Genomic DNA, 57,671 nt, shown 5'->3' on the forward strand with positions numbered 1-57,671 from the left:
CTCCAGACCAGAACCCGATGCGGCATCGAGGCGGAGCACGGCCGGGATGAGATACCCGGCCCCGCCCGGATCCAGCGTCTCCAGAAACCAGATTCGACGCTGTGCGGGCGACAACGGGAGCACCCCGTCGCGGCCCACTCGGCGCAGGGGCACCCGGCGATCAGCTCCCCCGCGTCCGTCGTGGTCTCCGGGGTCGCGTCCGTCGATGACCGCTGCCAGACCCCGGACCGTCGGATCGGCGAACACATCTCGCGCGGAGACCGTCGTGCCGAATTGCTCGGCTGCCCGGGCGGCCACCCGGGTAGCGGTGAGCGAGTTGCCACCGAGATCGAACAACGACGTGGTGACCCCGACGTCGCTCACGCCCAAGATCTCGGCGACCAGTGCGGCCAGGGCCGCCTCGGTCGCGCCGGCGGGCGGCTCGGCGACCTCCGGGCCATCGCCGAACCCCGGATCAGGCAGCGCGCCGCGATCGAGCTTGCCGTTCACGGTGAGCGGCAGTCGCGGTAGCCGGACGAACCGGGTGGGCACCATGTACTCCGGCACCGCGGTCGCCAGGCGCGTACGGATCTCGCTGTCCGACAGCCCGACTGCGTCAACGGCCGACGAAGCGGCGCCGCCCGCGGCGACGAAGTAGCCGACGAGATGCTCGGTGTCGCCGAGCGTACGGATGTCCGCCCCCGCCGCGTCGACGCCGTCGAGCGCCGACATCGCCGACTCGACCTCTCCCAGCTCGATCCGGAAGCCGCGGAGTTTCACCTGGCCATCGCGTCGTCCCACGAATTCGATGGACCCGTTGCGGGACATCCCGATGTCGCCGGTCCGGTACATCCGACCGCCCGGCGGTCCGAACGGGTCGGCGACGTACCGCGTGGACGTCTGACCGTGCCGGTTCAGGAACCCGCGGGTGACCTGGGCGCCCGCGACGTACAGTTCACCGGGCACGCCGTCGGGCACGGCGGCGAGCCGACCGTCGAGGACGTACACCCGCGAACCGAGCAGGGGGGTCCCGATGTCGGAGGCGGTTGCCCGGTCGACGAAGGCGCGCGTCAGTTCCCGACGGGTCATGTAGACGGTGGTCTCGGTGGGACCGTACATGTTGTTCAATTGCGGGCCCGCGACATCGGCGCCGGGACGGGTCGCCGACCCGTCGGCCGCCCGGTCCGTCTGCCATGTCCGGACATGCTCGTAGTCGAGGAGTTCGCCCGAGAAGTGCAGGCGCCGAACGGACTCCGGCAATCGACGGCCGAGGGGCGGGCGGACGACCGCCGCGAACTGATAGAACGACGACGGGGTGAAGTTGACGATCGTGACCCCGTGCCGGTCGAATGCCTCGACCACGTCGTCCGGGGCGCGGGTCGTCGCATGGTCGAGCACGAGGAGACGACCGCCGACGCGCAGTGCGGCCCAGATCTCGCCGACCGAGACGTCGAACGCGTAGGAGTGGAACATCGACCACACGTCGGCGGGCGAACTCTCCACGACGGCGTCGAGCGCATCGAGCAGCGACACCACGTTGTCGTGGGTGACGACAACGCCTTTGGGGCGCCCGGTGGATCCGGAGGTGTACATCACGTAGGCGCTCGACTGCGCGGTCACCTGCTCCGGCAGCGGTGGGATCGAGACCGACCGGACATCGATGTCGTACTGCGCCAACAGGTCCTGCGGCGTGCACAGCGGCACGGGCATCGCAGCCCAGGCCCCGACCGTCTCGGCGTCGACCACGACGGCGACCGGCGACGCGTCCTCGACGATCCCGCGCAGGCGCGCAACCGGATGTGTCCGGTCGAGGGGTAGATAGGCCGCACCGGTCTTGAGAACCGCGAGCAACGCCACGATGAGGTCCACCGAGCGCGGGAGCGCGACCCCCACGAGTGTTTCGGGACCCGCACCACGATCGACGAGGGCGTGCGCCATCCGTTCGGAGCGCACGTCGAGTTCCCGGTAGGTGAGCGACGCCCCGTCGAGGTCGGCGAGAGCGACGGCGTCGGCACGTCGTCGTGCGGCGATCCGGAAGAGCCCCGGCAGCGTCTCGCGGTCACCGAGGCCCAGGATCTCGGTGATCCGCCGGTCGAGTTCATCGACGATTCCGGCCGCGGCGGAAGCGAGTTGCGATCCGCTCAGCCCCGCGCGCGGCATCAGCGCCGTCACCGTTGCGCGGAGGGCGGCGTCGGCCGCGACGCCCCGCTCTGCCAGGGTGATCGCCGAGGCCGAGACCCGGCGGTGCAGAGCACGGAAGGTCACCGGGCCGGCCGCCCCGGACATCGCCTCGTCGTCGCCCGCATGGGCGGCGGCGAGCGCCAGCAGCCGAATCGCGGACGGGCGGCGCAGCGACGACTGGGCATGCCCCGTCGAGGTGCGGGGAATCGAGGTGTCCGACGTCACGCGGGTTCCACTCGATTTCGCTGGACCGCGCCCGATCCGGCGCCCGTATGGCCGTGCACGACGGCATCGGCGGCGGTTCGCACGCTGTCGAAGACCTCGTCGATGGACCGGTCGGCGTCGGCGAGGAGCGTCGCCACGGCGATCGTCAACGCCTCCGCCGGGTCTTCGTCGGGAATCGACATCGACATGGCGACCGCGGTTGCCTCGAGATCGGCGAAGGTCACCTGTGGCGCCCCCGCGACGCCGATGACCGTGTCGGGCGCGACGGCCGCGACCTCCGACACCAGCTCGTGCAGCGGCCGGACGGCATCGTTCCCGCGCGCTTGCGGCGCGTTCTGCTCCGTCCAGACGGCGAGGTCCCCGATCGCAGTGTCCGGCCGTGACACGATGTCGGCCAACAGATTTCGGAACCTCTCGGCGAACAGGGCCACCGTGCCGGGGTCGAAGAGATCGGTGTCGAAGGCGATCTGCCCGCCCAGCGCGCCGTTCCGGTCGACGCCGTCGGGGTCGCCCGGGTAGAGCATGACCTCGAGGTCCACCTTGGCGGGAAAGGACTCGGGCAGACGCGGCCGGACATGCAGCCCGTCGAGTTCGATGTCCGGGAACTCGAGGTTCTGGTAGGAAAGCATCACCGAGAACAACGGGTTGCGGCGTCCGCGGCGGACCGACGCACGGGCGGTTCGGGCGAGATGATCGACGATCTCGTCGAAGGACACGTCGGCGTGACCCAGGTCGGCGAAATCGTCGGTGTGCACCCGTCGCAAGAGGTCCGCGAACGGCTCGTCGAGGCGAAGCCGCGTACGTAGTGGCACCGTGGTCGCGAGCATCCCCACCATGTCGGTCAGGGCGGGATCATCACGACCGGCGAACGGTGTGCCGATGACGATGTCGTCGCTTCCCGACAACCGCCCGAGCAGAACCGCGAGCGCCGCGTGCAGGACGGCGAACTGCGTCGTGTTACCCACCCGCGCCATCTGACGGAGCATCGTCGCGGTCGACGACGGGATGTCGAGATCGACGACTCCGCCCACATGGCGGGGCTCCACGGGCCGGGGCCGGTCGGTCGGGATCGTCGCCGACTCCCCCGCCCGATCCAGACGCCGCCCCCAGTACCGCAGTTGACGCTGCCGTTCCGTCTCCCCGTCGGGCCGCGTGGTCTGCAGGCGCTCGGCGTGCCAGATCGCATAGTCGGCGAACTGCACGCGCTGCCCCACCGCACTTCTCGATCCGGCTCGCCCCGAGATGCGTTCGGAGTAGAACTCGGCGAGGTCGCGGGCCAGCGGGCCGAGCGACCCACCGTCGGCGTTGATGTGGTGGACGACGAACACCAGCAAGTGCCGGTCCGGGCTCACCCGCAGGATCGTCGCGCGTACCGCCGGGGGGCCGGTCAGGTCGAAACCCGCTCCGACGACAGCGGCGACCTCGGCGCCCAACCGGTCCTCGGCGGGCATGTCGTGCCGGTCACCGGCGAGATCGACGAGCGGAATCCGCAACGCGTGCACCGCATCCGCAGCGGGGATGATGAGTTGCACCGGTGTGCCGTCGTGCAGCGGGTAACGGGTGCGCAGCGACTCATGCCGCGCGACGAGGTCACCCACCGCCCCCGTGAGGGCCGGGACGTCGAGCCGGCCGTCGAGTTCCAGGGTCAGGCCGACGTTATAGGCAGGCGAGGCCGGATCGGTCTGGTTGATCGACCACAGGCCGCGTTGCACTCCCGTGAGGTCGACGAGATGAGTGCGTTCGCGCGGCGTCAGCATGCGTCCCGAGACCGCCCGGTCGGCCGTTGCCACCGCCGCCACGAAGTCCGCGACGGTCGGGTTCTCGAAGAGCAGCGACATCGGCACGCGGCGTCCGACATGCTGTTCGACGCGATAGGCGACCTTGGTCGCCGACAGCGAGCTCCCGCCGAGTTCGAAAAACCCGTCGTACACGCTGACCTCCCGCAGCCCGAGCACGTCGGCGAAGATCTGGGCCACGACGCCCTCGAGCCGGCTGCGGGGGCCGACATATTCACGTGCGGGCGAGATCTCCACCGCGGGCAGGGCGCGGCGGTCGACCTTGCCGGTTCGGGTCATCGGCAACTCGTCGAGCACCACCACGGTGTGCGGTACGAGGTGCGACGGCAGGCGGGCGGCGGCGTGGTCGAGGATGTGCTCGGGTGCGGGGACCCGGTCGGCAGGGGCGGTCACATACGACACCAGCACCGTGTCCCCAGCGGGAGTCGTCGTTCCGACGGTGACCGCGATGTCCACGTCGGGATGACTTGCGAGCACGCCGTCGACCTCGCCGGGTTCGACCCGCATGCCGCGGATCTTGATCTGGAAGTCGTTGCGCCCGTGGTAGACGATGTCGCCGGACGGTGTGCGCGTGACGAGGTCACCGGTGCGGTACATCCGCCCCCCGGTCTCGAACGGATCGGCGACGAACCGGCCCGCCGTCAGTCCGGGACGACCGTGGTAGCCGCGCCCGAGTGCCCGTCCCGACAGGTACAGCTCACCCAGGACACCGTCCGGCACCGGACGCATGCAGGCGTCGAGGACCCGGACGCCGACTCCGGCGATCGGCCCACCGATCGTGACCGGTTCCGCAGGCCGGAGGGGCGCGGAGGCGGTGGCCCAAATCGTGGTCTCGCTGGGACCGTAGAGATTGAGCAGCGGGCGGCCGGCCGCATCCCACCTCGCGACCAACTCCGGAGGGCAGGCCTCGCCCGCCACCATCACGACCGAGAGTTCGGGCACCGCGGCAGGATCGAGAGTGGCGAGCGCGGTGGGCGTCATGATCGTGTGGGTGACCCGGTGACGAGCGATGATGGTCGCCAGCTCGGGACCGGCGAACACCTCGGGTGGGCTGATCGCCAGCTGGGCGCCCGAACACACCGCGAACACGATCTCCCAGACCGCGACATCGAATCCCGGTGCGGCGACATGGAGTATGCGCGAGTCCGGGCCCGCGCCCAAGCGATGCTGCTGCTCGCCGACCAGTTCGGCGAACCCGGCGTTGGTCACCGTGACGGCCTTGGGCCGGCCGGTGGACCCCGAGGTGAACTGGAGATAGGCCGCGTCGTCGAGGGCGATCGGCCGCACCCGCTCGGCGTCGGCCACCCGGTGCGTCGGCCGTCCCGCGATGCCCAGATCCACCTCGAGGTCATCGAGAACCAGCTGCGCGACCGTGGATCGGGTCACCGAGGACCCGGCGCCTTCTGCGGCAACGGAATCCGCCGTGATGACCAGAACCGCACCGCTGTCGGCGAGCATCGCCGAACGGCGGGCGGCGGGCAGACGGGAGTCGATCATCACGAAGGCGGCGCCGCTCATGGCCACGCCCAGTACGGCCAGGACCGACCGGGGCGAGCGCGGGATGCTCACCGCGACGACGTCGCCTGGGCCGATGCCGCGTTCGATCAGGACGCGGGCGATCTGATTGGTCGTGGTCGTCACCTCGGACCAGCGGACCGCGCTCTCCCCGAGCAGGGCAGGGGCGCCGGGGTCGGCGCTCGCGAGACCGCGCGTCAGCAGGGTTGCGAGGGTCTGCTCCGGACGCGATCCCCGGGCCGGCGCCGCCAGGGTACGCATCTCGTCCGGGCGGAGCAGGTCGATCGCACCGATGCTCCGCGACGACTCGTGCACCATCTGCTCCAGGACGAACTCCAGCCGCCGCGCCATGTCGCGCACCGTAGCGTCGTCGAAAAGATCGGTTGCATAGGCGAATTCGACGTCGTAACGGTCGGTGCGGTCAGTGACCGACACGGTCACGTCGTACTTCGCGGACGGTACCCGGGCATCGAGGACCTCTGCGGACCCGGCCCATCGGGCGAGCTCGGCCAACTGATCGGGTTGAACCGTCAGCGCGACCTGGAACAGCGGCGAGTGCGACGGCGACCGGTGTGGCGCGACAGCGTCCACGACCCGTTCGAACGGGACGTCGGCGCGGCTCATCGCGCGCGCGCAGCGGCGATGCGCGGCGGTGACGAAGTCGGCGACGGTGTCCCCGGGTTGCAGGGTCGTTCGCAGCACGACGGTGTTGACGAACATGCCGACGAGGTCGGCGAGCGCCGGATCGTCGCGGCCGGCGACCGCGGTCCCGATACTCACGTCGTCGGTGGCGGCCAGCCGACCCAAGGTGATCGCCAGGGCGGACTGGAACACCGCGAACGGGGTGACCGCCAACGATCTCGCGAGCTGCCGGATCCCCGCGGTCAGGCCCGTCCCGAGCACGGTGTCCACATGCGCTCCGCTACTCGACATCACCCGCGGACGCGGCCGATCGGTGGGCAACTGCAGCAGATCCGGCGCGCCGCGCAACTCCGCCCGCCAGAACTCCAGGCCCTCGACCAGAACCGACGACGGCGCATCCGGCGTTCCGAGCGTCTCGGCGCGCTCGACGGCGACATCGGCGTACTGCATCGGCAACGGTGAGAGATCCGGTTCCGCACCCGCGCGTCGACTGTCGTACGCGGTCATCAGATCTCGCAGCAGCGGCCGGAGCGAGTGCCCGTCGGCCGCGATGTGATGAAGGACCAGCACGACGATGTCGCCATCCGGATGTCCGGTCACCAGGCGGTACCGGAACGGGATCTCCTCGGCCAGATCGAAGCCCACGTCGGTGATGGCGGAGATCGCCACGTTCACATCGTCTCCGGCGTGGAGCTGGACGTGTGTCCCGCCCAGAAGATCGGCAGCCGTGCGCGTGTCCAGGATTCGCTGCTCGGGTTCGCCGTCGACGACCGGGAACACCGTGCGCAGGATCTCGTGCCGGTCGACGACGTCCAGGACCGCCCGGTGCATGGCATCGGTGTCCAGCGCGTGCGCCAGGCGCAGCGCGCCCGACATGTTATAGGTCGACTCGGCCGGCGACATCCGGTTGATGAACCACAACCGGGTCTGCGCTTGCGACAGCGGGGTTCGCGCCGGACGCGGTGGTTGCGACCGGGTCGCTGCGGACCGGTCGGACTGCGGGACGACCACGGCGCGTGACGCGAGATCGGCGAGGTCGACCGCGTCGAAGACGTCGGTCAGGGCAATCCCCAGGCCGTGGTCGACACGTGCGCGGGCCACCATCCGGGCGGCGAGCAACGAATCCGCCCCCAAAGCGAAGAGATTGTCCGAGACGCTGACCCCCTCACGGTCCAACGCCTCCTCCACCAGCGACACGATCGCCCGCTCGACCGGGGTCTGCGGCGTCCGGAAACTCGTTGCGGCGGAGCCGAGTACGGGAACCGGCAGCGCGCGTGTGTCCAGCTTGCCCGACCGGGTGGTGGGAAACGCATCGAGGAAGACAATCCCCGGCGGAACCATGTGTCCGGGGAGTCGCCGTCGGCAGTGCGCACGCACAGCGTCGGCATCGAGCAGTTGCCGGGTGACACCGGCATCATGATCGGCGCGGGATTCGGGCACGGACCCATCCCGGCGAGCACGGAGATAGGCGACGAGAACCGGTGCGGGCCCGAGATCGCGGCGGGCGACGACCGCTACCGCGTCGACGCCCGGGATCGCGGCGATCACCGCCTCCACCTCGCCGGGTTCCACGCGCTGACCCCGGATCTTGATCTGCTGATCGGTTCGTCCCAGATACTCCAGTTCACCGTCGGCAGTCCATCGGACCAGATCCCCGGTGCGGTACATCCGGGCACCCACGTCCCCCCGCGGATCGGCCGTGAACCTGCCTGATGTCAGTCCCGGCGCACCGACGTAGCACGATGCCAGCTGCGGCCCCACCAGATACAACTCGCCGGCGACCCCGACCGGAACCGGACGGAGTCGGCTGTCGAGGACCCGCACCTCGGTCCCCGGTACCGGGTGTCCGATCGGAACGACGGGACCATCCGTCGTGACCCGCTGGGCGGTCACGTCGATCGCGGCCTCGGTCGGCCCGTACAAGTTCACCAGTCCGGCTCGGGTGGTCGACCGTACGCGCCGGGCGAGCCGGGCCGGCAGCGCCTCGCCCGACGTGAACACCCATCGCACGTGATCGGGTAGGGAGAGCCGTTCGTGCGACACCGTGTCGGTTCCGCCGAAGTCGTCGACGGACTGAGTCGTCGAACCACCGGGGTCCGGTCCGAGCACCACGTCGAGATAGGCATCGAGCATCGACGGCACGAAATGCAGGACGGTGACGCCGGATCGCGCGATGAGGTCGCGGAGGTACGCGGGATCGCGGTGTCCGCCGGGCGCCGCGATCACCATCCGCGCCCCGACGCGCAACGGCCACAGCAACTCCCAGACCGACACGTCGAAGGTTGCCGGCGTCTTGTACAGCACGGCGTCCCCCGCGGCGATCGGGTGGTCGTGCTGCATCCACCCGAGGCGTTGCTCGATCGCCCGATGACCGATCTCGACACCTTTGGGGGTCCCGGTCGATCCCGACGTGAAGATGACGTAGGCGGCCAGATCAGCCGGAACCCGGGTCTCCCGATGCGGCCGTGCCGTCGGACCGGGAAGCGGGGAGTCGAGACCGGCGATGAAGTGTGCGTCGACGACCAGGGCGGGTTCGACCGCGGCGATGATCGCCTGTCGCCGCTCGTCCGGTTCGGCCGGATCGACGGGCACGTAGACCGCACCCAGCCCGATCGCGGCATACACGGCGCACACCTGGTCGATCGAGCGGTCCAGTGCCACGACGATGCGATCGCCGCGCCGCGCGCCCAGACTCGTGAACCGGTTCGCGAATGTGTCGCAGGCACGCGCGAAGTCGCGGTAGGTGAGGGTGGTGTCGCCGAACGTCACCGCGGGCGCGTCCGGCGTCGACTCGACCTGGCGATCGAAGGCGGCCAGCACGTGCTCACCGCCCACGCCGACGGCCGGCCCGCCGGAACCGAGGTGATCCAGGGTTGCCGACTCCCCGGCCATCAGCAGGTCGAGGTCGGTGACAGGCCGGTTCGGGTGCGCGACGAACTGTGTGAGCACGTTGAGCAGGCGATCGCGATGTGCCTCGAGTTCCGCCGACCCGTACAGCGTGGGATTCGCGTGCAGACCCACTTCCAGCGGGGCCTCCGGGCCGGCCGCGAAGACGTTCATCACCAGGTCTTCGACCAGACCGGCGGACAGCATGTGATAGCGCACGCGGGCGCCGTCGATGACGATCGGCTTGTCGAACAGCAACAGGTTGACCAACGGTCCGAACGACGTACCGCGGGCATCACCGAAACCGGCTGCCGCCCTGATGTCTTCGGATCGATACCGTTGATGACGCAGACCCGCGGTGATCTCCGCGCTGACCGCCGCGACGACGTCGGCGCACGTCGCCGAGGAGATTCCGTCCACGCGCAGCGGCAACATGTTGGAGACCATCCCGGCCGAGTGCCGGACGCGCGCCGTCGTCCGTGCGGTGACCGGCAGACTGAGGACGATGTCGTCGCTGCCGGACATGCGCGCGAGAAACGCGGCGAACGCGGCGGTGAGGATGGCGGCAACCGAGGCGTCGAGGTCCCGGGCGCACCGACGCAGCGCCTCATCCAGTTCGGGACCGAGCAGCCCGGCGGAGACGACGGTCTCGTTGCGGACGCCGGCGGTGGCCGGGTGTGCCGCGAGGCTGACCCGCTCGGGGAGCCCGGCGGCACGTTCCTGCCAGAACTCGCGGTCTTTCTCGAACCGCGTGCTCCGCCGGTAGGCCGCGTCGTCGGCGACGACCTCGGCGATGCTGGCGCGGCGGACCGGTCGGCGCCCGGTTCGCGGCGGCACCGTGACAGCGACCTCCGCCGAAGGATCCGGCTCGCGGTACTCGTTGTAGCGCGCCACCGCTTCGTGCAGGCACATCAGTGCGCCGTATCCGTCGAACGCGATGTGGTGACCGCGCATGTACCAGTACGTCCGGTCGTCGGCGATCCGGATGAAGGCCGCGACGGCGACCGGATCGGCCAGCAGGTCCACGGACCGCTGATGGTCGGCGCGCATCCAGTCGACGGCTGCCGCTTCGGGATCCGGATGCGTCCGCAGATCGACGTCGATCACGTCGAACGGAACGGAGAAGTCGATGTACTGCCGAGGCGTGCCATCGACCTCGACCACGCGCGTGTACGCCGTCTGCAGGTCGCGTGCCGCCTCCAGCACTCCCCGACGGAACAACTCCCGATCGAACGGGCGTCCGTCGTCGACGATGTCGAGGTAGTGCGCGACGGTGACCGAGTGGTCGTCGACCAGGTTCTCGGCAAACCACATGGCGCGCTGAGCCGCGGTCAGATCCAGTAGATCCGCCCCTCGAGGCGCGCGGGGTGCCCCCGGGCGCCAGTCTCCCCCAGTCCCATCTCGGTGGGACACAGTGTCATCCATGCGTCGTCCGACGTCGGTTTCGGCGATTGGGTCGCTCGACGATGACGCTCCCGCGTCCCCCCGCAGCCATCGTCGAACAGCAACGAATCATACGCGGTACATCGCATCCGCTTCCGAAAGTGATACATCCCGCACAACCGACTGCACGGGACGATGGGGTTAGTTCAGCAACTGGTGTGACAGATGAGATCACCTGAGTGCGGTGGAGCCACACCGGTCACTCTCGTACCGTCTGGCGTGGTTCCGGGACCGAAGGATTCGGTCGTTCGACCGACACCGGGGCAGAACGGCATGTCGGACATGGCATCGCCCGGCGCCGGGAGCGAAGCGAGCGGGCCGAATGAACACCGGCGCCGGGAGCGAAGCGAGCGGGCCGAATGGGCACCGGCGCCGGGAGCGAAGCGAGGGGGCCTCGATCGATGGAGTCGCAGCGCCGGACAAGGCAAGATCGGACTGGTGTCAGACGTGCAGTTGATCGAGGTGGGCCCGCGGGACGGGTTGCAGAACGAGCAGACCCTGCTCTCCGTCGAGGAGAAGATCGAGTTCATCGCCCGGGCCGTCGACGCCGGCGTGCGCCGGATCGAGGCGGTGAGTTTCGTGAACCCCAAACGCGTACCGCAGATGGCCGGCGCCGAGGAGGTCATGGCCGGGGTGCCCCGCGTGGACGGTGTCTCCTATATCGGGCTCGTCCTGAATCGTCGTGGTCTCGACCGCGCTCTCGCCTCCGCGGTCGACGAGGTGAACGCGGTCGTCGTGGCCACCGAGGCGTTCAGCCGCCGTAATCAGGGCTGCGGTGTCGAGGACACCGTTTCCGCGGCCGTCGATGTGGTGCGCGACGCGCGCGCGGCCGGCCTCGCGACGACGGTGACCATCGCGGTCGCGTTCGGCTGCCCGTTCACGGGCGAGGTCGACCCGCGCCGGATCTCCGACATCGTGGCGCGGTTGACCGATCAGGCCGCCCCGGACGAGATCGCTTTCGCCGACACGATCGGCGTCGGGGTTCCGGCGCAGGTCCGCGATCTCGCCGCCCGCACGGCGGAGCGTGCGCCCGGTATTCCACAGCGCTGGCATTTCCACAACACGCGGAACACCGGTTACGCGAATGCTCTCACCGCGCTCGATTCGGGGGCCGGCGCCATCGACGCCAGTGTCGGCGGATTCGGTGGGTGTCCGTTCGCGCCCGCGGCGACCGGCAACATCGCGTCCGAGGATCTCGTCTATGCACTCGATCGGTCCGAGGTCATCACGGGTGTCGACATGCAGGGGCTGATCGACGCCGCCGCGTGGCTGGGCCGGGCCCTCGACAAGAATGTCCCCGCACTCCTCGGACGTGCCGGAGCATTTCCGGCCGTCCGCGGAGACGGGGACATCTGAGCGGGACCCCATCGGTGCGAACGCACCGGTGGGAAACCCTTCGCCGACTATCCGGTGGTGTGGACGATGAGCACGTCGCACGCCGACTTGCGGGCGACGTCGGCGGGGACCGATCCGAGGAGCCGGCCGGCGATCGAATTCAGGCCGCGATTGCCCACGACGAGAAGATCGGCCTTGACGTCGCTCACCAACTGCAGGAGTGCGTCGACCGGAGCACCCTTGACCGGCCGCTGCACCACGTTCGACGCACCGGCCTTGGTGGCCCGTTCCTTTGCGGTTCGCAGGATCTCCTCGGTCGGCGTCGATCCGGTGACCTGGTACGCCTCGTCTTTCAGGACATCCGCGGCGTCGCCGGCTCCGCGCTCGTTCGGGAAGTACGCGCACGCGATCACCAACTGAGCGTCGCCCGCGAGTGCACCCGCACGCTCCACAGCCTTCATCGACGACTCGGAGCCGTCCGTTCCGACGACGACGGTTTCGTAAGAGCTCATCCCAACCTCTCGACATGAATTCGCCTCGCTGCCCATCAGCGAGGCGTCATCGCGTATACCCACAATGCAGGGGTCCTGCACGGGGACATTAGTGTGCCGCGGGCGCGTCTGTCCCCCGTTCGTGGTGATCGGCACATCGTGAACCCGACGCTGCCACCCCGAACAGACGTCACTTGATCCCGGCCGCGTCCATCCCTCGCATCTCCTTCTTCAGATCGGCGATCTCGTCGCGGAGTCGTCCGGCGAGTTCGAACTGCAGATCCCGAGCGGCACTCATCATCTGGTCGGTGAGTTGCGACACGAGGTCGGCGAGCTCGGCGCGGGGCATCATCGACACGTCACGCTTCTCGATGACCCCCGAACTACCGGCCTTCGACACCTCACCCTGTGCGCGGCGTCCGCGGCTGGAGTTGCGTCCGGAACCGCCGACCGCCACGGCCTCGTCCTCGGCTTCCTTGTAGACCTGGTCCAGGATGTCGGCGATCTTCTTGCGCAGCGGCTTCGGATCGATGCCGTTCGCCTTGTTGTACGCGATCTGCTTCTCGCGACGCCGCTCGGTCTCGTCGATGGCGTTGCGCATCGAATCGGTGATCTTGTCCGCATACATGTGGACCTCGCCGGACACGTTGCGGGCCGCGCGACCGATCGTCTGGATGAGCGACGTGGTGCTCCGCAGGAAGCCCTCCTTGTCGGCGTCGAGAATCGCGACGAGCGAGACCTCGGGCAGGTCGAGACCCTCGCGGAGCAGGTTGATGCCCACCAGGACGTCGTAATCACCGGAGCGCAGCTGGCGGAGCAGTTCGACACGACGCAGGGTGTCGACCTCCGAGTGGAGGTACCGGACGCGGATGCCGAGTTCGAGCAGGTAATCGGTGAGATCCTCGGCCATCTTCTTGGTCAGGGTGGTCACCAGGACGCGCTCGTCGCGATCGGTTCGCTCGCGGATCTCATGGACCAGATCGTCGATCTGGCCCTTAGTGGGCTTCACCACGACCTGCGGGTCCACGAGTCCCGTCGGACGGATCACCTGTTCGACGAACTCGCCGTTGGACTGGCCCAGTTCGTACGGCCCGGGAGTCGCGGACAGATACACGGTCTGTCCGATGCGGTCGACGAACTCGTCCCAGGTGAGCGGTCGGTTGTCGACCGCCGAAGGCAACCGGAATCCGTACTCGACGAGGTTGCGCTTGCGCGACATGTCGCCCTCGTACATGCCGCCGATCTGGGGCACCGTCACGTGCGACTCGTCGATGACGAGGAGGAAGTCGTCCGGGAAGTAGTCGATGAGCGTGGCCGGCGCGCTCCCCGCAGCTCGGCCGTCGATGTGGCGCGAGTAGTTCTCGATGCCCGAGCAGAACCCGACCTGACGCATCATCTCCAGGTCGTAGGTGGTGCGCATGCGCAGACGCTGGGCCTCCAGCAGCTTGCCCTTGCCCTCCAGCTCGGCGAGTCGTTCCTCGAGCTCGCGCTCGATGCTCGCCATCGCCTTCTCCATGCGCTCGGGTCCGGCGACGTAATGGGTGGCCGGGAAGATGCGCAGCGAGTCGACCTGGCGCACGACGTCACCGGTCAGCGGATGCAGGAAGTACAGCGACTCGACCTCGTCGCCGAAGAACTCGATGCGCACAGCCAGTTCCTCATAGGACGGGATGATCTCGACCGTGTCCCCGCGCACCCGGAAGCTGCCGCGGGTGAACGACATGTCATTGCGCGTGTACTGGACGTCGACGAGCAGACGCAGCAGGGCGTCGCGATCGATCTCCTGACCGACCTCGATCTCGACGGACCGGTCGAGATAGGACTGCGGCGTACCGAGGCCGTAGATGCAGGACACCGAGGCGACGACGACCACGTCGCGTCGCGACAGCAGGCTCGACGTCGCCGAGTGACGTAGGCGCTCGACGTCGTCGTTGATCGACGAGTCCTTCTCGATGTAGGTGTCGGTCTGCGCGATGTACGCCTCGGGTTGGTAGTAGTCGTAGTACGACACGAAGTACTCGACGGCGTTGTTGGGCAGCATCTCGCGCAGTTCGTTCGCGAGCTGCGCCGCAAGCGTCTTGTTCGGCGCCATCACGAGCGTCGGGCGCTGGACCTGCTCGATGAGCCAGGCCGTGGTCGCCGACTTTCCGGTGCCGGTCGCGCCGAGGAGGACGATGTCCTTCTCTCCGGCCTTGATCCGGCGGGTGAGGTCTTCGATGGCGGCGGGCTGGTCGCCGGCCGGTTCGTACTCGCTGACGACCTGCAGGCGGGCATCGGTCCGCTCGATCTCGCCGACCGGCCGGAACTCCGAGTGCGCGATGACGGGGCGTTCTGCTGCAAAAGCCATAGTGCCAGGGTAAACGCGACCTATGACATCGATGTTCCCGCGGACCGGCGTCCGAAGAGCGCGGCGACGAGCACGAGCGCCGAGCACAGCGGGATCGGCTGGCCGACGACGACGAACACTCCGACGTCGGCGAGGAGCGCGACGGGCGCCGCGACCCGGACCGCCGGGCCCGGAACCGGCGCCTTGCCGCGGGACCGGCGCGGCACGCGCGACCACGGTTTCGCGATCGACAGCCAGCCCTGGAACGCGATCAACGTGGCCATCAGGACCGTCGACACGAGCAGGCCGGCCGACGCGACTTCGCGGGCGCGCGCCGCCGAGTCGAGAGCTGGTGAGAGCACCGCGATCCCGACGACGAGCTGGCTCACCGTGATCGCGAACTTCACGAGGACCCACCAGTGGAGGAAGAAGCCCCACGGCGTCGTCGCGGACAGCAGGAATCCCGACATCGCGGACACGTTGGCAGAGACCACCAGGACCGTGGTGTCGAGGAGGTGCGCGGCAACCGCGCCCCCGTCCCCGGGACTCAGCATCAGAACCGCCATCGTGAGCGCCTGGCTCATCCAACAGACCGACGAGAGCACATGTATCCACAGCAGCACGTGCCGTGCGCGCTTGACGGTCGGCCGCGCTGTGATTCGTTCGCGGGCCACACCACGGCCCCGTTCGGCGACGAAAGTCCTCATGTCGTCGACCATCCCGCGGGCAGGCGGTCGGACGCATCGGTGAGAACTCGGGCTTTCACCCTGAGATCGTCGGTCGGGCTGTCTAGATTCGGAGCATGACGAGCGATGGCGGGCGCACCGCCGACCCCGGGTCAGCACCGCACCCGCTGCACCCGCCCAAACGCGAGACTTTCGACGTCCCGGCGATGACGAACACCGACAACAAGGGATTCGTCCGGGAGGTCGAGGAGTATCGCGTCACCGGCTTCGGGCTGTACATGTCGCGCCACGCTCCCGGGCACCCCAGATTCGACCACCTGGAGTCATGGCTGCTACCCGCTTTGGGATTGCGCGCCAACATCTTCCACTACCAGGGCGGCTACCGCGAAGGGCAGCGCCTGTACCTGGATGTCGGACGGTTCGCCGGCCCCGACGACGACGGCCGGTGGCATGCCGAGGACTGGTACCTCGATCTCGTCGACGTACCGGGCACCCCTCCCCTGCTGCTCGACACCGACGAGCTGCTCGAGGCCCACCGTGAGGGACTGCTCGACACCGCGCAGTGCGTCGAAGCCGTCGAGATCGCCACGCGTGCCCTCGTCGGGGCGGCGGAACACGGCAACGACATCCAGGCCTGGCTCGACGCCGCGGCGGGTGGCGCGGTGGCCTTTCGCGACCACGGCCACCGCCGTCACGGCGACGCCCGGTAGATCAGTAGGTCGGCAGCACGAAACAGGACCCGTTCCGGATGAAGTCCGGGAGCTGGACGCCGGTACCCACCGTGACCGCCCTCGACTTCTCGACCCCGTCGAGGGTCGCCTTCAGCAGGTACCGGCCCGGCGACGACGGCCGCCACGTGGGCCGGGTCTCGACACTCGTGGGCTTCTGGTCGTAGATCGTGACCGTGCGCCCGGCGCCCACCAGGGTGACCTTCAGATTCGACTTGGCCGAACGCGGGTCATTGACGAGCACGGACAGTTCGTAGGAGCATCCCGCGCCGTATACCCCGTAATTGAACGAGCCGTTGGCCGACGAGCCGTAACCCGGAAGAGTGTCCACCGCGATACCCTGCAGCGCCGCCTCCGCCGGCGCGGCCAGCGCTACGCTCGCGCATGCCACTGCACCAAACGCTATTGCGCCACCGGCAATCCGCGCGCTACTCCGACTTCCCCGACCGACCATGCTGTACTCCACTCCTAGGCTTCGTCTTCAGCGAACAACCCCCACCGCGGGGGCGTGCGACTCACAAGTTAGCAGCGGACGGGGCGGCATGTGCCGATTTTGGTAACGTTTGTAGTCAGTTCTTTGCCAACCGTCGGTCAGCGCGTGACGACCCGCACCGTGGCCGGCCGTCCGGGATCACAGGACCCGTACAGATCCGGTCCGGCCGGCGCGAATCCACCGTCGGCGAGACGATCCGCCAAGCCCTCCGCGGCGCCGGCGTCACGTGCGGTCACCCGCAAATCGACCGCCGCCGGGTCGACGATGTCGACCGCGGTGGCCAGTTCGCCGGCGAGCGCCCACAATCGGTTCACCAGACGCGCGGACGGGCCCTCGGGATTCGGTTCTGCTGCCACGAGTCCGGGCACCGACTCGGCGACGCGACGCTCGCGGACGTTCAGCTCGAGCGGCACGAGGCGCTCGTCCCAGACCCGGGCGGCCGATGCCGCCAGTTCCTCGGGGGCGCCCGAGTTGTCCAGCCATACGTCGGCCACGGCACGACGCTGCTCGTCGGTCGCCTGCGCGGCGATCCGGGCGCGGGCATCGGCCTCGGCGACACCCCGCATGGTCGTCAATCGGTGCAACCGCACGTCGGCCTCGGCGAACACGATCACGACCAGATGGAAGAACGGCGCCGTGTGGTTCTCGACGAGCAACGGGATGTCTTGCACCACAATCGCGTCGGCCGGCGCGTCGTCGAGCATGGCCTGTGTCCGCGCGCCGATGAGCGGGTGGGTGATGCCGTTGAGCGTCAGCCGCGACTCGTCGTCGACGAAGGCCTTCGCCGCGAGAGCCGGACGATCGAGACTCCCGTCGGCGGCCAGGATGTCCGGACCGAACGCCTCGACGAGCGCGGCCAGACCCTCGGATCCCGGCTCGACCACCTCCCGGGCGACCTTGTCCGCGTCGATGATGTACGCGCCCCGCTCGACGAACGTCTTTGCCACAGTCGATTTGCCGGCCCCGATGCCACCGGTCAGCCCAAGCCTGATCACGCCCACCAGTGTGACAAATTCCGTCTGCGACACGCTGGAAGGGCCCCGCCGAACACGAGAGACCCCGTCTCGCGCGATGATCCCCAGCGGGTCACGACGTCGAGACGAGGTCTCCTCGGGTTGAGGAATCAGCCGGTGACGGCCGCCAGTTCGATGGTCTCGTGCGGCAGGTCCGCCTCGCCGACCTTTTCGTTCTTGTTCAGATCGATGGCGACGATCTTCTTGGCGGCCGGGTCGCTGACGTAGGCGATGCCCTCCTGCACCACGACGTTCGGCATCGGGGACTGCCACTCGTCGGGTTCGGTCCATGCGCCGATGGCCGGGATCGTGGCGGTCTTCGCGGCAGTGTTGGCATCGAAGACGTGCAGGGCACCGTCGGTTCCCAGGATCACGGCGGACCCGCCGGGGCCGCGCTCGATGGAGCGGAAGCTGTAGGAGGTACCGAGGTCGACGAGCCGGAGCTGACCCGTGCGAGTATCGGTGAGCGAGAACCGGGTCGGCCGTTCGAGTTCGGCGTCCGGGTCGGACTTGTAGTCGCCGAGGATGATCGGGGACTCCTCACTACCGGCCTGGTTGCCGATGCGGCCGTACTCGTCGGGGCTCTCGACCTTGCGGATGTCGTTCCCGTCCACGATGAGCAGTCCGTCCTCGCAACCGAACGCGAGGACTCCGTCGGCGCCGGCGGCCTCGCCGTGCACACCCGGGCACTGGTCGTTGCGCACGATCTCCTTGCGCTCCGGGTCGAGGATCGCGATCCCGCTGCGCGAGTCCTCGTTCCCGACGGTGACGACGACCGTGCCGTCCTCTCGGAACACCGCGACCCCGTGATGCGGCTCGGGAAGGGTGAACGAGGTCGACGCCGGGTTGCCCCGCAGGAGCTCGGCGGGCTCGACGATGTCGACCTGGCCCGTACCGTCGGTGAAGAGCGCGATCCGGGAGTCATGCGGCACAACATGTCCCGGCTCTTCACCGCCGAACGTCATGTCGGTGAGCGCCGGTGTGGTCGTGTAGTAGTGACCATGGTCGCCGTGCTGACGCGTCCAGGTACCCATGTCGAGAACGCGGAACCCGTCCGACTCCGAGACGAACACATTGCGGCCGTTGTCGGCGCTGTTGAGCCGGATGAAGCCGTCGATCGGGAGGTCTTCGACCTGCTCCAACGACTCCGCGTCGAGGACCAGGATGCCGCCGTCGTAGCTGAGCGCGAGGCGCGGCGTGGCGCTCTGCTGCTCGACGGCCGCGGCCGAACTGGAGGAGGGCGCGGATGCGCTCGAATCCTCGCTCCCGCAGGCGACGAGCGCGAACGACGCGGCGGTGAGAAGCGCGAGAGAGCGGGGCAGATTTGTCCGTTGTGCAAACACCCGAACAGTGAACATGGATATGAAAACCATTGTCAACAACGCATGGGACGCAGTCGCCGCACGGGCGCCCCTCCACGAACACCCCCACCCTCAGCACAGCAACGGCCGCAACCCGTCGAGCACGCGGGCGAGTCCGAATTCGAAGGCGTCGTCGGGGGCGCCGGGCGCCTGATGGATCTCTCCGACCGCACTGCCGACCCGATCCGACAGGGGGTACGCACCATCGGGGATGACCGCCGCGAGTTCAGGACCGACGATCTCCCACCATCGCGCGTCGCTCATCCCGGATTCCTCGGCGGCCGTCCGCTCCCCGACCGCCTCGCGGGCGTTGCCGGCCACGAAGGCACCGAGCAGTGCGATGATGTGGTCCCGCTGCACATCCGAGATGTCGGTCGCCTCGAGCAGTTCGAGCTGCCGCTCGTACCGGGCCAGGCGGTGCGGGCCCAGCACCTGACGCCACGGCGAGGCCGCCAGCAGCCATGGGTGGTCGAGACACTCGGCACGCAGTGCGCGCGCGACTCCCGCCAGGGACTCGACGACGGTCGGTGCCGGCCCGGGCATCGGAGTCCGTGCTGTCACGTGATCGATCATGAGCGCCACCAGCACGTCACGGGTCGGCACGTAGGTGTACAGACTCATCGGCCCGACACCGAGTTCGGCGGCCAGGGCGCGCATCGAGACGGCAGCGAGCCCGCGCTCGTCCGCGAGGTCGATCGCCGCCGTCACGATGTCGTCGACCGACACCCGCTGCCGCGGCCCCCGCCGCGGGCCGACGTCCCCGGCCTCGGCTCGCCAGAGCAGTCGGACCAGCGTGCGTGCATCATCTGAGGTCGACACGGTGACGCCTTTCCCGTACGGTGTACCGAGTAACAATTCCGTACACCGTACCAAGAGGAGTGTCCGCTGCCCACTCAGGCCACGTATCTGCCGGACCTGCACCAGTTCGCGCTCTGGTCTTCCCACCAGTCCGACGCCGGAAAGCCATCGGACACCTGCCGTCTCGCGGTCCCTGACGGCCGCGACCTCGTCGTTCGCGACGTCCGCTGCGAACTCGTCGACCCCCCGGCACTCCTGGCCGCGTGCGACCAGGGTGATCCGAGCCGAGCCGCGGAGTCGGTCGAAGCGTGGCGACGCACACTCGCCGGCGACTCCGCGACACCGCTGCCGCTCGCCGCACACGCCGAGATCGATCCCACCGGGACGGCGATGACGACTGCGGACTTCGCCCGTGCAGCGCTGCAGGAGTGTCTCGCGGCCGAGGAAGTACTGCGAGACACTCTGCGAGCCCAGCTGCGGCCGTATCAGATTCGCGGTGTCGCCTGGCTGGCCCGCACCGCGGAGGTCACCGGCGGCGCCGTGCTGGCCGACGAGATGGGACTGGGCAAGACCGTCCAGGCGATCGGACTGCTGACGCTTCGGGCGCACGAGGGACCACAGCTGGTCGTCTGCCCGACCAGCCTCGTGACCAATTGGAGTCACGAGGTGGCCCGCTTCGCGCCCGATCTGAACGTGTACACCGGCCCCCTCGAGCACGCGCCGGACGGGCCCGGTTCGATCACCGTGATCTCCTACGCGAGACTGCGACTGAGCATCGCCGAGGGCCGTCGATTCGACTGGGCCACAGCCGTGTTCGACGAAGCGCAGGCCCTGAAGAACCCGCGCACCCAGGTGTCACGCGCGGCGCGCACCGTCGGCGCCCGGGCTCACATCGCGTTGACCGGCACTCCCATCGAGAACAGTCTCGACGACCTCTGGGCGATCCTCCGGGTCGTCGCGCCCGCACTGTTTCCTCACCGGGCGGTGTTCCGGCGGCGCTTCACCAAAGCCGTGGACGACGGCGACGCCGGCGCGCTGCGACGACTTCGGGTGGCGGTCGCGCCGGTGATGTTGGCGCGCACCAAGTCCCGCGTGGCGTCGGCGCTGCCGCCGAAGATCGTCAATCCGGTGCTCGTCGATCTGACCGACGAACAGGCGCAGCTCTACGACGCTCACCTCGCGCGCCTGGAAGACACCGGCTTCGGCGACGGATTCGAAAGACACGGACGGATTCTCGCCACACTCACCCGGCTGAAGCAGATCTGCAACCATCCCGGCCTCGTCACCGGCGACACCCGGGTGCTCGCGGGACGCTCGGGCAAGCTCGACGTGTGCACAGAGATCCTCGGTGACAACCTGCGTACCGGCTCCCCCACGCTCGTCTTCACCCAGTACCGAGAAACCGGTGAACTCCTCGTCCGGCACTTCGCCGAACAACTGGCGGTCGACGCACCGTTCTTCCACGGTGGTCTCTCGGCGAGCCGGCGCGACGAACTCGTCGCCGCCTTCCAGTCGGGCGATGGCCCCGGGCTGATGGTCATGAGCCTCAAAGCCGGCGGCGTCGGACTCACCCTCACGCGCGCCTGCGACGTCATCCACTTCGACCGCTGGTGGAATCCGGCGGTCGAGGCCCAGGCGTCCGACCGCGTGCACCGAATCGGCCAGGAACGTCCCGTCACCATCACCACCCTGACCTCGGCCACATCCCTCGAAGAGCACATCGATCGTCTGCACCGGCGCAAGTCCGCGCTCGGCGCGCACGCCGACGACACGTCCGCCCTCGCCGAGCTGACCGGCCTCGACGACGAGCGGTTGATGGACATCCTGCGGCGTCACCGGGAGGCGCGATGACCAGCTCACCTGCCGAATTCGGGTTCACCCGCTGGGGCGCCGAGATCGTCCGGCTCGCCGAGCCGATCTCGGCTCGTGGCCCCAACGCCTCGGCGCCACGAGCCCGCAGTGTCGCCCGCAACGGCGGCGTCACGCTCACCGTCGACGGACGTTCGGTCAGCGGTCTGGTGCAGCGTGGCGGGGAGGCGTCGATGGCACATCTCGAGTTCGATGCCATGACCCCGGCCACCGCGACGACGCTGCGGGAGGTGCTCGGCGAATCCACCGAACCGACCGACGTCATGCACCGTCGGCTCATCGAAGCGGCGTCGTGGTCGTCGCCGGTTCTCGACGTCGCCGACTGCTCCTGCCGCGCCCGCGGCGACCGGTGCCTGCACATCCTCGCCACGCTCTACGCCCTCGCCGCGGCCGTCGATCGAGAGCCCTCGCTGGCCCTCCGCCTACGCGACTTCGAAGCACGGCTCAGCGGAGTCGCCGGTGGCGCGGACCACCCGGACGGACCACCGCGCCGGATGCCGCTGCGGTGGGCGGCCCTGACGAACTTCGACGCCCGGGACTACTGGACGGTCGGGCGTGCAGCTGCTGCCCCGTTCGTGACTGATGACCCCCAGCGCCACCCCGCTCCCTGATCCGAAATAATTACACAACCTCTGTTCCCTGAGGTGTGAGGAGGCAGGCGACGAGCCGCGAAGGGTTTGCGACGCATCTCGCCAGGACCCTTCGTGACGGCCTCCGCAAGCTCCGGCCTCCTCTGGGAGCGGAGGTTCTTTCGTAGTCGACGGACGAGCCGTTGTGCGCGGTGCGAGCCCTTCTACCGCTCCCTGAGGAGCGAGCTTGCGAGCGTCACGAAGGGTCTTGGCGAGACGGGTTGCGAAGACCCTTCGTGACGCGCCCTCCGCAAGCTCCGGGCGCTCCTCAGGGAGCAGGTGGTGACGCTCGTAAGCTCCGGGCGCTCCTCAGGGAGCAGGTGGTGACGCTCGCAAGCTCCGGGCGCTCCCCAGGGAGCAGGGGGCAGGTCGTTCTTTTGGCTTGCAGAGCAGAGCGAGCCAAGTCAGCGGTTCTGGCTTGTCAGCGAGCAGCACAACACACGAGAGAAGCCCTCCCGGTTTCCCGGGAGGGCTTCTTCATCGTGCTCGGTGAGCGAGGCGTGTCAGGCGTTGCCCGACAGCTTCTCACGCAGTGCGGCGAGCTGCTCGTCGCTGGCCAGCGAACCGCCGGCCGACGATCCGCCGGTCGAGCTGCTGCTCGACGACGATCCGCCGCGGCTCTCCGACGCCGACGAGTAGTCGGTCGGGGCGTTGGCGGCCTCTGCGGCGGCAGCGGCGAACTTCTCCATCTGGGCGGTGTGCATCTTGTGACGACGCTCGGCCTCGGCGTACCGGGCCTCCCATGCCTCACGCTGCTTCTCGAAGCCTTCGAGCCATTCGTTGGTCTCGGCGTCGAAGCCCTCGGGGAAGATGTAGTTGCCCTGCTCGTCGTAGCTGTCGGCCATGCCGTACTTCGAGGGGTCGAATTCCTCGGTGTAGTCCTCGTTGGCCTGCTTCAGGCTCAGCGAGATCCGACGACGCTCCAGGTCGATGTCGATGACCTTGACCATCGCGTCGTCACCGACGGCGACGACCTGATCCGGCACCTCGACGTGGCGCTCGGCCAGCTCGGAGATGTGGACCAGACCCTCGATGCCCTCGTCGACCCGGACGAACGCACCGAACGGCACCAGCTTGGTGACCTTGCCCGGCACGATCTGGCCGATCGCGTGGGTGCGGGCGAACTGGCGCCAGGGATCTTCCTGAGTTGCCTTGAGCGACAGCGACACACGCTCGCGGTCCAGATCGACGTCGAGGACCTCGACGGTGACCTCGTCGCCGACGGCGACGACCTCGGACGGGTGATCGATGTGCTTCCAGGACAGCTCGGAGACGTGAACCAGACCGTCGACGCCGCCGAGATCGACGAACGCACCGAAGTTGACGATCGAGGACACGACGCCCTTGCGGACCTGGCCCTTCTGCAGCTGGTGCAGGAACTCGCTGCGGACCTCGGACTGGGTCTGCTCGAGCCATGCGCGACGCGACAGGACCACGTTGTTGCGGTTCTTGTCGAGTTCGATGATCTTGGCCTCGATCTCCTTGCCGATGTACGGCTGCAGATCGCGGACGCGGCGCATCTCCACGAGCGATGCCGGGAGGAAGCCGCGCAGGCCGATGTCCAGGATCAGGCCGCCCTTGACGACCTCGATGACGGTGCCCTTGACGGCCTCGTCCTTCTCCTTGAGCTCCTCGATGGTGCCCCAAGCCCGCTCGTACTGCGCACGCTTCTTGGAGAGGATCAGACGGCCTTCTTTGTCCTCCTTGGTGAGGACCAGGGCTTCGACCTCGTCACCGACGTTGACGACCTCATTGGGGTCGACGTCGTGCTTGATCGACAGTTCGCGAGAAGGGATGACGCCTTCGGTCTTGTAACCGATGTCGAGCAGAACCTCGTCCCGGTCGACCTTGACGATGGTGCCTTCCACGATGTCGCCATCGTTGAAGTACTTGATCGTGGAGTCGATGGCGGCGAGAAAGTCCTCGGCAGTGCCGATGTCATTGACGGCTACTTGCGGCGAGGTGATCGTGGGGGACGACATATGTTGAGTTGCTCCGGACAGGTGTGTAGTAGGTACGATTCTGCAAAGCTCTGTTGATCGACACCACCTGGACCGGCCTGTCACCGGTCAGGGCAGGTGCGAACCGCGCGTCATCGGGCACACGCGCGTGTAGAAGCCTACTCCAGCGGCATTGTGCTGGGCAAATGGCTCGTCTCACGAGGCCGCCAGGACGTGCGGCCCGACGGGAGATGAGACGATCCCCACGTGGCGCACTCACTCGAACTCCTCCTCGACGACTCGTCCGACCAGCAGGTTCGGGCCGAATGGGACGCCCTCGCCGCAGCCGGACTCCCCCATCAGGGTCGCGTCGCGTCGCCGACGAATCGGCCCCACGTGACGCTGGTGGCCGCGTCCGGGATCGACGGGAACGCCGATGCGGCACTGGCCGCGGTCGCCATGCGCCTGCCGGTGGGCATGCGGCTCGGCGCTCCGATCGTCTTCGGCGGCGGTCGACGATCCACGCTTGCGCGGCTCGTGGTGCCGTCGAGCGAACTACTGTCGGTCCACGCCCAGGTCTCGCGGCTGTCCGCCGAATTCGTCGACCCCGAGCCGGCCGACACGGCGACAGCCTCGACCGATGGTCGCCGAATGCCGTTCGCGCACACCGTTCCCGGGCAGTGGACCCCGCACGTCACCCTCGCGCGGCGGATGGACGCCGACCAGCTCGTCCGCGCCTTCGACATCCTCGACATCCGCGCCGAGATCGTCGGCGAGTTCACCGCACTGCGACGCTGGGATCCACATGCGGGAACCGACGTCGTGCTCGCGGGGCGGGCCTGCTGATCGCACTGCGGGTCAGACGGAGGAGCCGCCGTTTCCCCGTCGGCCCGGCAACGCGCCGAGTAGCCGACGAAGCCGGGAGTCCGGACGGAACCGCGGGCAGGACCGCTCGCCGCAGAGCGCGCAATCCGTACCCGTCCGGTAGTGCTCGTGAGCCGATCGGTCGTGACCGCATCGGCAAGTCTGGTCGCCCACGGCGCTCAGGTTACCCAAGCAGGGTCTTCGGACCGGGGTCGTCGAAGGTTGTGACCCACGTCGTCGCCACGGCGACGAGCGCGTCCCACCGGCACCGGGTGAAGAACTCCGAGATCACGATGAGAGTGACTTGAGAGCCCACGGCCCGATGATCTGGGCATGACCGAAACACTGAGATCCTCCACCGACCGACCAGCACCGAGCGCCGACGAGTTCGCCGAACGACTCTTCGGTTCGACGCTCGCCACCGCCGAGACCATGAGCGTGTACCTCGGCGAGCGCCTCGGGTGGTACCGATGCCTGGCCGAATCGGGACCCCTCACCGCCGACGGGTTGGCCGAACGAACCGACACCAACGCACGCTATGCCCGGGAATGGCTGGAGATGCAGAGCGCCTTCGGCATTCTCGACGCGGACCTGACCACCCGGCCGCACACCTTCGCGATCTCGCCGGGCGTCGCCGAGGTACTCACCGACACCACCAGCCTGTCGTACCTCGGCGCCCTCCCCCGCATGTTCGCAGCGTCGGCACGCCATCTGCCGGAGTTGCTCGATGCCTACCGGAACGGTGGGGGCGTGAGCTGGGAAACCCTGGGCGCCGACGCGCGAGAGTGCCAGGCCGATCTCAACCGGCCCTGGTTCGACGCGCGTCTCGCACCCGCGCTGGCCGGCGTCGAAACCCTGCACGAGCGGTTGTCGCGGCCCGGGGCGCGGATCGCCGACGTCGGGTTCGGAGCGGGCCACTCGACCATCGCACTCGCACGGGCCTACCCGGAGGCCACCTTCATCGGGCTCGACGTCGACGAGGCGTCGGTACGGATGGCCCGTGCGCATGCCGAGTCGGCGGGTGTCACCGACCGCGTGACGTTCCTCGTCGCCGACGGCGACGAGGCCGCGGCGCACGGCCCGTTCGACGCCGCCTTCGCGTTCGAGTGCCTACACGACATGCCGCGGCCGGTCGAGGTCCTCGCCGCGGTCCGGCGCGCACTGGCGCCCGGAGCTTCCCTGATCGTCATGGATGAAGCCGTATCCGACGAGTTCGACGGTCCTGCAGACGATCTCGACAAGATCATGTACGGGTTCTCGTTGCTGGTGTGTCTGCCGGACTCGATGAGTTCACCACCGTCCGCGGCCACCGGCACGGTGTTCCGACCGTCGACGCTGCGTCGGTACGCGCACGACGCGGGTTACGCGGGCGTGACGGTCCTACCCATCGAGGACTTCAGCTTCTTCCGCTTCTACGAGCTGACGACCTGACCTCGCCGGTGCGCGCCCGGCCCGCAACGAGGTGACGGCGACGTCGACGACATCGGACGGAGCCGTGGCGGCACCGGTCGCGACGAGATCGTCCGTCACCGCCTCGCCCAGCGCGGCTCGGATTCGATTCTCGACGGAACCAAGCCGCCCGATGTCGTTCCCGAACGGATCGGATCCGGCCGCCTCGTGGGCTCGCCGGGTGGCACCGAGGATCAGAGCCGCCTGTTCGCACCGCCCGAGATCGACCAGGACGTCGATCACCGAGCGCAGGGTCACCCACTGATTCGTCCAGTTTCCCGCTTGCCGAAAATGCTCGAGCACATCCACGTACGACCGGGCGGCGGCGTCGGTTGCGCCGGAACGGGCCTCGATCGACGCCCGCGACGCCATCGCCACCCCGAGCAGGTACCGGTCACCGTGCCGGCGCGCGGACTCGATGGCACCCTCGAGGAGTTGCCGCGCCCGCCCGGGGTCGGCGTCGAGCAGACACTCGCCGGACACGTAGCGACACCAGGCCGCGACAACGTCTTCACCCGCTGTGGCACAGGCGATCTCGAGGGACCGCGCAGCCGGGTACGCGTCCTCGCCGCGGTAGGCGCGGATGAGCAGTGCACTGATGTCGGCCATGTGCGCCGCACCCGGCATGCCGGCCGCCAGTGCGAGTTCGCGGAAGGTCCGCGCGTCGTCGAGCGCAATGTCGAGATCTCCCTGAAACAGGCCGATGTCCACGAGCATCATGTGGAGGTAGACGCGGACCGACGGGTCGGGGCCGGCGTCGAGGCCCCGACGCGTGCACCGCCGCGCGGTCGGCAGGTCGCCGTCGAAGCGGGCACCGCCGGCCGACACCGCCCACACCGCGGACCCGAGCGACGAGTCGTCGTGACGGTCGATGAGCATCCGCGCCCATGCGGTGACCTCCGGACTCATGGTCAGTTCGAGGAAGGGGATCGACCCCTGCAGGATGGTGTCGGCGAGAGCGGGGTCGTGAACACTCGCATGGCCGATCGCCTGCCGCACGTCATCGAGTCGTTCGCCGACCAGGCGCGCGGCGTCGAGGTGTCCGCGACCGTAGACCTCGCACCCCAACGGACCGAGCCAATCCGCGACCCACGCGGTGTGCGCGCACCGCGCACCGTCGAGGGCGTCCCGACTCGCCAGTGCATCGATACCGAAGGCACGCAACGTCTCCAAGAGGAGGTAACCCCCCGGATCGACCGACACCATGCACGCGTCGACCAGTTCGGCCATCGTATCGGCCACGTCTTCGCGGTCCAGCACTCCCGTCGCCGCGGCCAGGAACTCCGCATCGTCGAGGCCGAACCGGGAGGGGAAGATGCTGAGGACGTCGAACAGACCACGCGCCGGGTCGCTCAGCAGTCCATAGGACCAGTCGACGAGTGCGTGCAGGCTCCGGTGCCGGGGCGCGATCCCGCGCGGACCGCGCAGGACCCGGAAACGCCAGTGCAGTCGGTCGACGAGCACTGCCGGCGGTATCGCGCGCGCCTTCGTCGCCGCGAGCTCGACACCGAGCGGCAGGCCGTCGAGCCGTCGGCAGATCTCCGCGATCGCCGGCGCGGTTGCCTCGTTCAGCTCGAAGCGCGGATCGCGCGCCCGGGCACGGACACAGAACAGCCGGACGGCATCCGACGACTCGATGGCGGCGGCCGCCGCGTCCACGTCCGGCACCGGAAGTGGATCGAGGGAGATGATCTGTTCGGCGGCAATTCCCAGCGGCACCCGTGAGGTCGCGAGCACCGTGACATCGGGGCACCGATCCTGCAGCGCGACAACGAGTTCGACCGCCGCCTCGAGGACGTGCTCACAATTGTCGAGCACAAGCAGTCCGCGTCGACCGGTCAGCGCGCCGGTGAGTGCGTCCAGGGCCGCGACATCGCGACGCATCGACAGGCCTGTCGCCGACGCCACCAGGTGCACCACCGCGTCGCGGCTCGCGACCGCTGCCAGTTCGGCGAACCAGACGGGACGGTCACTCGCCGACCGGACATGGTGCCGGACGAGCGCCGTCTTGCCGACACCACCGGGGCCGAGGACCGTGACGACCCCGTGTCCCCGCACGGTGGCCGCCAGGCCCGTCAGGTCGGCATCCCGGCCTATAAATTGGCCCGAATCATGGTTCGCCGTATCGATTTCGGTATGTGGTAACGCGACTGTTCCGGCCGCCCGCCGATCCCCGCGGACGCGGCGCGGCGGCGGGTCCCCGTCGAGGATGCGGGCATGCAACTCGCGGACCGACGGGGCCGGGTCCGTGCCGAGATCCTCCGCAAGGCGTCGACGCAACCGTTGGTAGGCATCGAGCGCCTCGGCCGCACGATCCGTCCGCCACAACGCCGCCATGACCCTGAGGTGGAGCCCTTCGCGATAGGGATGATCATCGGCGAAGGGCAGCAACCGGACATAGGCGTCTTCCGGACGGCCGAGGGTGACCAGGGCATCGGCCGCCGTCTCCGCGGCCAGGACACGCCGTTCGAGGAGCGCCCCGACCTCCGGCTGCGCCCAGGCACAGTCGGCGAACTCGCCGTATGGCGTTCCATGCCACAGACTCTCGGCCTGGTCGAGCAGATCGACAGCCAGCTGGGGCTCCACATCCACGACGGCGACGGCACGTGCCACGGTGTCGTCGAAGAGCAGTGCGTCGACATCGGTCCGATCGACGAGGAGTGTGTACCCGGGCGCGGTCGTGACGACTCGCAGACGGCCGTCGACCTGACGTCGCCGCAAGGTGGTTCGCAGTCGGAAGACGAGGTTGTGCAGGGCCGACTCCGGGGTGGCCGGCGGCGCGTCGGCCCACAGGATGTCGGTCAGCCAGTCCACATCGGCCACCGCGTTCGCGCGCAATGCCAGTGCGGCGAGCAGACAGCGGAGGCGAGGCGTGCCGAACTGCGGTCGGGACACACCCGCGTCGTCCGGTGTGTCCACCGGACCCAGCAGAGTGAGACAGACCATGGCCTTATCATCGCAGGATGTCCCCCAACCAGGCGGAATCCGAACAAACCACATCGAACGGCCCGGGGTCGAGCCGTCCCCCGAGGATCCTCGGCGAGGTCGACTCCGCGACCAGTGACCGTGCCAGCCGGTGGTGGTGGGATCACGACGCGGAGAACTATCACGTCGAGCACGGCGACTTCCTCGGTGCCCATGCTGCGGGCGGAGATTTCGTGTGGTGTCCGGAGGGTTTGCGCGAGGCCGATGTACGGCTCCTGGGGGACATCGAGGACCAGGACATCCTCGAGATCGGCTGCGGTTCGGCGCCCTGCGCCCGATGGCTGGCCGCGCACGGCGCGCGCGCAGTCGGCGTCGACCTGTCGCGGCGGATGCTGGGCATCGGACTCGACGCGATGGCGGCGGAAGGCGTGCGTGTCCCGCTCGTCCAGGCGACCGCCGAGACCCTGCCCTTCGCGGCCGCGTCGTTCGACGCCGCGTGTTCGGCCTTCGGCGCGGTACCGTTCGTCGCCGACTCGGCCGGCGTGATGAGCGAAGTCGCACGAGTCCTGAAACCCGGTGGGCGTTGGGTTTTCGCCGTCAACCACCCGATGCGCTGGATGTTCCTCGACGATCCCGGGCCGGAGGGCCTGACCGTACGGATCCCCTATTTCAACCGCACGCCGTACACCGAGACCGATGCCGACGGAACGTTGACCTACGTCGAGCACCACCGCACCATCGGCGACCGTGTTCGCGAACTCCGGGCCGCCGGGTTCGTTCTCGACGACATCGTCGAACCCGAGTGGCCGGACGGTTTCGACCGCACCTGGGGGCAATGGAGCCCGTTGCGCGGCAGCTACTTTCCGGGAACAGCCATCTTCTGCAGCCACAAGGCCGACTAGCGGCGCTCACAGCAGCTTCGACAAGAACTCCCGGGTGCGCTGTTCTCTCGGATCGGCGAGGACCTGACGAGGGTTCCCCTTCTCCACGACGACGCCGCCGTCCATGAACACGAGCTGGTCGGCGACCTCCCGGGCGAAACCCATCTCGTGCGTGACGACCAGCATGGTCATGCCCGACGCAGCCAGCTCACGCATCACCTTCAGGACATCGCCGACGAGTTCGGGGTCGAGCGCCGAGGTGGGTTCGTCGAACAACATGAGTTTGGGGTCCATCGCGAGCGCACGCGCGATGGCGACACGCTGTTGCTGGCCACCCGACAGCTGGGCCGGATAGGCGTCGGCCCGGTCGGACAGGCCGACCCGGTCCAGCAGGTAGCGGGCTTTGTCGACCGCCTCCGAACGCGACTGACGCTTCACCTGCATCGGCGCCTCGATCACGTTCTCCAGGGCCGTGCGGTGCGGGAACAGATTGAAATGCTGGAACACCATGCCGATGTCGCGACGCTGGGTCGCCGCGTCCTTGGCGCTCATCTCGTGGAGCTTGCCGTTGCGCTCCCGGTAGCCGATCAGATCACCGTCGACGTAGAGCCGGCCGGCGTTGACGACCTCGAGGTGGTTCACACAGCGGAGAAATGTGGACTTCCCCGATCCCGACGGACCGATGAGACACAGCACCTCGCCGCGCGCCACCTCCAGCGAGATCCCCTTGAGGACCTGGACCGAACCGAAGCTCTTGCAGACCCGGTCGGCCACCACCATCGGCGGTGGCGATCCGCCGGCGGCCGGTGCGGCCGTGTCTTCTGCGGGACTCATGCCTTCTCTCCCCCTGCCGGCCCGGCGGCGCCGCCGGGCGCCGTGGCCGCGCCGTCGGCCATCGTCTTGAGTTGCCGCGCCGTGAGCTGCCGGGTCGCGCCCTTCGCGTAGTAGCGCTCCACGTAGTACTGGCCCACCATGAGGACGCTGGTGATGACGAGGTACCACGTGGACGCGACGAGAAGCAGCGGGATCGGCTCGAAGATCACGCCCGAGATGTCCCGCTGCCGTCCGTAGAGGTCGAGGGTGAGCGGCACCGCCGCCACCAGGCTCGTGGTCTTGAGCATGCTGATCAGCTCGTTGCCGGTGGGCGGGATGATCACCCGCATGGCCTGGGGCAGCACCGTGCGCCGCATGGTCTGCGCCCACGACATACCCAGTGCCACTGACGCTTCGGTCTGTCCTTCACCGACCGAGGAGACACCGGCGCGGACGATCTCGGCCATGTACGCGGCCTCGTTCAGGCCGAGTCCGATGACCGCGAACAGGAACGCGGCGTTGAGCGTCTGGATGTCGAGCGACACGAACTGGTGCACGAACGGGATGCCGAGGTCGATCTGCTTGTAGATCGCCGGGAACAGGCCCCAGAACACGAGCTGCACATACACGGGGGTGCCGCGGAAGATCCACAGATACACCCACGAGGTCCCGCGCAACACCGGGTTCGGGCTCAGCCGCATGATTGCGAGGACGACGCCGAGCACGATGGCGATGGTCATCGACAACAGGGTCAGCGCAAGCGTGTAACCGACCCCCGACAGGATCCGCGAGTCGAAGAGATAGTTGCCGTACGTGCCCCAGCTGTAGGCCTCGTTGGTGGCGGCACCGTAGACGAATAGTGCACCCAACACGACGATGATCACCGCCGCGACCCACTGTCCGGGACGACGGAGCGGCACCGCCTGGATCGGTTCGGGTTCGCCCGGCGGTGACGCGGCAGTGCTGTGCGGTGACGTCATGTCAGCTCACCGCGCCGTTGATGACGGAGACATCGATCATGCCCTCCTCCAGGCCCCAATTGGCCGCGATCTCTTCGTACTGTCCGTTGTCCATCAGGTACTGCACTGCCCGCTGCAGTGCGGGCGCGAGCGGTGAGCCCTTCCGCACCGGCCACCCGTACGGCGCGGAGTCGAAGACCCCGCCGGCGGGCTTCAGACGGTCATCGGTGCGCTTGATCGCGTACGCCGTGACCGGTGAGTCAGCCGACATCGCGTCCACCCGACCCAGGATCAGTGCGTTGACGGCCTCGTCCTGGCTGTCGAACCGGACCTTGTCGATCGCCGGCTTGCCCGCAGCGACGCACGCCGCGCTCTTGGCGGGAACCTCGTCGGTGTCCTCGTAGGTGGTGGTCTGCACCGCGACTCGGAGGCCGCAGGCGTTGTCGGGGTCGATCTCGTCGTCGTTGTCGCTCGCCTGCGCCCACTGCACGCCCGCGCTGTAGTAGGTCACGAAGTCGACCTGCTTCTCGCGCTCGAGGGTGTCGGTGAACGACGACATCCCCAGCTGGTAGGTCCCGGCCTGCACCGAGGGGATGATGGTGTCGAACTGGGACTCCTTGTAATCGGGTACGAGTCCGAGCACCTTGCCGACGGCGTTCATCAGGTCGACGTCATACCCGATGATCTTTCCCGATGCGTCCTTGAACTCATTCGGCTGGTACGGGATGTTGACCCCGACGATCAGACGTCCGGTGCGCGCGATCTCCGGTGGGACCAGCGCGGCGATCTCCGGCACCGTCGCGACGTCGACGTCGATCGGGACGACCTGACCGGCGCGCTCCCGCGCCTCGTTGTCCACGCAACCGGTCACGACGACCATGACGGCGAGCAGGACGCCGAGCCAACGAGCCACCCGCGTCACACCACTACCCTTCGTCCGGCCGATCGCACCAACTCACTGTAGTTCGCCCGCCCCACCCCGGCTCGCCACCCGCCGTTCACGCGTGTGCGCGCCTGTTTCCGCTCCCTCAATCCGAGAGTCCCGCAAACCAATGCTCCCCAAACCGAAAGAACAACAAACCGCTGGTCTATGTTGTGCAAGCGATACCCCCCTCTGCTCCCTGAGGTGCGAGGAGCGCTAGCGACGAGCCACGAAGGGTTGGCGACGCATCTCACCAAGACCCTTCGTGACGGCCTCCGCAAGCTCCGGCCTCCTCAGGGAGCAGTAATCGGACCCGCTCCGAGCACAACGAGTTCTTTCGTAGTCCATGACGGCCGCCGGGCCGCAGATACTGAGGAGTGGCCGGAGCTTGCGGAGGCTGCGTCACCACCTGCTCCCTGAGGAGCGGCCGGAGCTTGCGGAGGCTGCGTCACCACCTGCTCCCTGAGGAGCGGCCGGAGCTTGCGGAGGCTGCGTCACGAAGGGTCCTGGTGAGACGGGTTGCGGGACCCTTCGCGGCTCGTCGCTTGCGCTCCTCGCACCTCAGGGAGCAACGGGGGCGTCGCTTGCGCTCCTCGCACCTCAGGGAGCAACGGGGGCGTCGCTTGCGCTCCTCGCACCTGAGGGAGCAGAAGGCCCACGCGCTCGCACCCACAGCGAGCGGAGCTCACCCCTCGACGATCCGCCGGACCACCTTGTCGGCGAACTCGGCGGTCGTCGCATCGCCCCCCAGGTCTCGAGTCGCGGTGCGCGCGAGCGTCTCGGCGACCGCCGCGTCGATCCGGGCGCCGGCCGCGACAAGACCCGGGTCATCGGTCATCTGCCCGTACCTCTGGAATCCCATGGCCACCGAGACGATCATCGCGACCGGATTCGCGATGCCCCGTCCCGCGATGTCGGGCGCCGCGCCATGGGTCGCCTGCGCCATCACACGGGACTCCGAGCTGTTGACCGAACCGGCGACGCCCAGCGAACCGGCGAGCTCGCCGGCGAGGTCGGACAAGACGTCGCCGAAGAGGTTCTCCGTGACGAGGACGTCGAAGTCCGCGGGACGCCGAACCAGGAGCGCCGCCATGGCATCGACGTGCTGCTCGGACACCTCGATCTCGGGGAACCCGGCGGCGACATCGAGGCACGTATCCCGGAACAGGCCGGTGGTCATGCGCAGGACGTTCGCCTTGTGCACGATGGTCAACCGCGGCTGCCGGTCGGAACCCGCACGCTCGATCGCGGCGGCGCATGCGACTCGCGCGATTCGCTCCGACGCCGCGCGTGTGACGAGCCCGACCGCCAGTGCCACGTCGGGTGTCGGCATGAACTCGCCGCTGCCGACCGCCATGTTGCGATCGGCGTAGAAGCCCTCGGAATTCTCCCGCACGACCAGGACGTCCATGTCCGGACGGAGCGCCGGAACACCCGGAAATGCCCGGGCGGGACGGAGATTGGCGAACAGGTCGTACCGGGTTCGCAGGACCGCTCCCGGCGTGCGGTCCCCATGACCCGGCGGGTACGCCGCCGAGTCGTGGGGACCGACGATCCAGAAGCCGAGCTCGTCGAGGGCCGTCAGCGTCTCCGCGGGCACCGGATCGCCGTGCGAGGTGATCGCAGACAGCCCGAAAGGTAGGTGCTGCCAACTGATCTCGATCGACTCCGCTTGAGCGGCAGCGTCGGCGACCGTCACCGCTGCCGGTACGATCTCGGGTCCGATCCCGTCCCCGACGAGGACTCCGAACTCTCTGTCCCGGTCACCCATCAGTGAGCTGCGTCGTCCCAGGAGCGTCCGAACCCGACCGACACCTCCAGCGGCACCGACAGGGTGATGGCGTTGCCCATCTCCTCGCGCACAACCGCTTCGACGGCCTCCCGCTCACCCGAGGCGACCTCGATCACGAGTTCGTCGTGGACCTGGAGAAGTGTTCGCGACGTGAGCCCTTCAGCCGCGAGGCGCTTGTGGACGTTGATCATCGCGACCTTGATGATGTCGGCGGCGGTGCCCTGGATGGGAGCGTTGAGCGCCATCCGTTCCGCGGACTGCCGGCGCTGCCAGTTGTCGCTGTTCAGATCGGGAAGATACCGCCGGCGACCGAACAGTGTTGCGGTGTACTCGTTTCGGCGGGCCTCGGCGACCACGTCGTGCAGATAATCGCGCACCCCGCCGAACCGCGCGAAGTACGCCTCCATCTGCTCCTTGGCCTCGTCGCGGCTGATCTTCAGCTGGGCGGCGAGCCCGAATGCGCTGAGCCCGTAAGCGAGTCCGTACGACATGGCCTTCACCCGGTGGCGCATCTCGGTGGTGACCTCGTCGATCGGCACCCCGAAAGCCCGTGACCCTACGAAGTTGTGGAGGTCTTCCCCGGTGTTGAAGGCCTCGATGAGGCCGGCGTCCTCCGACAGGTGGGCCATGATCCGCATCTCGATCTGGCTGTAGTCGGCGGTCATGAGGCAGTCGTAGGGCACACCGGTCGCGGTGTCGGCGCCGACGATGAAGCCGCGCCTGATCTCGCGGCCGGCCTCGGTACGCACCGGGATGTTCTGCAGATTCGGTTCGGTGGACGAGAGGCGTCCCGTCGCGGCGATCGTCTGATTGAACGTCGTGTGAATACGTCCGTCGTCCGCGACCGACTTCAGCAGCCCGTCGACAGTGACCTTCAGCCGCGTCGCGTCGCGATGTTCGAGAAGGTGCGCGAGAAAGGGGTGCTCGGTCTTCTCGTACAACGACTGCAACGCGTCGGCGTCGGTGGTGTAACCGGTCTTGGTCTTCTTCGTCTTCGGCATGTCCAGCTTGTCGAAGAGAATGGTCTGCAACTGCTTCGGCGAACCGAGGTTGATCTGTTCTCCGATGACCTCGTAGGCCGCCTCGGCCGCCGCGCGGATCCGGTCGGCGAACATCCGCTCGAGGGCACCGAAATGATCGACGTCGACGGCGATGCCTGCGGCCTCGGCATCGGCGAGCACGAACGACAGCGGCAGTTCCATCTCGGTGAGCAGCGGTTTGGAGTCGATCCGGTCCAGTTCCGTGTCGAGCGTGTCGGCGAGTTCCTGGACCGCCCGCGCCTCGAGCATGTGCTGCTCGGCCACCCGACCGTCGGAATCGTCGTCGAGCAACGACATCTGGCCGTCGCCCGGGCCGCCGTCGGCGCGCAGTTCACGACGCAGGTAGCGCAGCGCGAGGTCGTCGAGGTTGAACGTCCGTTGTCCCGGTCGGACCAGGTAGGCCGCGAGCGAGGTGTCGCTGGTGACACCGTCGAGCTTCCAGCCGCGTGAGCGCAGCGCGTGTACGGCCCACTTCGCCTCGTGAACCGCCTTCGGCGCGGACGGATCGGCGAACCAATCCCCCAGTGCCGCCTCGTCTTCGGGATTCAGCGCGGTCACATCGACATACGCCGACGTCCCGTCCGCGGCCGCGATCGCCACCCCGGTCGGGTCCGCACCGACCACGACATGCGGGGCGGTGACGGCGAGACCGACGCGACCGGTGCGCGCATGTTCGGTCAGCCACCCGGCGACCTCACCGGCACCCAGGACCGCACCGTCGAGATCGAAACCTGCTTCCGCCTCGGGTTCGACCGAACTCAACGTCGAGAAGAGACGGTCCCGCAACACCCGGAATTCCAGGTCGTCGAACAGCTGGTGGATACGGTCCCGGTCCCACCCGACCATGGCCAGGTCGTCGGGGGACGTCGGCAGCTGCATGTCCCGGACGAGCTCGGTGAGCTGCCGATTGGTCTGTACCGGCGCCAGATGAGCGCGCAATGCGTCGCCGACCTTGCCCTTGACCTCGTCGACGTGATCGACGAGGGCCGCGAGCGACCCGTACTCGCGGATCCACTTCGAGGCGGTCTTCTCCCCGACCCCGGGGATACCCGGCAGGTTGTCGCTGGGGTCACCGCGCAGCGCGGCGTAATCGGGGTACTGGGTGGGGGTGAGACCGTACTTCTTCTCGACCTCCTCGGGCGTGAACCGCGTGAGGTCCGAGACACCTTTGCGCGGATAGAGCACCGTGGTGGAGGCGTCGACGAGCTGCAGCGAGTCGCGGTCGCCGGTGACGATCAGGACCTTGTATCCGTCCTCCCGGGCCCGCGTCGCCAGGGTCGCGATGATGTCGTCGGCCTCGTAACCCTCGATGGCCAGCACCGAGACACCCAACGCGTCCAGGACCTCTTTGGTGAGATCGACCTGGCCGTTGAACTCGTCGGGGGACTTGGACCGCTGCGCCTTGTACTCGGGATACATCTCCGACCGGAATGTCTTCCGCGAGACGTCGAAGGCCGCGGCGATGTGCGTGGGCTCCTCATCGCGCAGCAGGTTGATCAGCATCGAGGTGAAGCCGTAGACGGCGTTGGTCGTCTGACCCGAATGGGTTTTGAAGTTCTCCGCCGGGAGCGCGAAGAACGCCCGGTACGCCAGGGAGTGCCCGTCGAGCAGCATCAACACCGGCTGCTTGGTCTTGCCCTTGGCGCCGGGTGCCGCCTTGCCCGTCGATCCGGTGGCCTTGGCTGGTGTCGTTGCCGGGGAACTCTGCGCTGGACTCACAATCGCCGATTCTAGTGACCGCCCCCGACACAGCCGGGCGGACTCCTCACACTCGGCCTCTCACGGGAGGGGCCGGTACATGGACCACACCTTGGGGCCGTCGAGCGGCAGTTCGAACTCCTCGGTCACGGTGAACCCGAAACGCTCGTAGAGGGGCACGTTGCGGACGTTCGAGCACTCGAGATAGGCGGGCGCGTCGATCTGCTCTAGTCGATGCCCCAGCAGGGAGGTGCCCACTCCTATCCCGTGGACCGGCGCCCCGATCTGACCGAGGTACCAGTGCGGCTCCTTGGGGCGTCGTTTGCCGAACTCCTCCTCGAGCTTCATCCCGCGGCTCATCCGCGAGCCCATCGCCCGGAAGAAGCCGACCATCGACACCATCTGCGACAGGGCCGAGACCTTGTGGCCCGGGGGATCCCAGGCGGCGGCACCGACCGGTTGCCCGTCACGCATCGCGAGGTCGAGCGTCGAGTTCGGGCCGTGGCTGTACTTGATCAAGGTGCGGAACATGATGAGGTGCCGCGAGGTGTCGGGCTGCATCCAGACCGTCACCGGGTCGTCGGCGAAGGCCTGTGCCAGTAACGAGGCGGCGAGTTCGACGTCTGTGGTGGTGGACACGCTGACCGGTACCATCGGACCAGCGTACGACCCGGATCGGGTCTCCGACAGCACATCGCGACTTCCGGACGTGGCCGCACCCGCGAGAAGTTACCTCCGGGAAACGTCGTTGTCGCCACGTGGTGACGACGCTGGCGCTAATGTCCCGCAGGGTGACATCGCAACGCGCCGGCACCGCGCCGCAGACGCCGCCACGATGCGCTCTCGACGACCGTCCCGATCACGAGAGCCATCCGTCTGGCCACCTTCCACCGATGCGCCGGTCGGCGATCGCGATGCTGGTGTTTCTCGCCGCGTCGATGCTGTTCGGGCTGTTCGGCGCCTCCCCGGCCGCGGCCGCGCCCGGCGACTCGGTCCGCGTCTTCGGCGTGCTGCGCAACGGTACGGACAAGGTCGCCGGCGTCGAACTCGAGGCCAAGGACGCATCCGGAACCGTTGTCGGCACCGCGACCTCGTCGGCCACGGGTGCGTGGTCCATCAACGTGCCACCCGGCCAGTACACGATCGTCATCAACACCGACTCACTCCCCGACGGCGTCGAGGTCCAGAAGGCGGAGCTGCCCGTCGACGTCAGTGGGGGCACCGCGCGACCGGTCATCTTCTCCTTCGGCGACGTCCGCACCGGCACCGAGGTGTCGGCGGTCTCCGAGCTGACACGGCTGGCCATCGACGGCATACGGTTCGGCTTGATCATCGCGATCACCGGCGTCGGTCTCAGCCTCATCTTCGGCACGACCGGGCTGACGAACTTCGCGCACGGCGAGTTGGTGACACTCGGCGCGGTGATCGCATGGGTGATCAACGTCAAGCTCGGCGTCCAGCTGATCCCGGCGACGATCCTGGCGGTGATCGTCGGTATCGGTATCGGCATCCTCAACGAGCTCGGTCTGTGGAGACCGTTGCGAAGACGACGAACCGGGCTGATCGCCATGCTCGTCGTGTCGATCGGCCTGTCGCTGGTGCTGCGCTACCTGATCCTGATCTTCTTCTCCGATCGCGCCGAACCGTTCGACGACTATCAGGCGCAGACCCAGATCGGCTCGGGCCCCTTCGCGATCACACCGGTCAATCTGGCCTGCATCATCATCAGCATCGTGGTCCTGCTCGGCGTCGCACTACTGTTGCAGCGCACCAGGATCGGCAAGGCCATGCGAGCGGTCGCCGACAACAAGGATCTCGCCGAGTCGTCGGGTATCGACGTCGACCGGGTCATCTTGTTCGTGTGGGCACTGGCCGGCGGTCTGGCGACACTCGGCGGCGTGATGTTCGCGCTCTCCGAGCTCGGCGGCCGAGTGCAGTGGGAGATGGGCTTCAAACTGCTCCTGCTGATGTTCGCCGGCATTACACTCGGCGGCCTCGGCACGGCCTACGGCGCACTGCTCGGATGTGTCATCGTCGGTCTGCTGGTCCAGTTGTCGACCTACATCCTCAGTCCGGACCTGAAGTACATCGGCGGGCTGCTGATCCTGATCATCATCCTGACCATCCGGCCCCAGGGCATTCTCGGATCTCGAGCGAGGATCGGCTGACCCATGGACATCATCTCAGCGCTCCAGATAGCGATCGCCCAGCTGATCGGCCCGTCGGCGATCTTCTACGCCCTGCTGGCCATCGGCCTGAACCTGCACTTCGGCTACGCCGGCCTGCTCAACTTCGGCCAGATCGCCTTCGCACTGCTCGGCGGATACGGCGTTGGCATCATGGCGGTGAACTACGACCAGCCCTTGTGGCTCGGCGCCATCATCGGCATCGCCGCGGCCGGCATGCTGGCCGTGGTGCTCGGCCTGCCGACCCTGCGTCTGCGCGCCGACTACCTGGCGATAGTCACCATCGCGGCATCGGAGATCCTGCGTCTGGTCTTCCGTTCGACGTCGACCGACGATTTCACCCGCTCCACCAACGGCATCTACGGATACGCGGGCAGTTTCTTCTCCATCAGCCCGTTCGACAACGGCAAGCAGTACTCGTTCCTCGGGGTCAAGTTCCTCGGCGGCGACCTGTGGTCGATGGTGGTCGGCTGGATCGTCGTCGGCCTGCTGTGTGTGATGGTGTACCTGCTCGTCCGCAGTCCGTGGGGCCGCGTCCTCAAGGCGGTGCGCGAAGACGAGGACGCCGCCCGCTCGCTGGGTAAGAACGCCTACTTCTACAAGATGCAGGCCCTGGTACTCGGCGGTTGCATCGGCGGCCTCGCGGGTGTCTTCAATGCCTTTGCGACGCAGTCGATCAATCCCGACTTCTATTCGACCGCACAGACCTTCTTCGCCTACGGCGCGCTGATCCTCGGCGGGGCGGCGACGGTGTTCGGTCCGGTGCTCGGTGCCATGTTGTTCTGGTTCCTCCTCGCCGTGCCCGACGCACTGCTGCGGCAGGCCACGTCCGGCGACGACCCGCTGTTGAATCTGTCCGCGCAGCAGGTCGGCGCATTCCGCTACGTCCTGCTCGGTCTGGCGATCATCCTGATGATGGTGTTCAGACCGCAGGGCCTGCTCGGGAACAAGAGGGAGGTGCAGCTCGATGCCTGACGACTCCGCCTACACGGGTACTGCGGCCATCCGGGCGACGCGCCGGGACCTCGCCGCGCTCTCGGCCGCGGAGCGTGCCCACCTGTTCGCCGGTGTGGCCGCCGAGGCGGGTTCGCCCAAACCCGATCCGATCATCATGGTGGACAACATCTCCCGTACTTTCGGCGGCATCAAGGCGGTGCAGGTCGATCATCTCGAGGTGCAGCGCGGCGCCATCACCGGCCTCATCGGCCCCAACGGCGCGGGCAAGACCACCTTCTTCAACCTGATCACCGGGTTCGACAAGCCCGACTCGGGCACGTGGTCGCTCAACGGCGACTCCCTGGGCCGGATGGTTCCGCATCAGGTGGCCCGCCGCGGCATGGTGCGCACCTTCCAGCTCACCAAGGCGCTCGCGAAACTGACTGTGCTGGACAATGTCCGGCTCGGCGCGACCGGGCAGCGGGGCGAGCATTTCCTCGCCGCACTCGCACCCTGGGTGTGGCGCAGACAGGAGGCCGAGGTCACCGAACGCGCACACGAGTTGCTCCGGCGCTTCAAGCTCGACGCCAAGGCCGACGACTTCGCCGGCTCCCTGTCGGGCGGGCAGCGCAAGCTGCTGGAGATGGCGCGCGCGCTGATGACCGACCCCGAGATCGTGATGCTCGACGAGCCCATGGCCGGCGTCAACCCGGCCCTCACCCAGAGTCTGCTCGAACACATCAAGTCGTTGCGGGACGAAGGGGTCACGGTCGTCTTCGTCGAACACGACATGGACGTCATCCGCGATATCAGCGACTGGGTGGTCGTGATGGCCCAGGGTCAGATCATCGCCGAGTCGCTCCCGGATCGGTTGGGCGACAACGACGCCGTCGTCGACGCGTACCTCGGCGGACACCACGACCAGGCGCTCGAGTTCGACGATCAGGGCCGGCCTGTCGGCGCCACCGCCGTACTCGCCGAGAAGGTCGAGGCGGCCATCGAGGCGACGTTGGAGGACGGCGGGGATCTCTCGGAGGTCACCGAACTGCCCCCCACGACCCCGGACACGAAGAAGGACGGACGATGAGCACCGACCCCGGTCCCGGACAGCTGACGCCCGCGCAACTCGCGGCAACCGCCGAGGAGCACCGCAAGCTGGCCGGCAACGCTCTGATGCGGGCCGACGACATCACCGCCGGCTACCTGCCCGGCATCAACATCCTCGAGGAATGCAACTTCTACCTCGGTGACGGGGAGATCGTCGGGATCATCGGCCCCAACGGTGCCGGGAAGTCGACGCTGTTGAAGACCCTGTTCGGACTGATCCCGGTGCGCAAGGGTTCGGTGACCCTCCGTGGCGACGACATCACCTCGGCCAAGGCCCATGTTCTCGTCGACAAGGGTGTCGGGTACGTCCCGCAGACACAGAATGTGTTCCCCGCGTTGACGATCGAGGAGAATCTCGAGATGGGCGTCTATCTGCGGCCCAAAACCTTCGCCAAGCGGTTCGATTTCGTGTCCGAACTCTTCCCGCTGCTCTCGGAACGGCGAAAGATCAAGGCGGGTGCGCTCTCCGGCGGCGAACGGCAGATGGTCGCGATGGGCCGTGCGCTGATGATGGACCCGGCGGTACTACTGCTCGACGAGCCGTCGGCCGGTCTGTCCCCGATGTTCCAGGACGAGGTGTTCATCCGCTGCAAGGCCATCAACGCGACCGGCGTCTCGATCATCATGGTCGAGCAGAACGCCCGGCGCTGCCTGCAGATCTGCGACCGCGGGTACGTCCTCGACCAGGGCCGCAACGCCTACACCGACACCGGCCGTAACCTGGCCACCGACCCCAAGATCATCGAGCTCTACCTCGGCACGCTCGCGGGCAGCTCCGAGAAGAACTGAGGTCATAGGGCCGTTCCGACGGCACTTCCCCCGCCGACCGCACCGACGACGAGACCCCCGGCCGAAGCCGGGGGTCTCGTCGTGTGCGGGTCCTACTGCGCCGCGACCGAGACGTACTTGCGCGTCGGGGTGAGCAGCTTGTTGGCGTCGTCGAACTCCAACACACCGTACGAGCCGACACTCGGCTCACCGGCTGCGTTGAACGCCAGGTTGCCGGTCTTGCCGACGTAGGCGACCGTCTTGCCACCGTTCAGCAGGTCCAGGCAGGCCTGGTAGGAGTCGCAGTTCTCCTCGCCGTTGGTCACCCCGATGATGTTTGCCGCGATCGCGCGGCCGTCGGTCGACTTGGCCGCGGTGGCCGCGAGTGCACTCAGCACCGTGGCGTCGTAACTCTCACCCGAGTAGTTGAAGTCGATGAGATCGCCGTCGACCTCCTTCAGGGCCGCCTGGAAGTCACCGCTGGTCTGGGTGAGTGGCGTGGTTCCCTTCATGCCGGCGAGCAGGCCCGGACCGACGGCCTCACCGAGGGCGTTGCCCATGTTGCCGTCGACACCGTAGACGAGCTTGCCGTCGCTCGGGCCGATGCCCACCTCGTGCATACGGGTGATGATCTTGGCGCTCTCCTCGAAACCGATGACCGCGATGCCGTCCGGGTTGAAGTTTTTCACCTGATCGACCTCGGCGTTGAACGACTGGGCGTTCGGGTCGTAGATGATCTTCTGGATCTGGTCGGCCGGGACACCCGCGGCCTCGAGATCGCGAACGGTGTTGTCGGCCAGGCCGGTTCCGTACGGGTCGTTGAGTGCGAGGATCGACACGCGCTGCACGCCGTCTTCGGCCATCGTCTGCGAGAGCGCCTGCGCCTGCAGGGTATCCGCCGGTGCGGTGCGGAAGTACTGCCCCTTGTCCTCGTAGCAGGTGAATTCGTCGGAGGTGTTGGCGGGCGAGAACATGACCGCACCCGCGTTGGCGACCTTGTCGATCACCTTCAACGACACCGACGACGACGCGGCACCGATGATCACCTGCGTTCCGGCGCTGAGTTCGCGGTCGACGGTGGCGTTGGCCGTGTCTGTCGTGGTGTCTCCGGAGTCACCGGTGACGAGCTCGACGGGTTGGTCGAGGACCCCGCCGGCGGCATTGATGTCCTTGATCGCGAGCTCCACGCCCGCCTCCATGGGCGGTCCGAGGAAGGCCAGCGAACCGGTCGCCGGAAGCAGGGTGCCGACCTTGAGTGCGGCCGTGCTCGCCGGGCCGGGGACGGCCTTGGGCGGGTTGCACGCCAGCTTCTGTGCGAGGCCGAGGCCCGGAGGTGCGGGTGTGGACTCGACGGCGGCGCTCGACGACGCCTCGGAACCTCCTTCGGAACCCGAGTCAGAGCTGCTGCAGCCCGCGACCACCAGCGTCGCCGCCGCGGTCACGACCACTGCCCCGCTCCTCAAAAAGCGTACGGACATCGATGCTCTCCTTGCGTCTGGCCTACGCGTCGGCGGTCGGCCGGTGCGATCGGCGTTTGTCACGAAGGCGGCGCATCGCCGGTACGGCGAACCGCGCCTCGCAGGAGAAAGCTAGCGCGATCTTGTTGCGGCTGCGTAAAGACAGTGAAACTGGTTTGCGCGCAGAGTCATTGCACCGTCGAGGGGTTCTGGGTCAGTCGCTGCCGAGCGTCTCGACGACAACCTGCGCAACGGCTTTCATGGTGGTCCGGCGGTCCATCGCCGCACGCTGTATCCATTTGAAGGCCTCCGGTTCGGACAGAGCCTGCTTCTCCATGAGAAGGCCCTTGGCCCGCTCCACGAGCTTGCGGGTCTCCAGCCGCTCATTCATGGTCGCGACCTCGCGCTCGAGCTGTTTGAGCTCCTGGTAGCGACTCACCGCCACCTCGATGGCCGGCACCAGATCGGCCTTCGTGAACGGCTTGACGAGATAGGCCATGGCGCCGGCGTCGCGCGCCTTGTCGATGAAGTCGCGTTGGCTGAACGCGGTCAGCATGACGACCGGGGCGAGTCGCTTCTCGGCGATCTCGGTCGCGGCATCGATACCGTCGCGCACCGGCATCTTGATGTCCATGATCACGAGGTCGGGAGCCAGCGACTCGGTCAACTCCACGGCGACCTGCCCGTTCGGCGCCTCGCCGACGACGTCGTAGCCCTCTTCGCGCAGCATCTCGATCAGATCCATCCGGATCAGCGAATCGTCCTCGGCCACCAGCACGCGGTGCGTTGTCGTGGCCTCACCGGCTGCGGTCGTCGCACTGTCGGTCACCGTCACCATCCCCTCCTCCGCGTCGCTGACGCCACGTCTGTGTGCACGCAGGATACCGGTTGGCAGGCCGCTCGGCCGATCATCTAGAGTTGGTTCCCGGCGCGGGCAACCGCGTACTGGCCCCCGTAGCCCAATTGGCAGAGGCAACGGATTCAAAACCCGTCCAGTGTCAGTTCGAGTCTGACCGGGGGCACCAAGCACAGCCGTGATCGGCCCGTTGCCATCTCGTACCGGTGGGCGACGCCGGTCCGACGTCCGACTCTCGCTCACCAGGACAACGAAGGTTCCCCATCGCCTACCGCGATCCCGACATCGCTCTGGTGCACCGTCCGCACCCCGAACAGCCGGTCGAGGAGCTCGTCGTCGCCCAGGCCGGTGTGCGCCGACCAACGTCGGGCCCGGTGCCGGGCGCGTGACGATGTGAGCGTCACCGACGCCGCCGGGGATCCGTCGAAGTCCACCGTCACCCGGCCGCACTCCCCCGGCGCGACGTGGGCCGTCAGCAGCGCGAGCGAGTCACCGGCGAAGATCACGAGCCCGTCGACCTCGACGACGAACCTGCACCGCGACAACGTCGATGCGTCCGGACCGCCGACCCGGATGCGCGAATCGTCCACGCCCAGTTGTGCGAGCATCGCGTCGGCGTGTGCGCCGACGAGCCAGACGGCGGTATCCATCCCGCGCATCGCACTGCCGACGGTGAGCATCAGCGACGCCGCGGTGTGACCGTCCGTCGACACCAGCACCACGACGTCCGGGATCGCATACCCCAGTCCGGCGGACCTGGCCGCCGGGTCGGTGATGAGCGGGGCGAGGGCCAACGCTTCGACATTCTTCGCCGAGACCCTTTCGGACACAGCGCGTCCTGCCCAGTCGGGTCCGTCGTGCCAGGCGACGGCGTCCGGTTCGTGAGCGAACACCGCACCCATCATGAAAGCCCGGTTCGCGAACTCCCAGTCCTCTCCCCCGTACTGGACGAACGAAGGGTCGAATCCTCCCACATCGTCGAACAGCTCCCGGCTGCAGCTCATCACCGCGCTGATCATGTACTTGTAGCCGTCCCAGCCCGGGAGCAGCAGGTTGGATGTGCGGTCATAGGCGTCGACCAGCCACTCGGGTTCGTGGTCGTGCGTGACCTCGAGATGCCGCTGGGCGGACAGCCATTCGACCACCGTCCGCGGCTCGACCTGGCTCAGGTCCCCGTGCTTGCGTCGGCCGACCACGAGTATGTCGGGCGCCGCGGCGGCCAGTCGGACCATGTGCGAGATGTAGCCGGTGGTCGGAACCGTATCCGCGTCGAGGAAACACAGCACCGAGCCGTTCGACGCCGCGACACCCAGGTTGCGGGCGGCGGCGGCTCGAAATCCCTTGTCCTCCTGCCTGACCACGGTGATGGCCAACCGGGAGGTCCACGCGCTAACATCCGGGGGAACTCTCGATCCGTCGTCGGCGACCACCACCTCCAGTCGATTCGTCGGGTAGGTCTGCGCCGTCAACGCCTCGAGGACCAATGAGAGTTGGTGTGGCTGCTCGTAGTACGGGATCACGATGCTCACCAAGGGTCTCGACGAAGTACTCCCGGCCAGGTCCCAGCGATTGTCGGGCACGATGGTCCGGCCATCGTCGAGTCCGACGATCGTCACGCAGTCCACCGCCGCAGCAACACTTCGTGACTCCGACCGACATCGGCGACGGTCGGCGACGGCGACACCGCCGCATCGATCCACGTGGATTCCGGATGCGCGAACGCACTCTCGATGGCGGCCCGAAGCGCCGCGTCGTTGTTGTCGTGCATCGTGAGCACGCCCGGCGACCGAGCGGCGAGTTCCTCGGTGTAGGCGGTCCGCGGAACCAGTGGACGACGTCCGGCCGAGATCCAGGAATTGATCGAACCGGATGCCGACATGTGCCGGTGGTAGGCGACCGGAACCGTGACGTCGGCCGACGCCCGGCGGAGTTCGTCGTCGGTCAGGTAGCCGGTGATCGTGCATCGCCTCCCCGTGTCCGCGGCGAGCTTCGCGAGGTCGTCGGCGAGATCGTCGTGGCCGGGCGACGGAGTTCCGAGCGCCACGAAGCCGACCGACGGATCGAGACCGGCCATCGCTCTGAGTGTCTCGATGTGACCCTTTCCCGGATACAGGTAGCCGAGCACACCGACGGTCAATTCGGCTGAGTCCGAGGGCTTGTGGGCACGGACGGCGTCGAACATCAGCGGCACGACCTCCACCTCGATCGACGCGTCGACATACTCGGCGAAGAGCGACGCCTCGTGTCGGCTGGACACGATCACGCCCGCCGAAGACCGGGCCACCGCCCGGAAGAACTCGATGCGGGCCGGCATCGCCCGTCCATCCGAGGGCTGCGGCAAATCGTGCAACGTCACCGAGACCGGGCGTCGGAGCCCCGCAACCATGGCGAGCAGATTGTCGCGCGCTCGCAACGGAGTGTGTCCGAACAGACGGTCGGTCACGTGCATGTGCACGTGTGCGCACTCGGCCAGGACCGAGGACACGCCGGCACAGCGCGTGCGGAGGTGCACCAGTCGATGATCGCCACCCTGGGCCATCACCGCGTCGAAGACAGACTGGGCATACCGCACCACACCGTGCGAGCGGGGTCCGACGAGGAGGTGCCCCACCGGTCTCGTCATGACATTCCCAGGATCTCGATGAGATCGCCGTACCGGTCCAGCACGGCGTCGATGAACTCGGGATGCTCGGCGTACCACCGCATCTGACTGCGGTGCACCTCCTCCTCGGTCAGCACCGCACCGTCGACGGCCCAGGACGCCCGCGGGGTCGCCTGGATACCGAGCGCGTCGATCACCCGTCGTTCCAGCGGCGCCCGGATGTTGCCGAGCAGGTCGCGTGACGGCGGGACCGGCGCCGATGCCCCGAGCGCCTCGAGAATCCGGCCGCCGAGGGTCAGTAATACGCGGTTGCCGGGATGGTTGATCGTGTGTGCGGCATCGGCCCCGACGTCGAGCAGGATGTCGGAGATCCCGACGTCGCAGTGCCGCCGCTCGCGGACCTCGAGCTGGGCCACACTCCACTGTGCGGCGTGCCGGAAGCGGTCGGCGGAGACCTCGACATCCCATTCGTCGAAGCGGGTCCGGCCGGCTCTGACCGCCAGGACGGTCCGGAGATCGTGGTAGGGAACAGCAGCGGGTACCGCGGACGGTTGCGCGGGATGTCGGGCGATGACCTGAAACGGGAACAATCCGCCGTAGCGGATGACCGGCCACACCACGACGGCCGCGGCCGGCGCCATCTCCGCGAGGTCGGGTCCACCGATCGGGAGCCCCCGGTATCGGGCACGAACCGGCTGAGAGACGATGACCGCGGCCCGGCGGACGAGGCGTTCGACATGGGGGATGTCGGCGGACTCGAGTTCGTGCACCGGTGGGACTCGAATGGTGCGATACGGAAGGTCCGGGGAGCTGGACAGCACGATCCGCATCGCTTCGGCCTGGCAGTTTCCCCAGACGACGAGTAGCTGCTCGTCATCGTTCATCGGCGCTTCGGTGACGCCGTAGAACTCGCCGTAGTGTCGGGTCCGCCCGTCCACCAGCACGGTGTCACTCGACGTCATACGCGCTTCGCTGTGGTCGAGCGACCTGGTGGTGTGCTGTCATCGTGTGTATCGACTCCCCTCGCGGACAACCGGCCGACCCCAGCTCCTCATATAACCGTTCGGCTCGCTGACGAATCATCGGCTTGGTCACACTGCCTCGGTTCCCCAGACATTCGGAACGCACCGGAAACCGGACGGGTGAGCGACGGCCCCGGTGATCAGATCACCGGGGCCGTCTCTGCCGTATGAGAGGTGGCGTCACAACGTCCGGGCGATGATCTCCTTCATGATCTCGTTGGTGCCCGCGTAGATCTTCTGGACGCGGTTGTCGGCCCACAGACGCGCGATCGGGTACTCGTTCATGTAGCCGTACCCGCCGAACAGCTGCAGGCACTCGTCGGCGACCACCATGGCCCGGTCACTGGTCCACCACTTCGCCATGGCGACGGTCGGGATGTCGAGCTCGCCCTTGATGTGCTTGGTGATGCAGTCGTCGACGAACACGCGCGCGATCCGTGCCTCGGTCGCCGCCTCGGCGAGTTTGAACTTCGTGTTCTGGAAGCTGAAGATCGGCCGGCCGAATGCCGTGCGATCCTTGGTGTAGGCGATGGTCTCGGAGACGGCCTTCTCCATGCCGGCCACCGAGGCCAGCGCGATGATCAGCCGTTCCTGCGGGAGCTGCATCATCAGCTGGACGAAGCCCTGGCCTTCTTCGGGGCCGAGGAGGTTCGAGGTGGGGACGCGCACACCATCGAAGAACAGCTCGGAGGTGTCCTGCCCTCGCTGGCCGATCTTGTCGAGTACCCGGCCGCGTCGGAAACCTTCGCGCTCGGCCTCGACCAGGATGAGCGAGATGCCCTTGGCTCCCTCGGAGACGTCGGTCTTGGCGACGACGATGATGATGTCGGCCTGACCACCGTTGGTGATGAAGGTCTTGGAGCCGTCGATGACGTACTCGTCGCCCTGCTTGATCGCCTTCGTCTTCACGTTCTGCAGATCCGACCCGGTACCCGGTTCGGTCATCGCGATGGCGCCCACCGCCTCGCCACTGGCCATCTTGGGCAACCAGGTCTTCTTCTGCTCCTCCGAGCCGTACTCGAGGATGTAGTGCGCGACGATGCCGTTGTGCAGGCTGACGCCCCACGAGCTGTCGGCGACGCGCGCCTGCTCCTCGATGAGCACGGCCTCGTGCGCGAAGGTGCCACCGCCGCCGCCGTACTCTTCGGGAATCGACATGCAGAGCAGGCCGAGGTCACCGGCTTTGTTCCACAGGTCGCGGTCGACGTGGTGCTGCTCGATGAACTTCTCGGTGTTCGGCTGGATCTCCTTCTCACAGAAGCTACGTGCGAGATCCCGCAGCGCGGTGAGATCGTCGTCTTCCCAGGAGGACCGTTCGGTCATGGTGTGCGTACCTATCCACGATTGACAGTGTCAACGGTGAGCGTAACAGTCACCGTTGGCACTATCATGACGGCGTCGTCATCCTTGACTGCGGAGCACGTTCTTCTGGATCTTGCCCGTCGAGGTCTTGGGGAGCTCGGCGAACACGATCTCCTTCGGCACCTTGAACCGGGCGAGAGTGCTCCGCGCGAACTCGATCAGGTCGTCGGCGGACACTGCGGAACCGGGCCGCACCGAGACGTAGGCGATCGGGACCTCACCCCACCGTTCGTCGGTGCGGCCGACCACCGCCGACTCGACGACGTCGGGGTGGCTGTCCAGGACCCGCTCGACTTCGACCGAGGCGATGTTCTCACCGCCGGAGATGATGACGTCCTTGCTGCGGTCGCGGATCTCGACGTACCCGTCGGCGTGCATGACCGCGAGATCGCCGGTTCGCAACCATCCGTCGACGGTGGCCGCGGCGGTCGCGGCGGGGTCGCGGTAGTAACCGAGCATCACGTTGTTGCCGCGGACCACCAATTCACCGATGGTCTCGCCGTCGGACAGGACATCTCGTCCCTCGTCGGACACCACCCGAACCCGCCCTGCCACGATGTTCCCGATCCCCTGCCGTGCCTTGCGTACGGCGCGTTCGTCGTCCGTGGCGTCGTCCCACTGAGGCTGCCACTCGTTCACGACGATCGGGCCGAACGTCTCGGTCATCCCGTAGAGATGGGTGATCTCGATGCCGAGCCCGGCCATCCGCGAGAGCAGTGCGGGAGATGGCGGTGCACCTCCCGTCGCAGCCTGGACGACGCGGTCGAGCCGTGCCGCGGACGGGTCCTCGGCGATCATGGTGAGCACCGTGGGAGCCGCGCTGAAATGGGTCACCCCGTCCTCGGTGAGGTGGCGCCAGATCCGTCTGGTGTCGATGCTGCGCAGGCAGAGGTTCGTACCACCCGCGGCGATGACGGCCCAGGTGAAACACCAACCGTCGCAATGGAACATGGGTAGGGTCCACAGGTATGTCGAGCCCGGTCCGAGACCGGAGTGGTAGGCCATCGCCACGGACTGCAGGTACGCGCCGCGGTGGTGGTACATCACGCCCTTCGGACGGCCCGTCGTCCCGGAGGTGTAGTTGATCGCCAGCAACCCCCGCTCGTCGGTCTCTCGCCGAACCGGCGCCCCGGCCTGCGCGAGCAGCGACTCGTACTCGTCCGCGCCGTCCGCTGAACCGCCCACGACGACCCGGATCCCCACCGATTCGGCGACGGCCCGTGCACGGTCGGCGAACTCGACGGTCGCGACAAGTAGCGTCGCACCGCTGTGCTCCAGGATGTAGACGAGCTCGGGTTCGGAGAGCCGGATGTTGAGCGGCACCAACACCGAACCGTGCGCGGGCACGGCGCTGTGCAGTTCGAGCATGACCGCGCTGTTCGCACAGAGGGCGGCCACGCGGTCACCCGGCCTGACGCCGAGCGCCTCCAGCGCGGCGGTGAGGTGCCCGACCCGCCGATGCAGGTCGGCGTAGGTGAGGCGGCGCGCACCGTCGACGACGGCCACCCGGTCGGCGAAAGCCGACGCGGCGCGATCGAGGAACGACGCGGGGCTCAGCTCGGTGAACGTGAAGTCCGCCGATGTCCCATGGGATTCCGGGCGCCGATGCTCCGCGGGCAGGTCCGCCACCGCACCTCGTTCTACCGTCATCGATCCTTCGCCTCCTCCTCGACCCTGGTGATGGCCGCGATGATACTGGCGACCGAGGCGTCGACCCACGTGTTGGCGACGTGCGGGGCCGACGCCGCTGCCACGGCGAGTGCTTCGATCTCGGCAGCGGAGGGCTCGGGCATGTCGAGATCGGCCAGCCGGGTCGGCAGACCGACCGCCTCGAGGAAGTCCCGGATCTCCGTGCGGTCAACTTCGGGATCGTCCTCGAGCGCCAACTGGACCAACAGTCCGTAGGCGACGTGATATCCGTGGAGACGCCCCGACGACCCGCGCCCGACCTGCAGACCGCGGGTCATACAGTGCGCGATCGAGAGTCCGCCGTTCTCGTAACCGATGCCCGACAACAGGATCACGGCTTCGACGACCGCTTCGAGCTCGGGGGTGATCCGCGCGGCGGCGGCATCCCGCACAGCGCTCTCCCCGTCGCGCAGGAGGATGAGCGAACAGCCGGTGGCCACCACCTCGCCGATCATCAACGGCCGGGTTCCCTGCGTCGTGACACCGGTGCCGCGCGCACACGATCGGGCCTCGAATTTCTTCGCGAGCGCATCTCCGATCCCGGAGACGAGGAACTCGATCGGGGCGCCCGCGATGACCTCGGTGTCCACGAGCACGGCGGCCGGGTTCGCCGGCAGCCGGCCCAGTTCCGAGAGCCGCCCGAACTCGTCGTACAGCGCGAACACACTCGCCGTCGGCCCGTCGTTGGACGCCACCGTGGGCACTGAGATCATCGGCCGATCCAGCTGCTCGGCAACACCTTTGGCGAGATCGAGGGCCTTCCCTCCGCCGATCCCGACGACGACGTCACCGTCTTGGGTGATCCGGTCGACCGTGGCGGCGATCGCGGCGCGGGTCACCGGTCCGGACACCGGCAGGATCTGGGCGCACAACTCGGTGATCGCCAGCGATGCCTGCACCCGCGTCCCGAGCATCTCGGCGACCGCCGCATCGATCACGACGACCGGTGCGGTACCGACCTCGGCGACCACCGCGCCGAGGTCGTCGAGTACACCGGGACCCTGGAGGTACTGCTGCGGGGCCGCGAACCGACGCGCCGAACGGACGACGCCGAGCCCGTCGAGCACGGCACTCATGCGTACTGCCAGTCGCCGGTGACGACCGCTCGAGTGATCGCGGGCTCGTCGAGCCCGAACAGCGCTTCGTTGTAACCCTGAGAACCGCAGGGGTGGAACCGATCACCGAGACCGATCCGGGTAATCGGCACCGAGATCCCACGGTCGGAGAGCGTTTCGACCACGGCGGTACCGAGACCACCCGACCGCAACCCGTTCTCGACGGTCACGATCCGCCCGACGTCGGCGGCCACGGCGGCAATGGCCTCGGTGTCGAGGGGCTTGATGGTCGGCACGTGCAGAACTGCGGTCGACACCCCGGACGCCTCCGCGGACTCGGCGGCCTTCAATGCGCGTGCGGTCATGAAACCGGTTCCGATGACCGCGACATCACGCCCCGGTCGCAGCATGCGGGCACGCCCGATCTCGAATTCGAAGTCGGCCTCGTCGAACACAACCGGAACCTTGCCGCGCAGGTTGCGGATGTAGAACGTGCCCGGTGTCGCCGCAGCCGCCCGGATGACATGACGGAGTTCCACCGCATCGCATGGATCGATGACCGTCAGATCCGGGATGGACCGCATCACGACCAGGTCCTCGAGCGACTGGTGGGTCGCCCCATAAGGATTCACGAGTCCCGGCGATCCGGCCACGATCTTCACATCAGCTTTGCTGTGCGCACACGACACGGCGATGAAGTCGAGAGCACGGCGGGTGAGGAAGGCCGCATATGTCGCGCAGAACGCGATCTTGCCGACCTTGGCCAGACCCGCCGCCATCATGACCGCGTTCTGCTCGGCCATCCCGGCGTTGAAATAGCGCTCGGGGAAGCGATCTCGGAAGGGGATGATGTCGGAGTACTTGGACATGTCGGCACTGAGCCCGACGATCCGGTCGTCGCGTGCCCCTAGTTCGGCGAGTTCGGTTCCGAACGGTGCCCGCTCGTACGGGCCCTCGACGTCGGCGATCTCTCCCATCCCGCCCGCGCGGTTCTTGAGCTCAGCCACGATTCTCCTCCAGTTCCGCGATCAGCCCGGCCCACTCGGTGTCGTGGACGCGGACGAAATGTGCTCGTTCACGGGCGACCAGCGTCGGTACGCCCGTTCCCGGTGTGGTGCGCGCGATCAGCACGCGGGGCATGTTCTCTGGAGCCGCAGCGAGTGCATCGAAGGCCGCCACGATCGCACCGAGGTCGTTGCCGTCGACTTCCTCGACCGCCCATCCGAACGCCGCCCACTTCGCGGCGATGGGTTCCATGTCCAGCACGATCGGCCCGTCGGCCTGAATACCGTTGCAGTCGACGACCGCTGTGATCGAGCCGAGCCCGAAGCTGGCGGCCGACATCGCCGATTCCCAGGTGGACCCCTCCTGTAGTTCGCCGTCGGACAGTTCGACGATGATCTTCTGGTCGCCGCCGTCGAGTCGAAGGCCGAGGGCCATGCCGACCGCCTGTCCCAGACCGTGGCCCAGTGAACCACCGGTGATCTCGACACCCGGAGTCTCGTCGAAGGTGCTCATCGGCAGCTCGCTGCCGTTGAGACCGTAGTCGGCGATCTGATCCTCGGTCAGGATGCCCAGCTCGGCGAGCACCGCGTACAACGCGATGGAGTAATGGCCGGTCGACATGAGGAAACGGTCGCGGGCAGGCGAGTCGGGATCGGCCGCATCGAAGCGCAGCTGTCGGAAGTAGATCACCGCGAGGAGGTCGGCTATGCCCAGCCCCTGCGCGATGTACCCTTCCCCCTTGTCCGCAGCCATCCGCATCATCGTCGAGCGCAATCGGTGTGCGGTATCGCCCAGTTCGGTCAGCGATGGCTGGTCGACACTGTTGTCTACGAGCATGTGTCAGGTGCCCTCTCTGGTCAGCTCGGCGTCGGCCGAGTGAAAGGTGCCGTCGATCGTGATCCCCCCGTCGACCCGCAGCACGGTGCCGGTGACGAAGGATGCATCGGTCGAGGCGAGAAATGATGCGGCGGCGGCTATCTCATCCGGAGATCCGAAGCGCCGCAACGGAGTCCGGCTCAGCAACCGGGATTCGTCGAGGGTTCCGGACTCGATGCCGGACCGCATCATCCCGGTGTCGATGTAACCGGGCGCCACCGCGTTCACCCGGATGCCGTGGGGTCCCCACTCGGCCGCCAGCGTCCGCGTGATCCCGAGAACCCCGGACTTGGCTGCGGTGTAGGCCAATCGGTGTGGCAGGCCGAATGTCGACCCCACCGATGCCAGATTGATGATCGAGGCGGTCGGCGACTCACGCAGCAGGTCGAACGCTTCCCGGCTGCATCTCATCGTGCCGCCGAGATGGACGTCGAGCTCGGCCTGCCAACGCCCGGAATCGATCTCCTCGGCATTGGTGCGGGAGATGATACCGGCGTTGTTGATCAGTATGTCGAGGCGACCGTGGACTCGCCGCATCGACTCGACACCTCGACGAACCGAGCCGTCGTCGGTCACATCCACCACCAGTGCGGTTCCCGACACGTCCGCGGCGGCCTGGTCGGCGCGACCGGCATCGATGTCGGCGACGACCACATGATGGCCGTCGGCATGCAGCCGCCGCGCCATCGCGAGGCCGAGGCCTTGCCCGCCGCCGGTGATCAGCGCGACCGAACCATCCGCGGCGGTGCGGTGCCCGCCGTTTCGCCCGCCACTCATCGTCCCGACACCTCGCGCACGATCATGTCGCCTTCGGCCGCGGCGATCTCGTTGGCGTCGTGCGTGGTGTCGAACGGCTCCCAGCGGATCAGCATGCAGATGGCCGCGCCGATCAGCGGCACCGCGACGAAGATGGTGATGGTGGTCGACAGCCCCAGCGACTCCGACATCCGCGGGAACGCGTACAGGCCGACGATTCCGCCGATGCTCTGCGAAATGGTGGCCAGCTGTCCGCCGCGACCACGCAGATCGGACGGGTAGGCCATCGCCGCCATGGTCAGACCTGACACACCGGGGCCCGCCGAGTGGAAGAAGATGAACATCGCCGGGACGATGAACGCCAGGAGCACGGGGAGCGAGTCGAAGAAGACGCCGAGGATCAGGATCATCGCGGCGACTGCCAGGAAGCCGTATTTCGCGGCGCCGTTCGCACCGAGTTTGGAGGCCACCCAGATCGACGCGATTCCGCCGACGATGCCGAACACGTTGAAGACGATGGAACCGAAGGTCGCCTCGCCGAAATTCTCACCGAACAGGCTGAGCGCGATGACCGGCAGGTAGTAGGCGACGGCGTAGTACTGCAACGCCTGCATCATGGTGACCACGTTCGCCAGGATCGTTCGTGCGCGGAATCGCGTGCTGAACAGTTCGGTGAAACGTCGCTCCTTCTTCGGCTCCTCGATGGCCGCGTCGAGATGACCGGTGGGATAGGTGGCCTCGATCCCGTACATCGCCTTCAACGACTTGGTCAGCTCCGGGAGTCTGCCCTTCTTGGCGAGCCAGCGCGGACTGTCCGGCATCAGCGCGAACTGCGCGATGGCGACGACGAAGGCGAACACGGCGGCGGTGACGAGTCCCCAGCGCCAGATGCTCAGTCCGACTTCGAGGTGGTACAGGCCCAGGACGATGGCCAGCGCGACGACGGTCGAGATGTACCACTGGGCCTGCCAGAAGTTGAGCAGGTACTGCCGCTTCTTGGGCAGGTTCTCCGACAGGTAGGCCATGGCGACGCCCAGGTCCACGCCGTAAGCGGCGCCGGCGATGCAGCGCGCGAGGACCAGCATCGCGAAACTCGGTGCCGCGGCCATCATCAGTGCGGCGATGACCGCGACGATCTTGGCCACCACCATGATTCGCACTCGTCCGTAGCGGTCGGCGAGCAGACCACAGGTCGCGGCCGCGAGGAGGGTCGCGACGTATCCGTACGCACTGACCAGCCCCACGCCATTGGCGTCGAGATTGAGCTGCTCACTCATCGGCGCAGTACCGGAGCTGAGTACCGCGAGGAAATACGCCTCGAAAGCAATGCCGGCGAGCCCGAGCACCAGCATGAGCTTGTGTCTACGGGTCTTGATGTCCTCCGTGTCGACCAGGTCGTCGACCTCGGCGACCGAGGTGAATGCCCGATTCCGGGCAGGGAGTAGTTGGGTCATGAGGAATCCGTTCAGGAGCGCCCGCAGTACCGACGGCGGGCGTGTCAACAGGTCACTGAATCGAGAAGTGTTGCGATCCAGCGTTTCAGGGACGGTCCAGCGCCACGTGGCGCCGGAACCGGGAGCGGTGAACTAGAGGTGCTTCAGCAGGTCGCCCAGTCTGTCGAGGAGATGGTCGGGTTCGTGATCGGCGAGTGTGTCGTGTCCGTAATATCCGTAGGCGGCACCCATCGTGCGGGTGCCCGCGGCGGCCCCGGAACGTATGTCCTGAGGGCCGTCACCGATGTACCAGGTATGGGCCGGGTCCAGCCCGGTCCGCTCCAGTCCGAGCAGGACGGGGGCTGGATGTGGCTTGCGTTCTCGGGTGTCGTCGGCGGTGACGATGGTTGCGAAGAGGTCGATATCGATGTCGAGGTACTCGAAATCCTTCTGCACCCGACTCAGTCGCTTGTTCGTGACGATGCCGACGGTGATGTCGCGGTCGGCGAGCGCGGCCAGTGTCTCGTGCAGTCCCGGGTAGGCCGCCACCCGTTGATACGCACTCGAGATGTAGTGCGCCCCATAGGCGCTTTCCAGATCGACCGGATCCCCGTCCGACCACCGGGCGAAGATCTCGGGCGGCCGTGGCGCCATCAGTACGCTCGGGTCCTCCAGTTCCCCGGGCAGCGGCCGGTCGAGCTCGTTCTCGAATGTCGCCCGATAGGCCTCGACGATCGCGAACCTGGAGTCGATGAGGGTGCCGTCGAGATCGAACAGCACCCCGTTCGTTGTAATGGGAACACCGGTGTCCGCGCGGGCGGAATCGGTCTCTGCGATGCTTGTCTGGGAACTCATGCCTGCCCCTCCCGGGGGGTGAAGGCG

Annotated in this window: 43 protein-coding genes and 1 tRNA gene (2 of these 44 cut by a window edge); 12 read left to right on the plus strand and 32 right to left on the minus strand. The window is 67.7% G+C overall.

Going from position 1 to position 57,671, the window contains the following annotated elements; translation table 11 throughout:
• Together ACFVHY_RS18645 and ACFVHY_RS18650 are read right to left on the minus strand one after the other, a co-directional pair.
• Positions 1-2,385 carry the 5' portion of a non-ribosomal peptide synthase/polyketide synthase gene (locus ACFVHY_RS18645; RefSeq protein WP_390274517.1) on the minus strand. Its footprint begins 23,952 nt before the window's first position, so 2,385 of the gene's 26,337 nt are visible here — the first part of the coding sequence; the start codon lies at positions 2,383-2,385; its stop codon lies beyond the left edge, outside the window.
• Positions 2,382-10,538 (minus strand): amino acid adenylation domain-containing protein, encoded by an 8,157-nt coding sequence (locus ACFVHY_RS18650; RefSeq protein ID WP_390274520.1) that lies wholly within the window; start codon positions 10,536-10,538, stop codon positions 2,382-2,384. The genes ACFVHY_RS18645 and ACFVHY_RS18650 overlap by 4 nt, the downstream gene beginning before the upstream one ends.
• A gap of 567 nt (positions 10,539-11,105) precedes the next feature.
• Between ACFVHY_RS18650 and ACFVHY_RS18655 the strand changes: the two genes are divergently transcribed.
• Positions 11,106-12,023: a hydroxymethylglutaryl-CoA lyase gene (locus ACFVHY_RS18655; protein ID WP_390274523.1), complete on the plus strand. Its 918-nt coding sequence runs from the start codon at positions 11,106-11,108 to the stop codon at positions 12,021-12,023.
• A gap of 47 nt (positions 12,024-12,070) precedes the next feature.
• Here the strand turns inward: ACFVHY_RS18655 and ACFVHY_RS18660 are convergent, their stop codons facing one another.
• The 3 genes from ACFVHY_RS18660 to ACFVHY_RS18670 form a co-directional block, all read right to left on the minus strand.
• On the minus strand, positions 12,071-12,514 hold the full coding sequence (locus ACFVHY_RS18660) for a universal stress protein (RefSeq protein ID WP_058251858.1): 444 nt from the start codon (positions 12,512-12,514) through the stop codon (positions 12,071-12,073).
• 169 nt (positions 12,515-12,683) lie between these two features.
• Positions 12,684-14,840, minus strand: coding sequence for an excinuclease ABC subunit UvrB (uvrB, locus tag ACFVHY_RS18665; protein ID WP_058251857.1), 2,157 nt, complete (start codon positions 14,838-14,840; stop codon positions 12,684-12,686).
• A 20-nt stretch (positions 14,841-14,860) separates the two neighbouring features.
• On the minus strand, positions 14,861-15,526 hold the full coding sequence (locus tag ACFVHY_RS18670; protein WP_390274526.1) for a hypothetical protein: 666 nt from the start codon (positions 15,524-15,526) through the stop codon (positions 14,861-14,863).
• A 95-nt stretch (positions 15,527-15,621) separates the two neighbouring features.
• Here ACFVHY_RS18670 and ACFVHY_RS18675 point away from each other — a divergent pair, with 95 nt between their 5' ends.
• Positions 15,622-16,215, plus strand: a complete 594-nt coding sequence (locus ACFVHY_RS18675; protein ID WP_390274529.1) for a DUF402 domain-containing protein — start codon at positions 15,622-15,624, stop codon at positions 16,213-16,215.
• A 1-nt stretch (position 16,216) separates the two neighbouring features.
• On the opposite strand, the gene ACFVHY_RS18680 is transcribed toward ACFVHY_RS18675, so the two are convergent.
• From ACFVHY_RS18680 to ACFVHY_RS18695, 4 genes are all read right to left on the minus strand, one after another.
• A complete protein-coding gene (locus ACFVHY_RS18680) occupies positions 16,217-16,687 on the minus strand; it encodes a hypothetical protein (RefSeq protein ID WP_390274532.1) in 471 nt (156 codons plus the stop codon).
• A gap of 137 nt (positions 16,688-16,824) precedes the next feature.
• A complete protein-coding gene (coaE, locus tag ACFVHY_RS18685) occupies positions 16,825-17,721 on the minus strand; it encodes a dephospho-CoA kinase (RefSeq protein ID WP_390274533.1) in 897 nt (298 codons plus the stop codon).
• Positions 17,722-17,849: 128 nt separating this feature from the next.
• Positions 17,850-19,097 (minus strand): zinc metallochaperone AztD, encoded by a 1,248-nt coding sequence (gene aztD / locus ACFVHY_RS18690; protein ID WP_390274535.1) that lies wholly within the window; start codon positions 19,095-19,097, stop codon positions 17,850-17,852.
• A 75-nt stretch (positions 19,098-19,172) separates the two neighbouring features.
• Positions 19,173-19,919: a TetR/AcrR family transcriptional regulator gene (locus ACFVHY_RS18695; RefSeq protein ID WP_390274537.1), complete on the minus strand. Its 747-nt coding sequence runs from the start codon at positions 19,917-19,919 to the stop codon at positions 19,173-19,175.
• Positions 19,920-20,288: 369 nt separating this feature from the next.
• Here ACFVHY_RS18695 and ACFVHY_RS18700 point away from each other — a divergent pair, with 369 nt between their 5' ends.
• Positions 20,289-21,749, plus strand: a complete 1,461-nt coding sequence (locus ACFVHY_RS18700; RefSeq protein ID WP_390274539.1) for a DEAD/DEAH box helicase — start codon at positions 20,289-20,291, stop codon at positions 21,747-21,749.
• Positions 21,746-22,378, plus strand: coding sequence for an SWIM zinc finger family protein (locus ACFVHY_RS18705; RefSeq protein WP_390274541.1), 633 nt, complete (start codon positions 21,746-21,748; stop codon positions 22,376-22,378). The genes ACFVHY_RS18700 and ACFVHY_RS18705 overlap by 4 nt, the downstream gene beginning before the upstream one ends.
• Before the next feature lie 521 nt (positions 22,379-22,899).
• On the opposite strand, the gene rpsA is transcribed toward ACFVHY_RS18705, so the two are convergent.
• Complete coding sequence (gene rpsA / locus ACFVHY_RS18710) at positions 22,900-24,378, minus strand: 30S ribosomal protein S1 (RefSeq protein ID WP_058251851.1); 1,479 nt, start codon at positions 24,376-24,378, stop codon at positions 22,900-22,902.
• Positions 24,379-24,603: 225 nt separating this feature from the next.
• Here rpsA and ACFVHY_RS18715 point away from each other — a divergent pair, with 225 nt between their 5' ends.
• The gene (locus ACFVHY_RS18715; protein WP_390274544.1) at positions 24,604-25,182 is read left to right on the plus strand and encodes a 2'-5' RNA ligase family protein; all 579 of its coding nucleotides are present in this window, start codon (positions 24,604-24,606) and stop codon (positions 25,180-25,182) included.
• Between the two features lie 202 nt (positions 25,183-25,384).
• On the opposite strand, the gene ACFVHY_RS18720 is transcribed toward ACFVHY_RS18715, so the two are convergent.
• A complete protein-coding gene (locus ACFVHY_RS18720) occupies positions 25,385-25,516 on the minus strand; it encodes a hypothetical protein (protein ID WP_374613113.1) in 132 nt (43 codons plus the stop codon).
• Between the two features lie 17 nt (positions 25,517-25,533).
• Between ACFVHY_RS18720 and ACFVHY_RS18725 the strand changes: the two genes are divergently transcribed.
• Positions 25,534-26,631: a class I SAM-dependent methyltransferase gene (locus ACFVHY_RS18725; RefSeq protein ID WP_390274546.1), complete on the plus strand. Its 1,098-nt coding sequence runs from the start codon at positions 25,534-25,536 to the stop codon at positions 26,629-26,631.
• Here the strand turns inward: ACFVHY_RS18725 and ACFVHY_RS18730 are convergent.
• A complete protein-coding gene (locus ACFVHY_RS18730) occupies positions 26,581-29,595 on the minus strand; it encodes an ATP-binding protein (RefSeq protein WP_390274549.1) in 3,015 nt (1,004 codons plus the stop codon). The genes ACFVHY_RS18725 and ACFVHY_RS18730 overlap by 51 nt on opposite strands.
• A gap of 17 nt (positions 29,596-29,612) precedes the next feature.
• On the opposite strand from ACFVHY_RS18730, the gene ACFVHY_RS18735 reads away from it, so the two are divergent.
• Entirely contained in the window at positions 29,613-30,476 is an 864-nt protein-coding gene (locus ACFVHY_RS18735; protein ID WP_390274551.1) for a class I SAM-dependent methyltransferase, read from the plus strand.
• A 6-nt stretch (positions 30,477-30,482) separates the two neighbouring features.
• Here the strand turns inward: ACFVHY_RS18735 and ACFVHY_RS18740 are convergent, their stop codons facing one another.
• The 6 genes from ACFVHY_RS18740 to ACFVHY_RS18765 all read right to left on the minus strand — a co-directional run bounded on the left by ACFVHY_RS18740 (position 30,483) and on the right by ACFVHY_RS18765 (position 38,333).
• Positions 30,483-31,289: an amino acid ABC transporter ATP-binding protein gene (locus tag ACFVHY_RS18740; RefSeq protein WP_272498183.1), complete on the minus strand. Its 807-nt coding sequence runs from the start codon at positions 31,287-31,289 to the stop codon at positions 30,483-30,485.
• Positions 31,286-32,248: an amino acid ABC transporter permease gene (locus tag ACFVHY_RS18745; RefSeq protein ID WP_205334148.1), complete on the minus strand. Its 963-nt coding sequence runs from the start codon at positions 32,246-32,248 to the stop codon at positions 31,286-31,288. The genes ACFVHY_RS18740 and ACFVHY_RS18745 overlap by 4 nt, the downstream gene beginning before the upstream one ends.
• Before the next feature lies 1 nt (position 32,249).
• The gene (locus ACFVHY_RS18750; RefSeq protein WP_390274554.1) at positions 32,250-33,149 is read right to left on the minus strand and encodes an ABC transporter substrate-binding protein; all 900 of its coding nucleotides are present in this window, start codon (positions 33,147-33,149) and stop codon (positions 32,250-32,252) included.
• 685 nt (positions 33,150-33,834) lie between these two features.
• Positions 33,835-34,920 carry an isocitrate/isopropylmalate dehydrogenase family protein gene (locus ACFVHY_RS18755; RefSeq protein ID WP_390274557.1) on the minus strand — a complete coding sequence of 362 codons (1,086 nt, stop codon included), beginning with the start codon at positions 34,918-34,920 and terminating at the stop codon, positions 33,835-33,837.
• The gene (gene polA, locus ACFVHY_RS18760; protein ID WP_390274559.1) at positions 34,920-37,700 is read right to left on the minus strand and encodes a DNA polymerase I; all 2,781 of its coding nucleotides are present in this window, start codon (positions 37,698-37,700) and stop codon (positions 34,920-34,922) included. The genes ACFVHY_RS18755 and polA overlap by 1 nt, the downstream gene beginning before the upstream one ends.
• 60 nt (positions 37,701-37,760) lie before the next feature.
• On the minus strand, positions 37,761-38,333 hold the full coding sequence (locus ACFVHY_RS18765) for a GNAT family N-acetyltransferase (RefSeq protein ID WP_390274562.1): 573 nt from the start codon (positions 38,331-38,333) through the stop codon (positions 37,761-37,763).
• 260 nt (positions 38,334-38,593) lie between these two features.
• On the opposite strand from ACFVHY_RS18765, the gene ACFVHY_RS18770 reads away from it, so the two are divergent.
• From ACFVHY_RS18770 to ACFVHY_RS18785, 4 genes are read left to right on the plus strand one after another with little or no spacing between them, the layout of a single operon-like run.
• Positions 38,594-39,847: a branched-chain amino acid ABC transporter permease gene (locus ACFVHY_RS18770; RefSeq protein ID WP_058251876.1), complete on the plus strand. Its 1,254-nt coding sequence runs from the start codon at positions 38,594-38,596 to the stop codon at positions 39,845-39,847.
• A gap of 3 nt (positions 39,848-39,850) precedes the next feature.
• Positions 39,851-40,840 (plus strand): branched-chain amino acid ABC transporter permease, encoded by a 990-nt coding sequence (locus ACFVHY_RS18775; RefSeq protein WP_058251842.1) that lies wholly within the window; start codon positions 39,851-39,853, stop codon positions 40,838-40,840.
• Entirely contained in the window at positions 40,833-41,888 is a 1,056-nt protein-coding gene (locus tag ACFVHY_RS18780) for an ABC transporter ATP-binding protein (RefSeq protein WP_390274565.1), read from the plus strand. Before ACFVHY_RS18775 ends, ACFVHY_RS18780 begins: the two co-directional genes overlap by 8 nt.
• Positions 41,885-42,697 (plus strand): ABC transporter ATP-binding protein, encoded by an 813-nt coding sequence (locus ACFVHY_RS18785; RefSeq protein ID WP_058251840.1) that lies wholly within the window; start codon positions 41,885-41,887, stop codon positions 42,695-42,697. The genes ACFVHY_RS18780 and ACFVHY_RS18785 overlap by 4 nt, the downstream gene beginning before the upstream one ends.
• Before the next feature lie 92 nt (positions 42,698-42,789).
• Here the strand turns inward: ACFVHY_RS18785 and ACFVHY_RS18790 are convergent, their stop codons facing one another.
• Entirely contained in the window at positions 42,790-44,154 is a 1,365-nt protein-coding gene (locus ACFVHY_RS18790; RefSeq protein ID WP_390274567.1) for an ABC transporter substrate-binding protein, read from the minus strand.
• Positions 44,155-44,347: 193 nt separating this feature from the next.
• Positions 44,348-44,971 (minus strand): ANTAR domain-containing response regulator, encoded by a 624-nt coding sequence (locus tag ACFVHY_RS18795; protein WP_390274569.1) that lies wholly within the window; start codon positions 44,969-44,971, stop codon positions 44,348-44,350.
• A gap of 110 nt (positions 44,972-45,081) precedes the next feature.
• On the opposite strand from ACFVHY_RS18795, the gene ACFVHY_RS18800 reads away from it, so the two are divergent.
• A tRNA-Leu gene (locus ACFVHY_RS18800) sits at positions 45,082-45,158 on the plus strand.
• 70 nt (positions 45,159-45,228) lie between these two features.
• Here ACFVHY_RS18800 and ACFVHY_RS18805 read toward each other — a convergent pair.
• From ACFVHY_RS18805 to ACFVHY_RS18860, 12 genes are all read right to left on the minus strand, one after another.
• The gene (locus ACFVHY_RS18805) at positions 45,229-46,605 is read right to left on the minus strand and encodes a glycosyltransferase family 2 protein (protein WP_390274571.1); all 1,377 of its coding nucleotides are present in this window, start codon (positions 46,603-46,605) and stop codon (positions 45,229-45,231) included.
• Entirely contained in the window at positions 46,602-47,612 is a 1,011-nt protein-coding gene (locus ACFVHY_RS18810) for a hypothetical protein (RefSeq protein WP_390274573.1), read from the minus strand. Before ACFVHY_RS18810 ends, ACFVHY_RS18805 begins: the two co-directional genes overlap by 4 nt.
• Positions 47,609-48,553 carry a WcbI family polysaccharide biosynthesis putative acetyltransferase gene (locus ACFVHY_RS18815; RefSeq protein ID WP_390274575.1) on the minus strand — a complete coding sequence of 315 codons (945 nt, stop codon included), beginning with the start codon at positions 48,551-48,553 and terminating at the stop codon, positions 47,609-47,611. Before ACFVHY_RS18815 ends, ACFVHY_RS18810 begins: the two co-directional genes overlap by 4 nt.
• A 240-nt stretch (positions 48,554-48,793) precedes the next feature.
• On the minus strand, positions 48,794-49,936 hold the full coding sequence (locus tag ACFVHY_RS18820; protein WP_390274577.1) for an acyl-CoA dehydrogenase family protein: 1,143 nt from the start codon (positions 49,934-49,936) through the stop codon (positions 48,794-48,796).
• 78 nt (positions 49,937-50,014) lie between these two features.
• Positions 50,015-51,625 carry a long-chain-fatty-acid--CoA ligase gene (locus tag ACFVHY_RS18825; RefSeq protein WP_390274578.1) on the minus strand — a complete coding sequence of 537 codons (1,611 nt, stop codon included), beginning with the start codon at positions 51,623-51,625 and terminating at the stop codon, positions 50,015-50,017.
• Positions 51,622-52,740, minus strand: coding sequence for an iron-containing alcohol dehydrogenase (locus ACFVHY_RS18830; protein ID WP_390274581.1), 1,119 nt, complete (start codon positions 52,738-52,740; stop codon positions 51,622-51,624). Before ACFVHY_RS18830 ends, ACFVHY_RS18825 begins: the two co-directional genes overlap by 4 nt.
• Positions 52,737-53,726: a transketolase family protein gene (locus ACFVHY_RS18835; protein ID WP_390274583.1), complete on the minus strand. Its 990-nt coding sequence runs from the start codon at positions 53,724-53,726 to the stop codon at positions 52,737-52,739. The genes ACFVHY_RS18830 and ACFVHY_RS18835 overlap by 4 nt, the downstream gene beginning before the upstream one ends.
• Positions 53,719-54,561 (minus strand): transketolase, encoded by an 843-nt coding sequence (locus ACFVHY_RS18840; RefSeq protein WP_338855361.1) that lies wholly within the window; start codon positions 54,559-54,561, stop codon positions 53,719-53,721. Before ACFVHY_RS18840 ends, ACFVHY_RS18835 begins: the two co-directional genes overlap by 8 nt.
• A gap of 3 nt (positions 54,562-54,564) precedes the next feature.
• Positions 54,565-55,377 (minus strand): SDR family NAD(P)-dependent oxidoreductase, encoded by an 813-nt coding sequence (locus ACFVHY_RS18845; protein ID WP_390274585.1) that lies wholly within the window; start codon positions 55,375-55,377, stop codon positions 54,565-54,567.
• Positions 55,374-56,810 carry an MFS transporter gene (locus ACFVHY_RS18850; protein WP_390274587.1) on the minus strand — a complete coding sequence of 479 codons (1,437 nt, stop codon included), beginning with the start codon at positions 56,808-56,810 and terminating at the stop codon, positions 55,374-55,376. Before ACFVHY_RS18850 ends, ACFVHY_RS18845 begins: the two co-directional genes overlap by 4 nt.
• A 132-nt stretch (positions 56,811-56,942) precedes the next feature.
• Complete coding sequence (locus ACFVHY_RS18855) at positions 56,943-57,644, minus strand: HAD family hydrolase (protein ID WP_390274590.1); 702 nt, start codon at positions 57,642-57,644, stop codon at positions 56,943-56,945.
• Positions 57,641-57,671: the end of a phosphotriesterase gene (locus ACFVHY_RS18860; protein ID WP_390274592.1), read on the minus strand. The gene runs 893 nt beyond the window's last position; 31 of the gene's 924 nt are visible here — the last part of the coding sequence; the start codon falls outside the window, past its right edge — the gene reads right to left on this strand; the stop codon is at positions 57,641-57,643. Before ACFVHY_RS18860 ends, ACFVHY_RS18855 begins: the two co-directional genes overlap by 4 nt.

This window comes from Gordonia sp. NPDC127522, from assembly GCF_042672305.1.
Classification (GTDB): Bacteria; Actinomycetota; Actinomycetes; order Mycobacteriales; family Mycobacteriaceae; genus Gordonia; species Gordonia hongkongensis.

What these genes read in the sequence shown, in the direction of transcription:
- ACFVHY_RS18855 (WP_390274590.1), bottom strand. Translation starts at nt 57,644, where the DNA reads ATGAGTTCCCAGACAAGCATCGCAGAGACCGATTCCGCCCGCGCGGAC.
- ACFVHY_RS18795 (WP_390274569.1), bottom strand. Translation starts at nt 44,971, where the DNA reads ATGGTGACGGTGACCGACAGTGCGACGACCGCAGCCGGTGAGGCCACG.
- ACFVHY_RS18680 (WP_390274532.1), bottom strand. Translation starts at nt 16,687, where the DNA reads ATGGTCGGTCGGGGAAGTCGGAGTAGCGCGCGGATTGCCGGTGGCGCA.
- ACFVHY_RS18705 (WP_390274541.1), top strand. Translation starts at nt 21,746, where the DNA reads ATGACCAGCTCACCTGCCGAATTCGGGTTCACCCGCTGGGGCGCCGAG.
- ACFVHY_RS18830 (WP_390274581.1), bottom strand. Translation starts at nt 52,740, where the DNA reads ATGAGTGCCGTGCTCGACGGGCTCGGCGTCGTCCGTTCGGCGCGTCGG.
- ACFVHY_RS18840 (WP_338855361.1), bottom strand. Translation starts at nt 54,561, where the DNA reads ATGCTCGTAGACAACAGTGTCGACCAGCCATCGCTGACCGAACTGGGC.
- ACFVHY_RS18815 (WP_390274575.1), bottom strand. Translation starts at nt 48,553, where the DNA reads ATGACGTCGAGTGACACCGTGCTGGTGGACGGGCGGACCCGACACTAC.
- ACFVHY_RS18785 (WP_058251840.1), top strand. Translation starts at nt 41,885, where the DNA reads ATGAGCACCGACCCCGGTCCCGGACAGCTGACGCCCGCGCAACTCGCG.
- ACFVHY_RS18745 (WP_205334148.1), bottom strand. Translation starts at nt 32,248, where the DNA reads ATGACGTCACCGCACAGCACTGCCGCGTCACCGCCGGGCGAACCCGAA.
- ACFVHY_RS18845 (WP_390274585.1), bottom strand. Translation starts at nt 55,377, where the DNA reads ATGAGTGGCGGGCGAAACGGCGGGCACCGCACCGCCGCGGATGGTTCG.
- uvrB (WP_058251857.1), bottom strand. Translation starts at nt 14,840, where the DNA reads ATGGCTTTTGCAGCAGAACGCCCCGTCATCGCGCACTCGGAGTTCCGG.
- ACFVHY_RS18670 (WP_390274526.1), bottom strand. Translation starts at nt 15,526, where the DNA reads ATGAGGACTTTCGTCGCCGAACGGGGCCGTGGTGTGGCCCGCGAACGA.
- ACFVHY_RS18820 (WP_390274577.1), bottom strand. Translation starts at nt 49,936, where the DNA reads ATGACCGAACGGTCCTCCTGGGAAGACGACGATCTCACCGCGCTGCGG.
- ACFVHY_RS18740 (WP_272498183.1), bottom strand. Translation starts at nt 31,289, where the DNA reads ATGAGTCCCGCAGAAGACACGGCCGCACCGGCCGCCGGCGGATCGCCA.
- ACFVHY_RS18780 (WP_390274565.1), top strand. Translation starts at nt 40,833, where the DNA reads ATGCCTGACGACTCCGCCTACACGGGTACTGCGGCCATCCGGGCGACG.
- ACFVHY_RS18700 (WP_390274539.1), top strand. Translation starts at nt 20,289, where the DNA reads ATGACGACTGCGGACTTCGCCCGTGCAGCGCTGCAGGAGTGTCTCGCG.
- ACFVHY_RS18825 (WP_390274578.1), bottom strand. Translation starts at nt 51,625, where the DNA reads ATGACGGTAGAACGAGGTGCGGTGGCGGACCTGCCCGCGGAGCATCGG.
- ACFVHY_RS18730 (WP_390274549.1), bottom strand. Translation starts at nt 29,595, where the DNA reads ATGGTCTGTCTCACTCTGCTGGGTCCGGTGGACACACCGGACGACGCG.
- ACFVHY_RS18850 (WP_390274587.1), bottom strand. Translation starts at nt 56,810, where the DNA reads ATGACCCAACTACTCCCTGCCCGGAATCGGGCATTCACCTCGGTCGCC.
- aztD (WP_390274535.1), bottom strand. Translation starts at nt 19,097, where the DNA reads ATGTTCACTGTTCGGGTGTTTGCACAACGGACAAATCTGCCCCGCTCT.
- ACFVHY_RS18735 (WP_390274551.1), top strand. Translation starts at nt 29,613, where the DNA reads ATGTCCCCCAACCAGGCGGAATCCGAACAAACCACATCGAACGGCCCG.
- ACFVHY_RS18675 (WP_390274529.1), top strand. Translation starts at nt 15,622, where the DNA reads ATGACGAGCGATGGCGGGCGCACCGCCGACCCCGGGTCAGCACCGCAC.
- ACFVHY_RS18765 (WP_390274562.1), bottom strand. Translation starts at nt 38,333, where the DNA reads ATGGTACCGGTCAGCGTGTCCACCACCACAGACGTCGAACTCGCCGCC.
- ACFVHY_RS18725 (WP_390274546.1), top strand. Translation starts at nt 25,534, where the DNA reads ATGACCGAAACACTGAGATCCTCCACCGACCGACCAGCACCGAGCGCC.
- ACFVHY_RS18770 (WP_058251876.1), top strand. Translation starts at nt 38,594, where the DNA reads ATGCTGGTGTTTCTCGCCGCGTCGATGCTGTTCGGGCTGTTCGGCGCC.
- rpsA (WP_058251851.1), bottom strand. Translation starts at nt 24,378, where the DNA reads ATGTCGTCCCCCACGATCACCTCGCCGCAAGTAGCCGTCAATGACATC.
- ACFVHY_RS18650 (WP_390274520.1), bottom strand. Translation starts at nt 10,538, where the DNA reads ATGTGGTTTGCCGAGAACCTGGTCGACGACCACTCGGTCACCGTCGCG.
- ACFVHY_RS18790 (WP_390274567.1), bottom strand. Translation starts at nt 44,154, where the DNA reads ATGTCCGTACGCTTTTTGAGGAGCGGGGCAGTGGTCGTGACCGCGGCG.
- ACFVHY_RS18660 (WP_058251858.1), bottom strand. Translation starts at nt 12,514, where the DNA reads ATGAGCTCTTACGAAACCGTCGTCGTCGGAACGGACGGCTCCGAGTCG.
- ACFVHY_RS18755 (WP_390274557.1), bottom strand. Translation starts at nt 34,920, where the DNA reads ATGGGTGACCGGGACAGAGAGTTCGGAGTCCTCGTCGGGGACGGGATC.
- ACFVHY_RS18775 (WP_058251842.1), top strand. Translation starts at nt 39,851, where the DNA reads ATGGACATCATCTCAGCGCTCCAGATAGCGATCGCCCAGCTGATCGGC.
- ACFVHY_RS18810 (WP_390274573.1), bottom strand. Translation starts at nt 47,612, where the DNA reads ATGACGAGACCGGTGGGGCACCTCCTCGTCGGACCCCGCTCGCACGGT.